Annotated in this window: 51 protein-coding genes and 3 pseudogenes; 30 read left to right on the plus strand and 24 right to left on the minus strand. The window is 68.5% G+C overall.

The annotated features are described in order from the left end of the window. Nucleotides 1-465: 465 nt before the first annotated feature. Nucleotides 466-1,284 (minus strand): NAD(P)H-binding protein, encoded by an 819-nt coding sequence (locus AC069H_RS35840; protein ID WP_478235293.1) that lies wholly within the window; start codon nt 1,282-1,284, stop codon nt 466-468. Between the two features lie 148 nt (nt 1,285-1,432). On the opposite strand from AC069H_RS35840, the gene AC069H_RS35845 reads away from it, so the two are divergent. Both AC069H_RS35845 and AC069H_RS35850 read left to right on the plus strand, forming a co-directional pair. Continuing rightward, on the plus strand, nt 1,433-2,578 hold the full coding sequence (locus tag AC069H_RS35845) for a CaiB/BaiF CoA transferase family protein (protein WP_478227428.1): 1,146 nt from the start codon (nt 1,433-1,435) through the stop codon (nt 2,576-2,578). Between the two features lie 58 nt (nt 2,579-2,636). Further along, nucleotides 2,637-3,688: pseudogene (locus AC069H_RS35850) on the plus strand (Rossmann-fold NAD(P)-binding domain-containing protein). A gap of 1 nt (nt 3,689) precedes the next feature. Here AC069H_RS35850 and AC069H_RS35855 read toward each other — a convergent pair. Then, nucleotides 3,690-4,163 (minus strand): MarR family winged helix-turn-helix transcriptional regulator, encoded by a 474-nt coding sequence (locus AC069H_RS35855; RefSeq protein WP_478227429.1) that lies wholly within the window; start codon nt 4,161-4,163, stop codon nt 3,690-3,692. 76 nt (nt 4,164-4,239) lie between these two features. Here AC069H_RS35855 and AC069H_RS35860 point away from each other — a divergent pair, with 76 nt between their 5' ends. From AC069H_RS35860 to AC069H_RS35880, 5 genes are all read left to right on the plus strand, one after another. Beyond that, the gene (locus tag AC069H_RS35860; protein WP_478235294.1) at nt 4,240-5,013 is read left to right on the plus strand and encodes an ABC transporter permease; all 774 of its coding nucleotides are present in this window, start codon (nt 4,240-4,242) and stop codon (nt 5,011-5,013) included. 127 nt (nt 5,014-5,140) lie between these two features. Next, nucleotides 5,141-5,722: an RNA polymerase sigma factor gene (locus tag AC069H_RS35865; protein WP_340684068.1), complete on the plus strand. Its 582-nt coding sequence runs from the start codon at nt 5,141-5,143 to the stop codon at nt 5,720-5,722. Further along, on the plus strand, nt 5,713-6,279 hold the full coding sequence (locus AC069H_RS35870) for an Asp23/Gls24 family envelope stress response protein (RefSeq protein ID WP_478227431.1): 567 nt from the start codon (nt 5,713-5,715) through the stop codon (nt 6,277-6,279). Before AC069H_RS35865 ends, AC069H_RS35870 begins: the two co-directional genes overlap by 10 nt. Then, nucleotides 6,269-6,670, plus strand: coding sequence for an Asp23/Gls24 family envelope stress response protein (locus tag AC069H_RS35875; RefSeq protein ID WP_478227432.1), 402 nt, complete (start codon nt 6,269-6,271; stop codon nt 6,668-6,670). The genes AC069H_RS35870 and AC069H_RS35875 overlap by 11 nt, the downstream gene beginning before the upstream one ends. Beyond that, the gene (locus tag AC069H_RS35880) at nt 6,667-6,972 is read left to right on the plus strand and encodes a hypothetical protein (protein WP_340684071.1); all 306 of its coding nucleotides are present in this window, start codon (nt 6,667-6,669) and stop codon (nt 6,970-6,972) included. The genes AC069H_RS35875 and AC069H_RS35880 overlap by 4 nt, the downstream gene beginning before the upstream one ends. 59 nt (nt 6,973-7,031) lie before the next feature. Here AC069H_RS35880 and AC069H_RS35885 read toward each other — a convergent pair whose 3' ends face one another. Beyond that, nucleotides 7,032-7,709 carry a fasciclin domain-containing protein gene (locus AC069H_RS35885; protein WP_478227433.1) on the minus strand — a complete coding sequence of 226 codons (678 nt, stop codon included), beginning with the start codon at nt 7,707-7,709 and terminating at the stop codon, nt 7,032-7,034. 88 nt (nt 7,710-7,797) lie between these two features. Beyond that, nucleotides 7,798-9,360, minus strand: a complete 1,563-nt coding sequence (locus tag AC069H_RS35890) for a molybdopterin-dependent oxidoreductase (RefSeq protein WP_478235295.1) — start codon at nt 9,358-9,360, stop codon at nt 7,798-7,800. Nucleotides 9,361-9,865: 505 nt separating this feature from the next. Between AC069H_RS35890 and argG the strand changes: the two genes are divergently transcribed. Further along, a complete protein-coding gene (argG, locus tag AC069H_RS35895; protein WP_378436634.1) occupies nt 9,866-11,314 on the plus strand; it encodes an argininosuccinate synthase in 1,449 nt (482 codons plus the stop codon). Nucleotides 11,315-11,388: 74 nt separating this feature from the next. On the opposite strand, the gene AC069H_RS35900 is transcribed toward argG, so the two are convergent. Beyond that, nucleotides 11,389-12,657 carry an SON protein gene (locus AC069H_RS35900; protein WP_478235296.1) on the minus strand — a complete coding sequence of 423 codons (1,269 nt, stop codon included), beginning with the start codon at nt 12,655-12,657 and terminating at the stop codon, nt 11,389-11,391. Nucleotides 12,658-12,775: 118 nt separating this feature from the next. After that, nucleotides 12,776-13,960 (minus strand): PQQ-dependent sugar dehydrogenase, encoded by a 1,185-nt coding sequence (locus AC069H_RS35905; RefSeq protein ID WP_478227436.1) that lies wholly within the window; start codon nt 13,958-13,960, stop codon nt 12,776-12,778. Nucleotides 13,961-14,287: 327 nt separating this feature from the next. Here AC069H_RS35905 and AC069H_RS35910 point away from each other — a divergent pair, with 327 nt between their 5' ends. After that, nucleotides 14,288-15,445 (plus strand): thioester domain-containing protein, encoded by a 1,158-nt coding sequence (locus AC069H_RS35910; protein ID WP_478227437.1) that lies wholly within the window; start codon nt 14,288-14,290, stop codon nt 15,443-15,445. 53 nt (nt 15,446-15,498) lie between these two features. On the opposite strand, the gene AC069H_RS35915 is transcribed toward AC069H_RS35910, so the two are convergent. Further along, nucleotides 15,499-16,242 carry an AraC family transcriptional regulator gene (locus tag AC069H_RS35915; protein WP_478235297.1) on the minus strand — a complete coding sequence of 248 codons (744 nt, stop codon included), beginning with the start codon at nt 16,240-16,242 and terminating at the stop codon, nt 15,499-15,501. 53 nt (nt 16,243-16,295) lie between these two features. Here AC069H_RS35915 and AC069H_RS35920 point away from each other — a divergent pair, with 53 nt between their 5' ends. The 3 genes from AC069H_RS35920 (at nt 16,296) to AC069H_RS35930 (ending at nt 19,598) form a co-directional block, all read left to right on the plus strand. Further along, nucleotides 16,296-17,471, plus strand: a complete 1,176-nt coding sequence (locus AC069H_RS35920) for an MFS transporter (protein ID WP_478235298.1) — start codon at nt 16,296-16,298, stop codon at nt 17,469-17,471. Between the two features lie 87 nt (nt 17,472-17,558). After that, a complete protein-coding gene (locus AC069H_RS35925; RefSeq protein WP_478235299.1) occupies nt 17,559-18,869 on the plus strand; it encodes a lipase family protein in 1,311 nt (436 codons plus the stop codon). 84 nt (nt 18,870-18,953) lie between these two features. Beyond that, nucleotides 18,954-19,598: a TetR/AcrR family transcriptional regulator gene (locus AC069H_RS35930; RefSeq protein ID WP_478235300.1), complete on the plus strand. Its 645-nt coding sequence runs from the start codon at nt 18,954-18,956 to the stop codon at nt 19,596-19,598. Here the strand turns inward: AC069H_RS35930 and AC069H_RS35935 are convergent. Genes AC069H_RS35935 through AC069H_RS35945 form a run of 3 tightly spaced genes read right to left on the minus strand, consistent with a single transcriptional unit; the run spans nt 19,595 to nt 22,829 of the window. Next, entirely contained in the window at nt 19,595-20,443 is an 849-nt protein-coding gene (locus tag AC069H_RS35935; RefSeq protein WP_478235301.1) for an SDR family NAD(P)-dependent oxidoreductase, read from the minus strand. The two genes, AC069H_RS35930 and AC069H_RS35935, sit on opposite strands and share 4 nt — an antisense overlap. Next, a complete protein-coding gene (locus AC069H_RS35940; protein ID WP_478235302.1) occupies nt 20,440-21,339 on the minus strand; it encodes an alpha/beta fold hydrolase in 900 nt (299 codons plus the stop codon). The genes AC069H_RS35935 and AC069H_RS35940 overlap by 4 nt, the downstream gene beginning before the upstream one ends. Next, nucleotides 21,336-22,829 (minus strand): flavin-containing monooxygenase, encoded by a 1,494-nt coding sequence (locus tag AC069H_RS35945; RefSeq protein ID WP_478235303.1) that lies wholly within the window; start codon nt 22,827-22,829, stop codon nt 21,336-21,338. Before AC069H_RS35945 ends, AC069H_RS35940 begins: the two co-directional genes overlap by 4 nt. An 89-nt stretch (nt 22,830-22,918) precedes the next feature. On the opposite strand from AC069H_RS35945, the gene AC069H_RS35950 reads away from it, so the two are divergent. Then, entirely contained in the window at nt 22,919-24,169 is a 1,251-nt protein-coding gene (locus AC069H_RS35950; RefSeq protein WP_478227445.1) for a PucR family transcriptional regulator, read from the plus strand. A gap of 137 nt (nt 24,170-24,306) precedes the next feature. Here AC069H_RS35950 and AC069H_RS35955 read toward each other — a convergent pair whose 3' ends face one another. Beyond that, entirely contained in the window at nt 24,307-24,624 is a 318-nt protein-coding gene (locus AC069H_RS35955) for an effector-associated constant component EACC1 (protein WP_478235304.1), read from the minus strand. Between the two features lie 96 nt (nt 24,625-24,720). On the opposite strand from AC069H_RS35955, the gene AC069H_RS35960 reads away from it, so the two are divergent. From AC069H_RS35960 to AC069H_RS35975, 4 genes and pseudogenes are all read left to right on the plus strand, one after another. Continuing rightward, nucleotides 24,721-25,500, plus strand: coding sequence for an isocitrate lyase/PEP mutase family protein (locus AC069H_RS35960; protein ID WP_478227447.1), 780 nt, complete (start codon nt 24,721-24,723; stop codon nt 25,498-25,500). Between the two features lie 34 nt (nt 25,501-25,534). After that, a pseudogene (locus AC069H_RS35965) lies at nt 25,535-26,148 on the plus strand (DUF2238 domain-containing protein). 97 nt (nt 26,149-26,245) lie between these two features. Next, on the plus strand, nt 26,246-27,667 hold the full coding sequence (locus AC069H_RS35970; protein ID WP_478227449.1) for an amino acid permease: 1,422 nt from the start codon (nt 26,246-26,248) through the stop codon (nt 27,665-27,667). Nucleotides 27,668-27,960: 293 nt separating this feature from the next. After that, nucleotides 27,961-28,695 (plus strand): hypothetical protein, encoded by a 735-nt coding sequence (locus AC069H_RS35975; protein ID WP_478227450.1) that lies wholly within the window; start codon nt 27,961-27,963, stop codon nt 28,693-28,695. Nucleotides 28,696-28,751: 56 nt separating this feature from the next. Here the strand turns inward: AC069H_RS35975 and AC069H_RS35980 are convergent, their stop codons facing one another. After that, the gene (locus AC069H_RS35980) at nt 28,752-29,090 is read right to left on the minus strand and encodes a YybH family protein (RefSeq protein ID WP_478235325.1); all 339 of its coding nucleotides are present in this window, start codon (nt 29,088-29,090) and stop codon (nt 28,752-28,754) included. Between the two features lie 77 nt (nt 29,091-29,167). Between AC069H_RS35980 and AC069H_RS35985 the strand changes: the two genes are divergently transcribed. After that, on the plus strand, nt 29,168-30,154 hold the full coding sequence (locus AC069H_RS35985; RefSeq protein WP_478235305.1) for a helix-turn-helix transcriptional regulator: 987 nt from the start codon (nt 29,168-29,170) through the stop codon (nt 30,152-30,154). Between the two features lie 89 nt (nt 30,155-30,243). Next, on the plus strand, nt 30,244-32,634 hold the full coding sequence (locus AC069H_RS35990; RefSeq protein ID WP_478235306.1) for a helix-turn-helix domain-containing protein: 2,391 nt from the start codon (nt 30,244-30,246) through the stop codon (nt 32,632-32,634). Between the two features lie 545 nt (nt 32,635-33,179). Here AC069H_RS35990 and AC069H_RS35995 read toward each other — a convergent pair. The 4 genes and pseudogenes from AC069H_RS35995 to AC069H_RS36010 form a co-directional block, all read right to left on the minus strand. Further along, a pseudogene (locus tag AC069H_RS35995) lies at nt 33,180-33,399 on the minus strand (HNH endonuclease signature motif containing protein); the annotation flags it as partial. A gap of 186 nt (nt 33,400-33,585) precedes the next feature. Then, nucleotides 33,586-34,035 carry a Dabb family protein gene (locus AC069H_RS36000; RefSeq protein ID WP_478235307.1) on the minus strand — a complete coding sequence of 150 codons (450 nt, stop codon included), beginning with the start codon at nt 34,033-34,035 and terminating at the stop codon, nt 33,586-33,588. Nucleotides 34,036-34,047: 12 nt separating this feature from the next. Beyond that, a complete protein-coding gene (locus AC069H_RS36005) occupies nt 34,048-34,896 on the minus strand; it encodes an SDR family oxidoreductase (RefSeq protein ID WP_478235308.1) in 849 nt (282 codons plus the stop codon). Between the two features lie 26 nt (nt 34,897-34,922). Further along, nucleotides 34,923-36,296, minus strand: coding sequence for an MFS transporter (locus tag AC069H_RS36010; protein WP_478235309.1), 1,374 nt, complete (start codon nt 36,294-36,296; stop codon nt 34,923-34,925). Between the two features lie 76 nt (nt 36,297-36,372). On the opposite strand from AC069H_RS36010, the gene AC069H_RS36015 reads away from it, so the two are divergent. Next, a complete protein-coding gene (locus tag AC069H_RS36015) occupies nt 36,373-39,069 on the plus strand; it encodes an AAA family ATPase (protein ID WP_478235310.1) in 2,697 nt (898 codons plus the stop codon). Between the two features lie 16 nt (nt 39,070-39,085). On the opposite strand, the gene AC069H_RS36020 is transcribed toward AC069H_RS36015, so the two are convergent. Beyond that, nucleotides 39,086-39,961, minus strand: a complete 876-nt coding sequence (locus tag AC069H_RS36020; protein WP_478235311.1) for an FG-GAP repeat domain-containing protein — start codon at nt 39,959-39,961, stop codon at nt 39,086-39,088. Nucleotides 39,962-40,061: 100 nt separating this feature from the next. Here AC069H_RS36020 and AC069H_RS36025 point away from each other — a divergent pair, with 100 nt between their 5' ends. The 4 genes from AC069H_RS36025 to AC069H_RS36040 all read left to right on the plus strand — a co-directional run bounded on the left by AC069H_RS36025 (nt 40,062) and on the right by AC069H_RS36040 (nt 42,004). After that, a complete protein-coding gene (locus AC069H_RS36025; RefSeq protein ID WP_478235326.1) occupies nt 40,062-40,712 on the plus strand; it encodes a helix-turn-helix domain-containing protein in 651 nt (216 codons plus the stop codon). Between the two features lie 174 nt (nt 40,713-40,886). Continuing rightward, nucleotides 40,887-41,153: a hypothetical protein gene (locus AC069H_RS36030; protein ID WP_478227459.1), complete on the plus strand. Its 267-nt coding sequence runs from the start codon at nt 40,887-40,889 to the stop codon at nt 41,151-41,153. An 11-nt stretch (nt 41,154-41,164) separates the two neighbouring features. Further along, the gene (locus tag AC069H_RS36035) at nt 41,165-41,788 is read left to right on the plus strand and encodes a phosphotransferase (protein ID WP_478227460.1); all 624 of its coding nucleotides are present in this window, start codon (nt 41,165-41,167) and stop codon (nt 41,786-41,788) included. A gap of 30 nt (nt 41,789-41,818) precedes the next feature. Further along, nucleotides 41,819-42,004, plus strand: coding sequence for a hypothetical protein (locus tag AC069H_RS36040; RefSeq protein WP_478235312.1), 186 nt, complete (start codon nt 41,819-41,821; stop codon nt 42,002-42,004). Between the two features lie 7 nt (nt 42,005-42,011). Here the strand turns inward: AC069H_RS36040 and AC069H_RS36045 are convergent, their stop codons facing one another. From AC069H_RS36045 to AC069H_RS36065, 5 genes are all read right to left on the minus strand, one after another. Next, a complete protein-coding gene (locus AC069H_RS36045; protein WP_478235313.1) occupies nt 42,012-42,323 on the minus strand; it encodes a hypothetical protein in 312 nt (103 codons plus the stop codon). A gap of 53 nt (nt 42,324-42,376) precedes the next feature. Continuing rightward, on the minus strand, nt 42,377-43,063 hold the full coding sequence (locus tag AC069H_RS36050; protein WP_478235314.1) for a hypothetical protein: 687 nt from the start codon (nt 43,061-43,063) through the stop codon (nt 42,377-42,379). 131 nt (nt 43,064-43,194) lie between these two features. Beyond that, complete coding sequence (locus tag AC069H_RS36055; RefSeq protein ID WP_340684095.1) at nt 43,195-43,869, minus strand: response regulator transcription factor; 675 nt, start codon at nt 43,867-43,869, stop codon at nt 43,195-43,197. Continuing rightward, nucleotides 43,848-44,954, minus strand: a complete 1,107-nt coding sequence (locus AC069H_RS36060) for a hypothetical protein (protein ID WP_478235315.1) — start codon at nt 44,952-44,954, stop codon at nt 43,848-43,850. The genes AC069H_RS36055 and AC069H_RS36060 overlap by 22 nt, the downstream gene beginning before the upstream one ends. Continuing rightward, entirely contained in the window at nt 44,951-46,057 is a 1,107-nt protein-coding gene (locus AC069H_RS36065; RefSeq protein WP_478235316.1) for a sensor histidine kinase, read from the minus strand. Before AC069H_RS36065 ends, AC069H_RS36060 begins: the two co-directional genes overlap by 4 nt. 376 nt (nt 46,058-46,433) lie before the next feature. Here AC069H_RS36065 and AC069H_RS36070 point away from each other — a divergent pair, with 376 nt between their 5' ends. Then, nucleotides 46,434-47,144, plus strand: coding sequence for a TetR/AcrR family transcriptional regulator (locus tag AC069H_RS36070; RefSeq protein WP_478235317.1), 711 nt, complete (start codon nt 46,434-46,436; stop codon nt 47,142-47,144). Here AC069H_RS36070 and AC069H_RS36075 read toward each other — a convergent pair. Beyond that, the gene (locus tag AC069H_RS36075) at nt 47,083-47,826 is read right to left on the minus strand and encodes an ANTAR domain-containing protein (RefSeq protein ID WP_478227468.1); all 744 of its coding nucleotides are present in this window, start codon (nt 47,824-47,826) and stop codon (nt 47,083-47,085) included. The two genes, AC069H_RS36070 and AC069H_RS36075, sit on opposite strands and share 62 nt — an antisense overlap. A gap of 661 nt (nt 47,827-48,487) precedes the next feature. Then, a complete protein-coding gene (locus tag AC069H_RS36080; protein ID WP_478227469.1) occupies nt 48,488-49,222 on the minus strand; it encodes an ANTAR domain-containing protein in 735 nt (244 codons plus the stop codon). A gap of 1,393 nt (nt 49,223-50,615) precedes the next feature. Between AC069H_RS36080 and AC069H_RS36085 the strand changes: the two genes are divergently transcribed. The 5 genes from AC069H_RS36085 to AC069H_RS36105 all read left to right on the plus strand — a co-directional run bounded on the left by AC069H_RS36085 (nt 50,616) and on the right by AC069H_RS36105 (nt 55,579). Then, nucleotides 50,616-51,368 (plus strand): ANTAR domain-containing response regulator, encoded by a 753-nt coding sequence (locus tag AC069H_RS36085; protein WP_478235318.1) that lies wholly within the window; start codon nt 50,616-50,618, stop codon nt 51,366-51,368. Between the two features lie 562 nt (nt 51,369-51,930). Further along, entirely contained in the window at nt 51,931-52,440 is a 510-nt protein-coding gene (locus AC069H_RS36090; RefSeq protein WP_478235319.1) for an STAS domain-containing protein, read from the plus strand. A gap of 655 nt (nt 52,441-53,095) precedes the next feature. Then, on the plus strand, nt 53,096-53,557 hold the full coding sequence (locus AC069H_RS36095) for a DUF6292 family protein (protein WP_478227472.1): 462 nt from the start codon (nt 53,096-53,098) through the stop codon (nt 53,555-53,557). A gap of 173 nt (nt 53,558-53,730) precedes the next feature. Next, the gene (locus tag AC069H_RS36100) at nt 53,731-54,603 is read left to right on the plus strand and encodes an MEDS domain-containing protein (protein WP_478235320.1); all 873 of its coding nucleotides are present in this window, start codon (nt 53,731-53,733) and stop codon (nt 54,601-54,603) included. Between the two features lies 1 nt (nt 54,604). Beyond that, nucleotides 54,605-55,579, plus strand: coding sequence for an anti-sigma factor RsbA family regulatory protein (locus AC069H_RS36105; protein WP_478235321.1), 975 nt, complete (start codon nt 54,605-54,607; stop codon nt 55,577-55,579). Nucleotides 55,580-55,851 lie beyond the last annotated feature (272 nt).

The following is a 55,851-nucleotide window of genomic DNA, read 5'->3' on the forward strand; positions in this document are numbered from 1 at the left end:
TTTTCTTTTTTTGGTGGGGTGAAAGGACTTCTCGGTTCCGGTAGAGAGGGGGGTCGTGAGTGGCGTTTCGGGTTCTAACCCGAAACGCCACTCACGACCGCCAAACGGGTCATATGGCCTCAAAGTAGACATTTCGTCGCCGGAAAGCGTCCCTTGTGGACACTCAGAGCGCAGCTGACTCCTGCCGGCCAGTCCGGAACCATGCCGCGAAGGCCGCCTCTCTGCTGTTGCCCCAGCGAAGGGGTGCTCCACCGCAGAGGCCCGATCACGCCACATTTGACTTACCCCTCAATAGAACGCTCATTGCCACTCACGACCCCGCGCAAAGTCACTCAAAGTATCCAAAATGGATACCGGCGCCTGGTTTGGTGTACCTTATGGACGGTCAGGAGCGCCCCGGGCCTCTTGGCGAGCCTACTCTCGCCGCTGACTAGATCATGTCGCTTTTGCCTTACCCCTCAGTAGTCACTTGAACGCCGCCGCGTTCCGCGCCGCCCAGTCGGCGAAGGTGCGCCCCGGTCGTCCGAGCACCTTCTCGACGTCGGGGCTGACCCGCTGCTCCTCCTCCGTCGGCCTGCCGAGGATCGAAAGCGTGGCCTCCACGACCACCGGCGGCATGAACTCCGACATCGCGGTGCGGGCCTCGTCTTCGCCCAGTTCGGCGAATCGCAGCGGTTCGCCGAGCGCGTCGCCGAGATCCGCCGCCTGCCGCCGGGGCGAGATCGGTTCGGGTCCGGTGAGCACGTAGGTCCGGCCGTGGTGTCCGGGTTCCCGCAGCACGGCCGCCGCGACGTCGGCGATGTCCGCCGGGTCGATGACGGGCAGCGCGACGTCGCCGAACGGCGCGGCGACGACGCGATCGGCCCGGATCGCCGGCGCCCACTGGAAGGCGTTCGACGCGAAGCCTCCCGGCTGCAGCACCGTCCACTTCGGACTCGCCGTCTTGACCGCCTCCTCGAACGCGGGCGCGTGCCGCCCGGTCGCGACCCCTTGGGAAGACAGGAGCACGATCTCGGCTTCACCGGCGGCAGCGACGACCTCGGCGACGTCACCGCCCGCCGCCAGGAATTCTCCCGACGTCAGAAGGAAAACCCGGTCCGCTCCGGCGAATATCTCCTTCAGTCCTTCGGTACGGGCGAGATCGGCCCGCACGGTCCGCACGCCCTCCGGCACGTCCGACGGCGAGATCCGGCGCGACACCGCCGTCACTTCTTCTCCTGCGGCGACAAGGTTTTCCACCAGCAGCCGTCCTACGTTCCCGGTCGCTCCGGTCACCACGATCATGGTCACTCCTCGGTTCGCGTTTCGTTGACGCGACCGAAGCTACCTTCCCGGTGATAGTAGGTACCTAGAGGAAAGTAATGGGAGAACCGCCCTTTCGTGAGCGCGATCACAACTTCGAAGACGCGAACGGCCGCTTAGGGTCGGGCACATGCCCGAAACCGCTCTCGGCCCGCTGCTCGTCCTCGACTTCTCGCGGGTGCTCGCCGGCCCGTTCGCCACCATGCTGCTGGCCGACCTCGGCGCGACGGTGATCAAGGTCGAGCGGCCGGGCACCGGCGACGACACCCGCAGCTGGGGACCGCCCTACGACGCCGCCGGTCAGGCGACGTACTTCCAGTCGGTGAACCGGAACAAGACGAGCGTGGCGCTGGACCTCGGCGACCCCGGCGATCTCGCCCAGGCCCGCGCGCTCGCGCTGGATGCCGACGTCGTGGTCGAGAACTTCCGGCCCGGCGTGATGGATCGGCTCGGGCTCGGCCCGGAGGTCCTGCTGGCGGCGAATCCCGGCCTCGTCCTTTGCTCCATCACGGGTTTCGGCTCCGGCGGCGGCGCCGCGCTGCCCGGTTACGATCTGCTCATCCAGGCCGTCGGCGGGCTGATGAGCATCACCGGCGACCCGGCGGGCGAGCCGCAGAAGGTCGGCGTCGCACTCGTCGACGTCCTGGCCGGGCTGTTCGCGAGTGTCGGCATCCTCGCCGCCCTGCGCCATCGCGACCGGACCGGGCAGGGGCAGCGGGTCGAGATCAACCTGCTGTCCAGCCTGCTCGCGGCGCTGGTCAACCAGGGCAGCGCCTACACCTCCGGCGGGACGGTCCCGGCGCGGATGGGCAACCGGCATCCCAGCATCGCGCCCTACGAACTCGTCCCCTGCGCCGATCACGAACTCGCGCTCGCCGTCGGCAACGACCGGCAGTTCGCGGCGTTGTGCGAGGTCATCGGCCTGCCGGAGCTCGCGGGCGACACCCGGTTCGCGACCAATCCGGCGCGGGTCGAGCACCGGGCCGAACTCCGCGCGCTGCTCGAAACGCATCTCGGCAAGCGTCCGGCGGCCGAGTGGGCGGCGGAGTTGAGCGCGGCCGGGGTGCCCGCCGGGGAGGTCAACGACATCGCGGGCGCGTTCGCGCTGGCCGAACGGCTCGGCCTGAGCCCGACGGTCGATCTCCCCCGGCCCGACGGCACGTCGGTGCGGCTGACCCGCAACCCGATCGGGTTGTCGGCGACGCCGCCGCGCTACGAGACCGCACCGCCGGACGACCCCGGGCAACTCACCCTTCCGTTGCCCGGCTGGATCTGACGGCGAGCCGTCAGCGGACTGTCAGAACTTCGTCAACACCGCCCGCGAAGCTCCGGCCATGACGAACAGGACAGTTCTCATCTCCGGCGCCAGCATCGCCGGTCCAGCCCTCGCCTTCTGGCTCTCCCGCCAGGGTTACGCGGTCACCGTCGTCGAGCGGTCGCCGGAACTCCGCGGCGGCGGCCAGGCGGTCGACTTCAAGGGCGCCACCCACCGCTTCGTGCTGGAGCGGATGGGCATCCTCGACGAGATCCGCGAGCACCAGACCGGTGGGCTCGACCAGACCATCGTCGACGCCGAGGGACGGCCGCTCGCCGTCCTGCCCGGCGAGTTCACCGGCGGCGACGTCGAGATCGGCCGCGGCGACCTGGCCCGGATCCTCCGCGCACGGTCCGAGCGGGACTGCGAGTACGTCTTCGGCGCCGACGGCATCCACTCCACCGTGCGGCGGCTGGCGTTCGGCCCGGAAGCCGACTACGTGGAACACCTCGGCCACTACTACGCCCTGGTCGAGACCGGCGAGACCGACGGCGGCCCGGCGGTGATGTACAACGAGCCCGGCCGCATGGCGGCCACCGGCGGGCCCAAGGCCAGCGCGTTCTCCGCTACGACCGGTACGACATCGGACAGCAGAAGGAGATCCTGGCCACCGCATTCGCCGGCGGCGGCTGGCGGCTGCCCGAACTGCTGGAGGTGGTGAAGCGCTCGGACGACGTCTACCTGGACTCGATCGCCCGGGTCGCGATGGACGGCTACTCCACCGGACGCGTCGCACTCCTCGGTGACGCGGCCTACGGCAACACCCTGGGCGGCTTCGGCACCGGGCTCGCGATCGTGGCCGCGTACGTCATCGCCGGCGAACTCGCCGCGGCGGACGGCGACCACGAGCTCGCCTTCCGCCGCTACGACGAGAAGTTCCGCGGCTACGCCAAGGTGGCCCGCACCGCGAACGCCGGCCCGTTCCTCGCGCCGCCGACGAACCTGCGGATCAAGCTCCGCGACCAGATGTTCCGGAGGCGGCTTCTGCTGCGCTCGATGCTGTGGGTGACCGACAAGCCGGCCACCGACATCACCCTCGACGAGTACCCCGCGCTCGCCCGTCAGAGCTGATTCAGAGCGGCGGCGCGGCACCATGGCCGCGCTCGTCCCCGGCTCCGTGCTCGGCGACCTGGAGCAGCAGTCCCGCCGCCACCCGCACGATCTCCCGTTCGGCTGGGGTCAGCGCTTCGCCGAGCGCCTGGGCCAGCCAGCGGTTGCCGTCCCGCACATGCTCTCGCAGGGCCTCTCGGCCGGCCTCGGTGATCACGATCCGCTGAGCCCGCCGGTCGCGCTCGTCGGGGCGCCGGGCCACGCGGCCTTCAGCCTCGAGCGCGTTCAGCACCCTGGTCAGCGACTGCGGCTGCAATCCCTCGATCGCGGCGAGCGCGCTGACGGTCAGCGGCCCGCTGTGCCGCAGGTTCGCCAGCACCGACGCGGCCAGCCTGCTCAGGCTCCGGTCTTCGCCGGGTTGCTCGGCCCGGAGACGGGACGACAACCGCGAAACGGCCCAGCGCACCGATTCGGCGGTCTGCGTGGCTGCACTCACGATACAACGCTAGCACTTGCCTTTTTTGCAGGAAACCCAGGTCCGATACGGGGATAAGCAAGCGTACGCTTTCTATATGCGTCCGAGTCCGTGGCGAGTGTTCTGGGGACTGCTGGAACACGATCTGCTCATCACCCGGAAGCAGCTCGGCGGGGTGCTGGCGCAGGTGCTCATGCAACCCCTGCTGATGCTGCTGGTGTTCGGGAAGGTCCTCGGCGCGCTCGGCTACACCCCGCCCGGCTACGCGCGGTTGCTCCTGCCCGGCCTCGTCGCGCTGAACGCCTTCTTCGCCGCCGCCCAGAACGCGTCCTTCCCGCTCGCCATGGAATTCGCCACCCGCACCATCGAGAACAGGCTGCGGGCGCCCGTGTCGCTCGCCTGGATCGTCGTCGAGCGGATCTTCGCGGCGGCGTCGCGAGGACTGGTCACGGCCGTTCTCATGGTCCCGGTCGGCGCGCTTGTGCTCGGTGAGCTGCCCTGGCGGGCGGCCGGGCTCCCGGCTGCGCTGGGGTACACCGTGCTCGGCGCGCTGGCGGGCGGCGCGGCCGGGGTGACGATCGGCTCACTCGTCTCCCCCGCCCGGATCGGGATCACCTTCTCGCTCGTGATGCCGCCGCTGCTGTTCACCGGTTCCGCCCAGTTCCCCTTCCCCGAACTCGCCGCGGTCCCCTGGTTCCGGGCGTTGTGCGCGCTGAACCCGATGACCTACGTCAGCGAAGGCCTGCGTGGCGCGCTGACGCCGCAGATCGCTCACCTGCCCGCGTGGCTGTGCGCGCTCGCGCTGGCCTTGGCGCTGATCGTGCTCACCCCCGCGGGTCTCTGGGCGTTCCGCCGCCGGGCGATCACCTGACTTCGGCGTGCGCCATCCGCGGCGCCGTGGTCGGCTGGGTTTCCCGCGTGACGTTTCCGGGGAAGCCGTGTCTTACATGGTGATGTGAAGGGAGCTTCGGCATGACGGCGCTGCACAGGTGCGCTCGATGACGACTTCGGAGAGAACCGAACCGCTCGCGGCCGGCGAAACCGTGCTGGACGACGCGACGCTGGTGGCGCGCGCCCGCGACGGCGAGATCCGCGCGTACGAGCAGCTCGTCCTGCGGTTCCAGGGGCCGATGTACCGGCTGGCGCTGCGGATGCTGGGGAACAAAGGCGACGCCGAGGACGTCGTCCAGGAGGTGTTCCTCGTCGCCTGGCGGCGGCTCGATCAGCTGCAGGAGGACGCGGCGTTCGTCGGCTGGCTCTACCGGATGACGACCAACCGGTGCCTGAACGTGATCCGCGCCAGGAAGCCGGTGGCCGACGTCGAACTGGACCAGCAGGAGTCCGCCGGTTCGGCGGGGCGGCCGGATCGCGCGGCCGAGACGAGCGCGCAGATGACGGCGCTGACCGGGGCGTTGGATCAGCTGACCGCCGAGCAACGGGCCTGCTGGCTGTTGCGCGAGGTCCACGGGCGCTCCTACGAGGAGATCGCGAAGGCGATCGGGGCGACCACCACCGCGGTGCGCGGACGCATCGCGCGAGCACGAGCACAGTTGGCGGAGGTGATGGCGCCATGGCGATGAACCACGCGACCCGGGACTACCTGCTGCCGTGCGGCCGTGATGTGGAACAGATCTGGGACCGGCTCGACGAGGTCGACGCCGGCCGGGCGGACACGCACGAACTCGACTGCCCGCACTGCCGGGCGACCCGCGAGAGCCTCCGGGTGCTGCGCGGGCTGACCAGGGAACTGGCCGAAGACGACGCCGAGCCCTCGCCGGATCTCACCAGCCGGATCATGTCCGCGATCCGCACCGAGGTGCGGCGCCGGGACCTGGTGCCGCTGGCCAGCCCGGAACCGGGCGACGTGCAGGTGAGCGATCAGGCGGTCGCGGCGGTGCTGCGGTTCGCCGCGGACTCCGTGGACGGTGTCCGCGCGCGGCGTTGCCGGGTCCACCGGTCGGGCGAAGACACCGACGCGCTGGCCGTGGACGTGGAGCTGAGCCTGGCGATCGCGCATGATTTCGACGGTGACTCGCTGGACCTCGTCCGCGAGCGGGTCACGGCGGCGGCCGGCGCCAGGGTGGGTCTCCGGCTGGCCCGGCTCGATCTGGTGGTGGAGGACATCTATGACGCGTGAGCAGGCCCCGGCCAGACCATCGGTCGAGACGGTGATCTCCCCTCCGGTGATCGCGGCCGTCGCCGCGCACGCCGCGGCCCGGGTCCCCGGCGTGGTCCGCCTGGAACCCGGATTGCGCGGGCTGGCCGGCTCGCTGACCCGGATCGCGCGGCAGCGGATCAAGGGCCTCGAACCGGCGCCGACGGAAGGCGTCCGCGCGTTCGTCGAGCACGATCCGCCGGACGTCCGGGTGGAGATCGACCTCTCCCTCTCCGGGCTGGACCAGGCCGCGGCGACAGCGCAGGCGGTACAGCGTGCCGTCGGCAAGGCGGTCACCGAGGCGACCGGGCTCACCCCGTCGGCCGTCTCGGTGTCCATTTTGGACATCGAAATCCGTGGAGGACTGTTGTGACCGCACGTTCCGAATTGACCGCGTCGCTGCTGAGCACGCTCCGCGAGGTGCCGGGGCTCCGCGCGGCGACACCGTCCACCACGGCCGCCGCCTCGGCGGTGCCGTGGGACCTCGACGTGATGGCCGTCGACATCTCCGAGAACGTCGTCGAGATCCGCGTGGTCGCGCTGGAGGTGCCGATCCCGCCGCTCACGGAGGTCGCCGGGGCCGCCCTGCGCACGGTGCTCACCGGAACCCCGTGGGAGAACGCGAGCCTGCGGATCGTCGTGACCGACGTGGACGCCGCCGCACTCGTTCCCTGACACGCAGATCGCGGTGGCCACGCCCGAGAGCGTGGCCACCGCGATCAGGGTGTGGGGACCTAGTTCTTGTTGGTGCCCGGGGTCAGCACCTTGTCGATGACGAAGACGGTGGCGTTCTTGGTGGGGATGTTGCCGCACAGCACCTTCGCGCCGTTGACGGTCATGTTCTCGCCGGAGCCCTCGATCTTGACCGGGCCGCCCGCGGTGTTCAGGCTCTCCACGGACTTGGCGGACTCCAGGCCCTTGGCGTCGTAACGCTTGCCGACGACGTGGTACTGCAGGATCGGGGCCAGCTCGTCCGGCTTGCCGGCCAGCTCGTTGAACTTGGCGTCGCCCAGTGCCTGGAAGGCGGGGTCCGCCGGGGCGAACACGGTGATGGCCTGCTGGCTGTTGAGCGTGTCGACCAGGTTGGTGGCCTTCACCGCGGCGACCAGCTTGGTCAGCAGCGGGTTGGTCGAGGCGGCGCTGGCGACCGGCTGCGGGCCCATCGAGTCCAGCGAACCGGGCGCACTGCCCTGCGGCAGCTGCGAACAGGCCGGGCCGAACACGTCGGCGTTGGTGGTGACGCCGTCACCGGAAGCGGCGCTGGACATCGGGGCCGACATCGACGAGGACGGGGCGGGCGCGGGGGCGCTGCTGGAGCTGCCGGACGAAGCGCTGTCGTTGCTGCTGCAGGCGGACAGTGCCAGCGCGGCGACCGCGGTGAAACCGATTCCTGCGACGCGAAGCTTGCTCACGGAAAATCACTCCATTTGTTTTTCGGACTCTTGCCGGGTATTCGGACCTACCGCGAAATCGGATTGCCACCCTTTCGAGTGACGCCGATCACCGTGCGGTGAAACTGATGACATGCCAGCCCGTCGCGCCGTCCGGAACGGTTCCCGCACGGGCGTCGGTCTGGGTGTAGCCGGATTTGTCGACGGCCCGGACGGTGACCTGATGACTCCCCGCCGGGACCTCGAATTCACTCCACCACATCCGCCAGGTGTCGATGTTCACCTCGCGGGAAAGCGTTGCGGGCTGCCAGTTTCCACTCGCGCCGAGCCGGACTTCGACCCGCTCGACACCGGTGTGCTGCGCCCACGCCACGCCCGAGATCCGGACCTTGCCCGCGGGTACCGTTTCGAATCCTTTCGGGCTGTCGATCCTGGACTGCGTTTTGATCGGGGCCTGTTCACCCCAGCCACGGTCGAGCCAGTACGCGCGGCGCGCTTTCCAGGTGGTGATCTCCAGGTCTTGGACCCATTTCGTCGCCGAAACATAGCCGTAGAGACCGGGGATCACCATTCGCGCGGGAAAACCATGTTCGACCGGGAGCGGTTCGCCGTTCATCCCGATCGCCAGCATCGCGCCCCGCTCCGGGTCGAGCGCGGCCACGACCGGGCTGCCCGCCGTCCAGCCGTCGACACTGGTGGAGAAGATCTGCTCGGCACCGGGCAGGACTTCGGCCTCCCGCAGCAGATCCCCGAGGTCGACGCCGATGAAGTTCGCCGTGGACACGTAGGTCCCGCCGACCTCGTTGGACACGCAGGTCATGGTGATGGTGCGCTCGATCAGCGGCCGGTTGCGGATGTCGTCGTAGCCGAACCGTTTTTCGTTGCGCACCATGCCGTGCAGCCGGAGGCTCCAGTCCTCGGCGCGGACCTGCGGCACCGACAGCGCGGTGTCGACGCGGTAGAAGTCACGGTTCGAGGTGAGGAACGTCGGCGTGCCCAGTTTGGCGAAATCCGCGTCGGCCGGGATCGGCGGTGCCGGCTTCGCGGGAACGAGCCGTCCGATAGCCGTCCGGGAAGACTCCGCGTCTCGAGTGCCGGCGAGGAGCTGCCCTCCGGCGCCCGCCGCACCCGCGGCGACGACGGCACCGGCTCCGGCCAGCAGCACCGACCTGCGGGACGGGGCGGCGCCGGAAGGCTCCTCCTCGGCCCGCGACCTGGCCGAGGCCAGGCGATGCAACCAGAGGAAGACGCCGACCCCTGCGATCAGGCTGGCCAGCGGCGCGAGCAGAGCGACCAGGGAGAGGTCGGGACGCTGCGACACGGCGAGTCCGCCCAGCAGACCGAAGGCGGCGATCAGCACGACCCCCGGAACGGGCGACCGGCGCGAGACGATTCCCGCCACGGCGGCGGCGAGCACCATCACGACGGCCATCCCGCCGAGCAGGACGAGCTTGTCGTAGACGCCGAACGTCCGGACCGCGAAGTCCTTCAGCTCCACCGGCGTCAGATCGATCGCCCCGTTGCCGACCGCGAGGTACGGCGAGGCGTTGACGCTGATGAACCCGGCCACCAGATGACCGGCCGCCAGTGCCGCGGCGAGGGCCACGACACCGATCAGCGCCGCCCCGAAGAGAGGGAGGCGTGGTTCCCGGGCGGCCCGCGAAGTCTTCATGCCAGGTATTCGGCACGGACGGGTCCGCGGACAGGTCGTGAGTGGCGATTCGGGTTAGGGCCAAGAGCGCTTGGGTACACCATTGACCACAACAGGCACACCGGCCGCGCGTGAAGGCCCCCTTCCCTCGGCTCAGCCGAGGAAACTCGACCTTCACACCTTGCCAAGTGCAGGAAGGCACGGGGCTCCGGCACCGAGCCCACCGAACGCCTCGTGAGTGGCGATTCGGGTTAGAGCCAACGGTGTCTTGAGTACCTACCGGAGGTGGCTGCCGGTCGATCGCGGGTCCGTGAAGGCCTCCTTCCCTACGCTCAAGGTAGGGAAGGAGGCCTTCACGGACACCAGAACGCCGGCAACGGCACGTTAAGGCTGGTCCAGGTCCCTCGTGAGTGGTAACGACGGTTAGAACCCGAATCGCCACTCACGACCCACGCGGCCACCCACCCGAGTTGCCCTGCCCACCCCGGCTTGCATGGTCATACACTCCTATGCATATACTTCCATCATGTCCAAGGTACTCACCTCTCTGCCTGTCGGCGAACGCGTCGGGATCGCCTTCTCCGGCGGCCTCGACACCTCGGTAGCGGTCGCGTGGATGCGCGAGAAGGGTGCAGTGCCGTGCACCTACACCGCTGACATCGGCCAGTACGACGAACCCGACATCGCGTCGGTCCCGGGCCGGGCGAAGGCCTACGGCGCCGAGATCGCGCGCGCCGTCGACTGCAAGGCCGCGCTGGTCGAGGAAGGGCTCGCGGCGCTGGCCTGCGGCGCCTTCCACATCCGCAACGGCGGCCGCACCTACTTCAACACGACACCGCTCGGCCGCGCGGTCACCGGCACGCTGCTGGTTCGCGCGATGCTCGAGGACGACGTCCAGATCTGGGGCGACGGGTCCACCTTCAAGGGCAACGACATCGAGCGGTTCTACCGCTACGGGCTGCTCGCGAACCCGTCCCTGCGGATCTACAAGCCGTGGCTGGACGCCGCGTTCGTCAGCGAGCTCGGCGGCCGCAAGGAGATGTCCGAGTGGCTGCAGGCCCACGGCCTGCCGTACCGGGACAGCACCGAGAAGGCCTACTCCACCGACGCGAACATCTGGGGCGCGACGCACGAGGCCAAGTCGCTGGAACACCTCGACACCGGCATCGAGATCGTGAACCCGATCATGGGCGTCCGGTTCTGGGACCCCGAGGTCGAGATCGCGCCGGAGGACGTCACGATCGGCTTCGAACAGGGCCGCCCGGTGACGATCAACGGCAAGGAGTTCGCCACCGCGGTCGACCTGGTCCTGGAGGCCAACGCCATCGGCGGGCGGCACGGGCTCGGCATGTCCGACCAGATCGAGAACCGGATCATCGAGGCCAAGAGCCGCGGTATCTACGAGGCGCCGGGCATGGCGCTGCTGCACGCGGCGTACGAGCGGCTCGTCAACGCGATCCACAACGAGGACACCCTCGCCAGCTACCACAACGAAGGCCGTCGTCTCGGCAGGCTCATGTACGAAGGCCGCTGGCTGGACCCGCAGGCGATGATGCTGCGCGAATCGCTGCAGCGGTGGGTCGGCGCGGCCGTCACCGGCGAGGTCACCCTCCGGCTGCGGCGCGGTGAGGACTACTCGATCCTCGACACCACCGGCCCGTTCTTCAGCTACCACCCGGACAAGCTGTCCATGGAGCGCACCGAGGACTCGGCGTTCGGCCCGGTGGACCGGATCGGCCAGCTCACCATGCGGAACCTCGACATCGCGGACTCACGCGCCAAGCTCGAGCAGTACGCCGGGCTCGGCATGGTCGGCGGCGGGCACCCGACGCTGATCGGCGCCGCGCAGGCCGCGTCGACCGGCCTGATCGGGGCCATGGACGCGGGCGGCGCGCAGGCGATCGCCTCGCGCGGCAAGGCTTCGGCCGAGGACGAACTGCTGGACCACGCCGCGATCGAATCCGGCACGGACTGACCCGGACGAACGGGACGCGAAAGCGCCGGGCGCGCGGCATCGAAGCCGTTCGCCCGGCGCTGTTCTCTATCCGGTCAGCCGCCGAACTTCGACCGCCGTTCGGCCAGCTCGCCGACCAGACGGCTGACCTCGACCTCCCCGACCGCCTGGGCCAGCACGGCGACCGACGCGATGCTCTCGATCCGGTACTGGACCGGCACCCCGCCGGAGGCACGTGACCGCGCCTCGGCATCCGCCTTCTTCTCCGCTTCGACGGACGAGAAGACGCTCCCGGCCCCGCCATTGACACAGCTGATCGAGGCCGAGCCGTTCAACGGCAGGCTGGCGGTTTCCCGGCAACTGCCCGCCGAGCGGCCACCGATGGTCACGTTCGCGGTCATCGTGGCGTTGACCTGGCCGCTGACCTTCCCACCGTTGTTCGCCGAGGCGGAGTTGGACACGTTCGCCGTCACCGTGCAGCCCGCCGAACTGCACGCGACGGTGGCCGCGCCGTCCATGTCGAACCGCACGCTGGTGTCGACGGCGCCGGACAGCTTCTGGGCGTTCACCATCAGGGTCTCGTAAACGGCGCTGGTCTCTTGAGGCGACAGAGCGTCCACATCGGACTCGCCGAGGCCGGCGCCGGACGGCATCGACGGCCGTGACTCCGCGCCGGGCATGGACGGTATCCCGCCGGGCATCTTCACGGAGTAGCGGAGAAGACGGTGCGGTGCCTCCTTCGAGACGTACAGGTCACCCGCGGGCGTGCTCGCCTTGAGCGCCGGAACGTCCCGGACGGTCTCGTTCTGGTCCCCGGGGATCTCGTCCGCCTGGTCCAGCGCCGCGCGCAACCGGGCGGCGAGCTTCTCCGGGGATTCGAACTGCTGCAGAGCCGGGCCGAACAGCGCGTCCTCGCCGGTCATCCACCGGTCCTTGAGCTCGTCGGTCCCGCCGGCGTCCGCCATCGCCCCGGGCAGCATGCCGTCCGGCGCCTTGAAGTAGACCTTGCCGCCGACGACCAGGATGTCGATCTTCTTGCCCTGGAAGGACAACGTGCCGGACGTCTCGCCGTACGCGGTGGTCTTGACGTCCGTCTTGATCATCCCACCGACGGTGGACGTGCTGTTCCGGACGGCGGGCGCCGAGGAAAGGCCGGCGAGTGCCTGCTCGAAGGGTTCACGGCCCGCCTTCGACGGCCACAGCAGCCAGGTCGTCAGACCCGCGAGGAGCACCAGCACCAGTCCGGCGATCCCGCCGAACAGCAGCCACCGGGGTTTCCGGGCGGGCGGCGCCGGTACCGGTTGCGGGACCCAGCCCTGCGGCGGCGGCCACTGCGCGCCTCCGGGTGGGAATGATTGCTCCACGTCGCCCTCCATCACTGTTTTCACCGGACGACCTCACGCTATGGAGGGATGATGAAAACTTGATGAAACGCGACCGGGTGCCCCGGCCGCGCCGGGCGGACGCGGCCGGGGAGTCTCGTCAGCCCTTGCGCGCGAACGAGATCCGGTGCAGTCCGCCGGGCTGTTCGTCGGCCAGGTACAGCTCGCCGTTCTGGTCGGTGCCGAACGTCGTGGCGTCGAGCGGGAATTCGCCGATCCGGGCGCTTTCGTAGGTGCCGTCGGTCTTCTTGCGGACGGCCCAGGCCGTCCCCTGGCAGAAGTCGGTGGCGAGATAGGTCCCGCCCGCCAGTGCCGCGTACTTCTTGCCGCGGTAGACGTGCCCGCCGATCACCGCGCAGCCTTCCGCGCCGGAGATGTAGTGGAAGACCGGCTCGGTGTAGGTCACGCCGTCCTCGCAGCGCGTCTCGTCGAACACGACCGGCCCCTCTTTGCAGGACCAGCCGAAGTTCGCGCCGCCCTTGCCCTTGGCGAGGTGGTCGACCTCCTCGAACCGGCCCTGGCCGACGTCGCCGATCCACAGCGAACCGTCGGCGGGGTCGAAGGAGAACCGCCACGGATTGCGGAGCCCGTACGACCAGATCTCCGGACGCGCGCCCGCGACGCCGACGAACGGATTACCTGCCGGGACGCAGTACTTCAGCGGACGGCACGCGCGGTTCACGTCGATACGCAGGATCTTGCCCAGCAACGTGTCCAGGCGCTGCCCACTGGCCAGCGGATCGCCGCCTCCGCCGCCGTCACCGATCCCCCAGTACAGATACCCGTCCGGACCGAACGCCAGCTGGCCGCCGTTGTGGTTGGGGAACTCGGAATGCGGCTGGGTGATCAGCTCGGTGAGCTCGCCGGTGTCCAGCCGGACGCGGGACAGCGTCACCGCGCTGTCGGACTTGCGGGTGTACGCGACGTAAGCCCGCCTGTCCTTGGCGATCGCCAGGCCGAGCAGCCCGCGCTCGACGTCCGCGCCGTTCACCTTGTCGCTGATGTCCAGAACCGGCTTGGCGGCGAGCCCGGTCCGGGGATGGTAGGCCCGGACGACGCCTCTCTTCTCCACGATGAGGATCCGGCCGCTCCCGTCGTTCAGTGCCGTGATCGCGGTCGGATTGACCAGCCCGGACGCGACCTTGGTCGCCGTGGCGGTCAGCTCGCCGAGCGGAACACCCCGCGTTTCCCGGGGTTCCGCACTACTCGCGGTCGGGAGCAGCGCGCCCGCCAAGGCGAGTCCGGCCACCAGGGACAACCCCCGGCGGAGGTGCCGTCGCGTCATGAGGGACTCCAATCGCCAGTGAATGGTCTGGTCCAATTCAACAGCGACCGGAGGAGCGCCGGTACCTCCATTCGCGAGCTTTCCGTCGGTTTCTTTCCCCCGGAGAATCGTTCTCTACCCGCCCAAGATCGTTTTCCTGACGTTCACCCTTCGTTCGGGGCAATTCGGACATCAGCCATACCCCTGAGTAGCGGCTTGTGAGACCTCTGTATGCTCCGCTCTCGCTCGATGGGATTAGTTATCCCCCGATCGGGCGAGCCGTTGCGGTCGGGGCCTGTGGTCGCATGCGGCGCTGGCATTCGTGGTCCGTATCCGGATGGGAGACACATGCACGGCAGGTCAGTTCTGGTTCGCGGCGGGATCGCGGTGGCCACCGCGGCCGTCGCGTTGACGATGGCCGCTCCGGCCGCCCTCGCCGATGACGGCGCGGCGCGGGGCCGGGTCGTCCAAAAAGAGGGCAATGGCGGGTTCGGCGTCAACTTCGAGAACGGCAAGCCCGCCGACACGGTGCTGTTCACGCTGAAGCTGTCGGACGGCAGCAAGCTCAAGATGTACTGCGTGCAGGTCGAGGTCGGCATGCGCACCGATCAGGACATGATCGAACGTCCGTGGAACAAGTACCCGGACACCAACTCGCCGTTCAACAAGAACAGCGCGAAGCTCAACTGGGTGCTGCACCACGGCTACCCGGCGGCGTCGGTCAAGGCGCTCGAGGGCACGCTCGGCAAGAGCGACGTCAAGCTCAACGGCGGCCTCTCCGTCAAGGAGGCCATCACCGCGACGCAGGCCGCGGTCTGGCACTTCAGTGACGGCAAGGACCTGAAGCGCGCCAACCCGATTTCGGGCGGCGCCGCGGAAGACTCCGCCGATGTGCTGGCCCTCTACGACTACCTCGTCGGCAAGGACAACGCCGGCATCGGCCAGCAGCCGAAGCCGACCCTGAACATCGGCCCGGCCAAGGCCGACGGCGCCACCGGTACCCGGATCGGCCCGTTCAGCATCGCCACGAGCGGTGACATCACCGAGCTGACGAGCAAGCTGCCCGAGGGTGTCAAGGTCACCGACGCCGACGGCAAGGAGATCAAGGCCGCCGACGTCAAGGACGGCACCAAGGTCTACGTCGACGTCCCCAAGGACGCCAAGGACGGCTCCGGCTCGTTCTCGCTGAAGGTCAGCGGCCACCTCGACACCGGCCGCCTGTTCGTGGGCGAGAACTACGACAAGGTGCCCGCCCAGTCCCTGATCGTCGCGGAGTCCGAGAAGACCTCGGTCGTCGCGAACGCGACCGCGAGCTGGAAGCAGGGCGGCGCGCCCGTCACCGAAACCCCGGCCCCCACCACCCCCGGTGGCGCCGAATCGGGTGGCGGCGACGAGCTGGCCAACACCGGTGCTTCCGCGACCATGCCGCTGATCATCGGCGGCGCGCTCCTCGGCGCGGGTGTGCTGATGGTGCTGCTGGTGCGCCGTCGCCGTAGCGAGGCGTAAGAAGCGAACGACGAGCGGGGCCGGTCCTTTGTGGACCGGCCCCGCTTTCGCGTTCACCGCTCGTAGTGCGTGCCCGGCGTATGCCCGAAGGCGCGGCGGAAGACGTCGATGAACGCGCTGGTGGACGACCAGCCGCAAGCATGCGCCACCGCGGTCACCGGGGTGTCCTCGGCCAGAAGGACCAAAGCGCGGCAGAGCCGCAGCTGCGTGCGCCATTGCGGAAAGGTCATGCCGAGGTCGGCTTTGAAGAGCCGTGCCAGGGTGCGATCACTCGCCCCCACCCGCGCGCCGAGAGCGGCCAGCGTCCGGTTGTCGGCCGGATCGGCGCTGAGGATCTCGCACAGTGCGCGCAGCCGCGGGTCGGCGGGCGTCGGCAGGTGCAGAGGTTGCTGCGGCGAGACGCGAAGCCGATCGAGCAGTACCGCGCGCAGCCGCCGTCGTTCCGGGGTGTCGTCGTGCGGCGGATCGGTGTAGGCGCGGATGAGTTCGCGCAGGAGCGGTCCGACGGCCAGCACGCTCGGTTCGGTCAGCCGCAACGGGTTCACGGTGGCGGGCAGGCCGACGAGGCGGAGTTCGAGGTCGCCGTGCGCCTGATGGGCGTGCACGGTCCCGGCGGGCACCCAGATGGCCCTCGTGGCGGGCGCGACCCAGGAGCCCCTGTCGGTGGTGATGGCCAGTACGCCGCGAGCGGCGTAGGCGACCTGGTGATCGTCGTGGCGGTGCGCGTCGATCGTCGTGCCGGAGGCCAGGGACCGGACCTGGGTCGGCGCCGCGGACATGTGGCGGATTTCCGTCATTGGTTGTCATTTTATCGGAAGTGCGACACCGGGGCCGCGACGAGCATGGCGAGGTGTCGAAGAACAAAATGATCGTCCTGCTGTCGGCCGGACACGCGTGCGTGGACGTGTACCAGGGTTCGGTCGCCGCACTGGTGCCGTTCTTCGCCGCTGAGCGCGCCTACGGCTACGCGGCGGTGTCCGGCATCGTGCTCGCCGCTTCGTTGCTGTCGTCGGTGGCGCAGCCGTTGTTCGGCGCGCTGACCGATCGGTGGGCGATGCCGTGGTTGCTGCCGGCCGCCACGCTCCTCGGCGGGCTCGGCATCACTCTCGGCGGGCTGGTCGACTCCTACGCGTTGACGCTGACTTTTGTAGCCGTATCGGGAATCGGGGTGGCCGCCTATCACCCCGAGGCCGCGCGGGTCGCGAGGATCGCCGGCGGTGGCGGGCATACGGCCATGGGCTGGTTCTCCCTCGGCGGGAACATCGGCTTCGCCGCCGCCCCCGTACTCGTCGCCGCGGTCATGACACTCGGCGGCCTGCGGATGTCACCACTGCTCGTCGTACCGGCGCTGGCCGGTTCCGTGCTGTGCCTGCCCGTGCTGCTCGCCCTCGCCAGGACTGCCCGCACCGGCGGCTCGTCGACGGAGGTGACAGGGGTCGACGACTGGAGGTCGTTCACGAAGCTGTCGGTGGCCGTCGTCTTCCGCTCGATCGTGTTCGTCGGACTGAGCACGTTCGTCTCGCTCTACGCGCAGCAACGAGCCGGAGGCGGCACGGGGACGGGCAGCGCCGCCCTGTTCCTGCTCTACCTCGGCGGCGCCGCGGGCACGGTGCTCGGCAGCAGGCTGGCCGGGCGCCGGGACCGCGTCACCGTGGTGAGCCGGTCGTATCCGGCCACCGTCGGCGCGGTCGCGGGTGTCGTGTTCGTACCGGGCCCGGCGTTCTTCCCCTTCGTCCTGCTGGCCGCGGTAGGCCTGTACATCCCGTTCTCCCTGCAGATCACGCTCGCCCAGGACTACCTCCCCACGCGCGTCGGCACCGCCAGTGGCGTCACCCTCGGCCTGACGGTCAGCATCGGCGGTCTGGCGAGCCCCGTCATCGGGACGGTCGCCGACCACACCTCCTTGCGAACGGCCTCGGTCCCGTTGATCGCACTGCCGCTTTTGTGCTGGATCACAACCCGGACCCTGCCCGAGCCGTGCTCCGTCCGAACGGGAGCGGAAGAAAGGTCAACGTCGCGCAATTAATCATGTACGAGCCTGTACATCATCAGTTACCGGCTGGTAGGTTCCGGGCATCCGAACGTGATCCACTTCATGATTCAAAGGGGAGTCATGACCCGAAAGCCCGCTCGTCTGCTGGCCGTCGCGATCGCCGTCATCGTCGGTTTCGCCGCCGCGCCCGCCGCCTCCGCCGTCCCCGCCACCGATCCGTTCTACAGCTACGACGGCAGCGATCCGCTGTCGTCGTACAGCCCCGGGACCGTGTTGAAGACCCGGACGCTGAATTACCACGTCGTCGGTATTTCCACGCCGCTCAAGGTGACCCAGTTGCTCTACCGGAGCACCGACGCGCAGGGGAAGCCGTCCGCCAACGTCACTTCGGTGGTGCGCAGCCTCACCGGCGACACCACCAAAGCCGTTTCGTACCAATCGTTCTACGACTCGCTCAACCCCGAACACGGCCCGTCGAGGGCGATCGCCGGCGACGTCTCGCTCGGCGGCCTGATCGCCAACGCGGAGGCACTGTTCATCGCGCCCGCGTTGCTGCTGGGCTACAACGTCGTCATTCCCGACACCGAAGGCCAGAAGGCGAACTTCGCGGCCGGGCCGGAATACGGCACGAACACCCTGGATTCCATCCGTGCCGCGACGAAGGCACCGGAAACGGGAATGAACGACAAGACCCGGTTCGGTCTCATCGGGTATTCGGGCGGCGCCATCGCGACCGGCTGGGCCGCCGCGCTCGCGCCGGATTACGCGCCCGAGGTCAACAAGAACCTCGTCGGTTTCACCGAAGGCGGAGTGCTCGTCAAACCGTCGCACAATCTCAAGTACGTCAACGGCAGCGTCGCGTGGACCGGGGTCATTCCGATGGCGCTGATCGGCGTCTCGCGTTCCTTCGGCATCGATCTCAAACCGTACGCGAATTCTTACGGCCTTCAGGTGCTCAAGGAGATGGAAAAGGCGTCGATCGTCGACGCGCTCGGCCGGTATCCCGGGCTGACGTGGGAGAAATTCGTCAAGCCCGAGTACGTCAACCCGAACAAGGTGCTGCCGTACGTCGAGGCCGTGAACAAGATCAACCTCGGTTCCGCGCCGACGCCCACCGTGCCCGGCTACATCGCGCAGGGCAACAACGGTGTCGTGGAAGGCACTTTCGGCAACCCGCCGGGGATCGGGACCGGCGACGGGGTGATGGTCGCCGGTGACGTGCGCTCGCTCGCGCGGCAGTACTGCGACACCGGCAACAAGTCGATCAAGTACGACCAGTACAACACGCTGAGCCACGTCGGGGCGGCCGTCGCCTGGGCGCCGCAGGCCATCGGCTGGCTCAACGACCGATTCGCGGGCAAGACCGCGCCGTCCAGCTGCGGGAAGATCGCGCCCGGCAACTCCCTTGCCCCGGAGGTGCCGGTCAGCTGACCGCGGTCCGTGAAGGCCTCCTTCCCTACCCTGAGAGTAGGGAAGGAGGCCTTCACGGACTTCCGAGCCGGTACGGTGCCGCACGTGACCGAGCACCGCAAGCTGCCGAAGGGGCCCCACAACCTCAGCCGTGACGAGGTCGCCGAGACCCAGCGCGCTCGCCTGATCGACGCGGTACTGGAGAACACCGGCAAGCGCGGCTACGTCGCCACCACCGTCGGCCACATCACCGCCACGGCGGGCGTGTCCCGGACCTCGTTCTACGAACAGTTCACCGGCAAGCAGGACGCGTTCCTCGCCGCCTATCGCGAGATCACCACCGAGTTCATCACCCAGGGCGTCGCCGCGGGCGCCGAGGCCGCGACCCCGCTGGACGCCGTCTCCGCCTGCTGCGACTTCCTCGTCGACTACGTGCACCGGCGTCCCATCGCCGTCCGCGCCGTCCTGCTGGAGATCTACGCGCTCGGCGACGCGGGGCTCGAAGTACGGGAGAACACCTTGCGCGCTGGGGAAGCCGTCTTCGACCGGACGGCGAGATGGCTGCGCGCCACCGATCCCGCGGTGCCGTCACCGCCGCCGTTCACCGCGCGCACGGTCGTCGCCGCCACCATCGAACTGATCACGCAGGCCATCTGGATCGGCACCGAAGACGCCTACGGCCAGGCGCGCGAAGCCGTCCGCTACACCTGGTTGCTCGGCTTGTTCGGGCACCGGAGCGTCGACGCCTAGCGAGCGAGACGCCGCCGCTCGAAGTCGACGATCAGTTTCGGGTACCGGCGCGGGAGCAGCCGGACGAGCCGGTCGACCAGTTTCGCGTCGTTCCCGACGAGCACCCGAGGCTTTCCTGCCTCGACCCCGTCGACGATGATGCGGGCGGCTTGGCCGGCCGGCATCTTCAGCAGCTTTTCGTTGTACACCCGGACGCGTTCCCGCTGTTCGGCGGTGGGCTCGATGCCGTGGGCCTCGGCTTCCTTCAACGCCGCCGAGGCGATGCCGGTCTTGACCCCGCCCGGGTGGACGACGGTCACCCGCACCGGATGCCCGGCCGCGATCATCTCGGTGCGCAGCGCTTCGGTGAAGCCGCGAACGCCGAACTTGCTGGCGCAGTAGGCACTGAGCGTCGGCTGGGCCATGAACCCGTTGAGGCTGGAGACGTTGACGACCTGGCCGTCGCCGGAGTCGATCAGATGCGGCAGGAAAGCCTTGGTGCCGTTGATGACGCCGAAGAGGTTGACCGCGAGCGTGCGGTCGTACAGCTCCCAGTCGGCGTCGAGCACGGTCTGCCCGCCGCCGGCGATCCCCGCGTTGTTGTAGATCTGATGCACCACACCGAACTGCCCTGCGACGGCGGTCGCGTACTCCAGCACGGCCGTCCGGTCGCTGACGTCCAGCGTGGCGCCCCGCACTTCCGCGCCCAAGGCCTTGACCTCGGCGACGGTGTCGGCCAGCCCGGCTTCGTCCACATCGGACACCGCGAGCCGGGCACCGCGCCGCGCGAGTTCGAGGGCCAGCTGACGGCCGATGCCGGAACCGGCACCGGTGACGACGGCGACCTTGCCGCGAACACTGCTCATCGGGTTTCTCCCGCCGGGTCGAGGGCCACTTCGGCGGTCAGTTCGACGAGCCGCTCGACCAGGTCCGGGGCGATGTGGTGCCCCATTCCGGGGATTTCGACGTAGCGGGCACCCCTGATGGCCTTGGCCGTCGCCCGCCCCCCGCTGTGGTGGACCATGCGATCGGTGTCGCCGTGGACCACGACCGTCGGACAGGTGATGCGGGCGAGTTCGGCGGTGCGGTCGCCGCTGGCCTGGATCGCGCCGATCTGCCGGGCGATACCGCTGCGGGCGCGCCGTCCCCCTGCCCGTTCCCACAGGCCCTCGGCCCAGGCCGTTTCGACGTCCTTGTCCAGCGGGAACGTGGCCGAGCCGAGGTGACCCATCAACGACAGGTGCCCGACCACGGATTCCTCGACCGTCTGGGCGGGCCGCCCCGCCATGCGCAGCAACGTCGACTTCGCAGGCTGCCCGACGCGGCGATGTCCAGTGGTGGAGAAGATCGACGTCAGCGACAGGACGCGGCCGGGGTTCCGGGCAGCGACCGTCTGGGCGATCATGCCGCCCATCGACATACCGACCAGATGCGCCTTCTCGACGTCCAGGTGGTCCAGCAGGCCGACGGTGTCCGCCGCCATGTAGCCCAGGTCGTAGGCATCAGGGAGCGGCCGAGCCAGCAGTTGCCGGAGCTTGCCCGGATTCGGCGCCTTGATGCGATCCGAGCAGCCCGCGTCGCGGTTGTCGAACCGGATGACGCGGAAACCACGACCGATGAGCCCCTCGATCATCGGCCGCGGCCACGACGTGAGGTCGAGACCGAGACCGGCGATCAGCATCAGCGGTACACCGTCGGCCGGGCCGTCCTCGCGGTAGCAGATCCGCGGGCCGCCGGGCAGGTCGGCGAAGCTGTCGCTCACGAACTCACCGCTTCCCGGACGTCGGCGTGCGAGAAGTGCAACTCCGGGTCGGTGATGTCGTCCGCGCGCAGCAGCTTGATGTCGGAGTGGTAGCTCATCGACGTCAGCCACGGCATGCGGTCACCCTGACGCGGAAGCTGGTCGAGAGCGCGCTGGACGTATCCGGCGGCGAAGTCCAGGAACGGCTTCGTCGGCATGTCCGGGTCGGCGACGACGGGACGGCAGACGTCATGGCCGTGGGCGTCCATATGCGCCAGCAGACGGCAGAAATGCTCGCACAGCAGGCCGATCTTGAGCGTCCACGACGAGTTCGTGTAGCCGATCGCGAACGCGGCGTTCGGCACGTCCGAAAGCATCATTCCCTTGTACGCGACGGTTTCCGGCAGAATCACCGGTTTGCCGTCGACGCTGAGCGTGGCCCCGCCGAACACCTGGAGGTTCAGGCCGGTGGCGGTGACGATGATGTCCGCCTCCAGCTCGCGCCCGGATTCGAGCAGAATCCCCTTTTCGGTGAAGGTCGCGATCTTGTCGGTGACGACGTCGGCCTGCCCCTTGCGGATGGCGGCGAACAGGTCACCGCCGGGCACGGCGCACAGCCGCTGATCCCACGGGTCGTACGGCGGGTTGAAGTGCTCGTCGACCGGATAGCCCTTGGGAAGCTGCTTCTTGTTGACGTAACGGATGAGCCCGCGGGCGGTCTTCGGGAACTTCTGGCAGAACTGCCAGACCGCCAGTCCCTTGCGGATGTTCTTGCGGCGAGTGAGCGCGTAGGCCCGCTCCTCGCCGAGGATCTTGCGCAGGCCGTTGGCGATCTTGTCCTCGCGCGGCACCGGCATGACGTAGGTCGGGGTGCGCTGCAGCATCGTCACGTGCGCCGCGGTGCCCGCCATCGCCGGGATCAGGGTGACCGCGGTGGCGCCGCTGCCGATCACGACGACGCGCTTGCCCGCGTAGTCGAGATCCTCGGGCCAGTGCTGCGGGTGCACGATCGTGCCGGCGAACCGGTCCCGGCCCTCGAAACGCGGGGTGAAGCCCTCGTCATAGCGGTAGTAACCGCCCGCGTTGAACAGCCAGCCCGCGCTGAGGCTGGTGCGCTCGCCGGTGTCGGTCCGCTCGATCTCGAGCAGCCAGCGGGCCTCGTCGCTCGACCAGGCGGCCGAGAGCAGCTTGTGGTGGTAGCGGATGGCGGGTTCGAGGCCGTTCTCGGCGACCGTCTCGCGCAGGTACGACAGGATCCGGGGCGCGTCGGCGATGGACTGCTTGTCCCGCCACGGCTTGAACTCGTAGCCGAAGGTGTGGAGATCGGAGTCCGACCGGATGCCCGGGTAGCGGAACAGATCCCAGGTACCGCCGGACGCGCCGCGCGCCTCCAGGATGGCGAACGTCTTGCCAGGGTTCTCGGTCTTCAGGTAGCGCGCGGCCCCGATCCCGGAAATCCCGGCACCGATGATGACCACGTCGAGGTGCTCGACGGGTGTGCTCGTCGTCATGCGGTACTCCAGCCTCGTCTCGGTTGCCTCCACGATGCGGGGCAGGTGGGGAATTGCGCTAGCACTATCTGCACCATCATGATGGACCTATGGTGCAAAGTGCCGCATCGCCGTGGCCGACCCTGTCGCCCGAGGCGCGTGACCTCTTCCGGCGGGGCGCGGAGATCGTGCTGCATCCGCGTGCCGAATGGATCGAGGAGCTGCACGAGGCCTCGCTCGGCGGGGGCAGTATGCGCGCGGTCGCCGAGGACCCCGTGCTCACCGAGGGGACCAAACGCGCCAATCTGGCGAATCTGCTGCACTGGGCGGCCGCCAACGTGCAGCGCCCCGGTGAACGCGTCGCCGCCAACCTGAACCGGGAAGTGCTCGACGGCGCTCGCGACATGGTGCGGCGCGGCTTCGACTCCGGCGGCCTCGACGCCTACCGGCGGGCGCAGGGGGTGGCCTGGCGCCGGTGGATCGAGATCTGTTTCGACCTCACGTCGGACCCGGTCCTGCTCCGCGAGCTGCTGGACGTCTCGTCGTTGTCGATCACCACGTTCATCGAGGACACCGTCGCCGCCGTGTCCGAACGGATGGCCGCCGAACGCTCGGAACTGACCCGCGGCGCCCACGCCGAGCGGCGGGCCACGGTCACCCTGCTGCTGGAAGGCGCGCCCATCAGCCGCTCGCGGGCCGAGGCCCAGCTCGGCTACCCGCTCGCCGGACCGCATACGGCCGCGATCGTCTGGAGCGGCTCGGCGACACCGTCGTCCCAGCAGCTCGAAACCGCCGCGGAAACGCTCATGCGGGCGAGCGGCGCTTCACACCGGCTGACCGTCGTCGCCAGCGCCGCCGCCCTGTGGGTCTGGCTGCCCGGCCGGACCCCGCCGCGCGCGGACCGGCTCGCCGAAGACCTCGCGCCGCACCCCGACGTCCGGGTCGCGCTGGGACGGCCCGGCAGCGGGATCGACGGATTCCGCCGCAGCCATCTGGACGCCGCCGCCACCCAGCGGATGCTCGCCCGGCTCACCTCGCCACAGCAGATCGCGCGGTACCAGGACATCCAGCTGCTCGCCCTGCTCACCGGCGATCCGGCGCAGGCGGGCGAATTCATCGCCGACACCCTCGGCGAACTCCGGCACGCCGACGCCGAGACCCGGGAGACGGTGCGGGCCTACGTGCACGAACTGGGCAACACGACACGGACCGCGGAACGGCTCTACACCCACCGGAACACCGTCGTCCGGCGGCTGGCACGGGCCGACGAACTGCTCCCCCGGCCGCTGGCGGAGAACGCGGTTGACGTGGCCGTCGCACTGGAAACGTTGCGGTGGCTGGGAAGCGGCGCGGGGTCGTAAGGCGAAGGTGCGGCCGTCGGTGGCCGTTCGGTCCAGGTGGTCGTGAGTGGCGTTTCGGGTTAGAACCCGAAACGCCACTCACGACCACCTGCGGGCGCACTCACCGGAGCCCTTGGTGTCGCGCGGTCCGACTCCCCTCACCACGAAAGCGGCAGGTCCAGGTTCCGGAGCATGGCGCGCTGTTCGGCGGTCAGCTCCCCCTCGACCGTGATGGTGAACGGGGGCGTTTCCTTGCGGGAGCGGAGGAATTCGCTCCAGGCGATGCCCAGATTCGCCAGCCCGGTCAGCGAGCCGATGGACAGGCAGATGACCTCGAAGACCCCCATCTCCTCCGTGCTCCGCGAGCCCGCGAGGCTGATCGTCGCGGACCGCGTCACGCCGGCGTCGTCGCGGAGCCAGCTGTAGAACTCGGTCAGCGCTTGTTCGTCGCCGGCGGCGTTGATCGTCAGCTCCACGGGACCTCCCTCGAAGTGCTATCCCTACCAGTCGCCGCTCCGGCCCGGCGTGTAACAGGAATCGGCGCTGCCGGGCGAAACCTCTACATTGAAGGCATGGTTTCCATCGCCGAGAAGGCCACCCGGCTGCAGGAATTGCACGCCGCCCCCGAACTGCTGCTCGTCGTCAACGTGTGGGACGCGATCACCGCGAAGGTCGTCGCCGAAACCCCTGGTACACAAGCTCTCGCCACCCCGAGCCACGGTATCGCCGCCGCCCGCGGCTACCCCGACGGCGAGGTGATCCCCCGCGACGAGATGATCGCCGAGGTCGCCCTGATCGTCCGGGTGGCGGGCGACCTGCCGGTCACAGCGGACCTGGAAGCGGGTTACGGCGACCCGGGCGGCACGGTCGCCCGCGCGATCGAGGCGGGCGCGGCCGGCTGCAACCTCGAAGACCAGATGAAACCGCTGGACGAGTCGGTCAAGGCCGTCGAGGCCGCGGTCGCCGCCGCCCAGTCCGCCGGGATCGACTTCGTGCTCAACGCCCGCACCGACGCCTTCCTCCGGGCGGGCGACCGTGACCCCGAGGAGGTGCTGGCCGACGCGATCACCCGGGGCCGCGCGTACCTGGACGCCGGCGCGTCGAACGTCTTCGTGCCCGGCAAGCTCGACGAGACCCAGGTCGGCAGGCTGGTCGAGGCGCTGGGCGAGCGCAAGGTGAACCTGATCGGCGTCCCGGGCTCGATCCCGCTGGCCACCGCGCAGAAGCTCGGCGTCTCCCGGGTGTCCTACGGGCCGTTCAGCCAGAACGTCGCGCTCACCGCGCTGGCGAAGCTCGCCGAGGACGTCTATGCCGGCGGCGGCCTGCCCGCCGACATGCGCAAGCTGAACTGAGCGAGCCGGGACCCGTCACAGTAGGGTCCCACGCATGGTGCGCGGAGTCGGCCGGACGGAAGGCATCCTGCTGGCCGGCTCCGTGGTCGTCGTGCTCGTGGTGACCGGTGTCCTGGCCAGGTCCCCCGGCACCTGGCTGCTGGAAGTCGTCTGGGTGCTGATCGGGCTGCCGCTGGTGGTGGCCCTGCGCAAGCGCTTTCCTTGACCCGCTTGCTGTGCTGGCTACTGGTGCTGCACGCGATCGTGCTGTGTTACGGCGGGCAGTACACCTACGCGGAGACCCCGGCCGGGGAATGGGTGCAGGGGCTGATGGGCACTCAGCGGAACAACTACGACCGGTTCGCCCACGTCGTCCAGGGTTTCGTCCCGGCGATCGCCGTGCGCGAGGTGCTGCTGCGCCGGACCCCGCTGCGGCCCGGCGCCTGGGTCGCGTTCCTGACCGTCAGCGTCTGCGTGACGATCGCCGCCGGTTTCGAGTTCGTGGAATGGTTCAGCGCGATGGTCGCCGGTGCGGGCGCGGACGATTTCCTCGGCACCCAGGGAGATGTCTGGGACACGCAGTGGGACATGTTCCTCTGCCTGTGCGGCGCGGTGCTCTCCCTGCTGATCTGGCGCAGGGTGCACGATCGGCAACTTTCGGGTGCTTGAGCGTCGCCGGTAACATTCAACGAATCGCCTGTAATCCAGGTAACCCGGCAACGATCTCCTGTTCTGCGTGTCCGGCACGGCAGATACGGTCCTCGGCATGACTCTGCGAGCCGCGGCGGTGCGGCGGAAACCGGTCGCCGATCTGATCGCCGACAGTGATCACGGCACGCTGAAGCGATCCCTCGGCCTTGGGCAGCTGACCATGCTCAGCATCGGCGCGACGCTGGGCAGCGGGATCTTCGTCGTGCTCGGCGAAGCGGTCCCCGTGGCGGGCCCCGCGGTCGTGCTGTCGTTCGTGCTCGCCGGCATCACCGCGCTGTTCTCGGCGCTTTCCTACGCCGAGCTCGCCGGAATGATCCCGGTGTCCGGTTCGTCCTACTCCTACGCGTACGCCACGCTCGGCGAGCTGGTCGCCTGGGTCTGCGGCTGGTGCCTGGTGCTCGAGTACGGCGTCTCGGTGGCGTCGGTGGCCGTCGGCTGGGGGCAGTACCTCAACGAACTGCTGCGGCTGACGTTCGGTTTCGCCATCCCCGACGCGTTCAGCCAGCCGCCGGGCTCGGGCGGGATCGTCAACGTCCCGGCCATCCTCGTCGTGCTGCTCGCCATGTTCCTGTTGCTGTCCGGCGCGAAGGAGAGCGCGCGGGCCAACGCGATCATGGTCGTGATCAAGGTCGGCACGCTGGTGCTGTTCTGTGCGATCGCGTTCTCGGCGGTGCGGGCGGCGAACTTCACCCCGTTCCTGCCGCTCGGCCTGGCCGGACTGAGCGCCGGTGCCGCGAAGCTCTTCTTCTCCTACATCGGCTTCGACGCGGCGTCGACCGCGGGCGAGGAGGCGAAGAACCCGCAGCGGGACCTGCCGAGGGCGATCCTGCTCTCGCTCGCCATCGTCACCGTGCTGTACTGCCTTGTCGCCGTGGCCGCGGTCGGCGCGTTGCCGTGGCAGGACTTCGACGGCCAGGAGGCCGCACTCTCGCACGTGCTCGGCGCCGTGTCCGACAATCCGCTGTGGGCCGGGCTGCTCGCCGTCGGCGCGATCGTGGCGATCTCCAGTGTCGTGCTGACCGTCCTCTACGGACAGACGCGCATCCTCTTCTCGATGTCCCGCGACGGACTGGTGCCCGCTTCCCTGTCCAAAGTGGATCCCAAGACCGGCACGCCCCGGATCAACACCCTGGTGGTCTCCGGCTTCGTCGCGGCGCTGGCCGCGTTCATCCCACTCGGGAAACTGGCCGACGCCACCAGTATCGGCACGCTGTTCGCCTTCGGGCTGGTGAACGTCGCCGTCCTGCTGCTGCGAAAGCGGCAACCGGAGGCCCCGCGTTCGTTCCGCGTGCCGTTCTCCCCCGTGACGCCGGTCCTCGGGGTGCTGTGCTGCGGCTACATGATGCTCAGCCTCGACGGCGAGACCTGGATCGTCTTCGCCGGCTGGATGGCGCTCGGCCTGCTCATCTACTTCGGTTACAGCATGCGCCGATCCCGGCTGGCCGCGGATTCGCCCGTTCGCCGCCATAATTCCTAGCCTGTACAGCCGCAGTCCGGGCCTGATCATTGAATGACGGTGATCGGTGGGGGACACTTCCGTCCGACCCACGGAAAACCCTACCGTGAACCGAGGTCCTTATGCGCCGATATGGCATTACCGTGCTGACCGCGTGCCTCGCCCTGTCCCTCACCTCATTCCCCGTCTCCGCTCAAGAGACGGCGACCGCCCGAGCCTCCTTCTGTTATGAAGAACCCGTACAACCGAAAGCCGATGTAAGTGACATAAAGGCCGGTTTCCAGTCCACGAAGTGGCTGCAGACGATCCAAGCCGTGTACAAGCGGCGCTGGCCGAGCGGCGAAGGCCTCGCGATCGCCCAGGCCAAGGACAAGTACTTCAGCCAGTTCGTCAACAAGACCAGCTTCAACGCGCTCGCGGAGTCCCTGATGGTGGCGATCCACGAAGAGACCCACATGTGGGACCTGGATCCTTCGAGAACATCGTGGGACGTGTACGTCTCGGCGTGGATCGACGCTTCCCGCAAGGCGATGAAGGTCCCGATCCACGGCGGATTCCCCCGTCGCGAAATCCTGCCGCTGATCACGGATGATCTCACGCGTTCGATGGACGACATCTACCTGCGGGATCAGCAGCAGGGCTCGTATCGGATCCAAGGAGTCATCGCGGAACTCAACGCCGGGCTCATGGGATTGCCCGCGGCGACGGTCGTCGCGGAGTACATCCAGGGCGTGGGCGCGAGCAATTCGCGGGACATCGCGGCGACGAACCTGCGCTACCTTCAGCTCTACCTTCGCGTCGCCAAGACCGAACATCCCGATTACTGGGCCAAGATCAAGGCCCAGCCCGAATTGCGCGAATTGGTACTCATCGAATTCCTCCGTACCGCCTACTGGCTGGATCAATCCGCGCCCCACGCCGCCAAACTCGGCAGCGCGGACGTGGCCAAGATCGTCGCCAAGAACTATGCCCCGGAGAACATCGCGATCATCGAGGAGTTCACCGGAGCCAAGGTGAACACGGGTTCGGCCAGGAACTGCACACTCTGACGCCGCGCACGGCTCGCCGGTGACGGACCCGGGTCCGTCACCGGCGAGCCGTCCCGTCACGGCACGAACACCGGCTGGTCCAGCACCCAGAGCCAGGACCCGTCCGGCTGACGGCGGGCGACCTCGATGGTCGCCTCACCGGTGGTCAGCGTGGACGCCGTGAGCGCCAGGTCGCCGCCCACCAGCGCCGGATGCTGCCTGCCCGGCAGGAGTTCCGGCGCGGCCGCGACGAACTCCTCGTACACCTTGCGGATCTCCGCGTGCCCCGTCGCGGTGTTGCCCGGCGGGAACGCCAGTACGGCGCCCGGTTCGTACAACGCCACCAGTCCGTCGACATCGCCCGCGTTGCCTCGCTCGATGAACAACTTGCCCAGATCGTTCGGCTCGGTGGCCACAGTCCTGCTTGTCATGAGGGTGAGCCTCGCAGCCAATCACGACATCCTGTGTCGTGTATTCCGCTAGAGTTCCGGCCATGCGCGCCGACCGGCTGGTTTCACTGGTGTTGCTGTTGCGACACCGCGGCCGCCTGTCCGCGACCACGCTCGCGCGCGAACTGGAGGTCTCCACCCGCACCGTGCTCCGTGACATCGAGGCGCTGTCGGCGGCAGGTGTCCCGGTGTACGCCGAACGCGGCAGGCACGGCGGTTTCGGATTGCTGCCCGGTTTCCGGACCGAACTCACCGGGCTGAACCACGACGAGGCGCTCGCGCTGCTGATCGCCGGATCACGGCGCGGCGCTCAGGCGTTCGGCCTCGGCTCGGCACTCGCGTCGGCCATGCTCAAGGTGGTCGACGCGCTGCCGGAAGGCCAGCGGGACACCGCGGCGGGCGCGGCCCGGCGCCTGCTCATCGACCCGGAGACCGATCTGCTCTCGCGCCGGGTGCCCGCCGAGGAGGTGCCGGACGCCGTCGTCTCCGAGGTCCGGCGCGCGGTGTTCGCGGGACACAAACTGCGTATCCACTACGCGGCCGAGGGCCGGGCACCGCGGTGGCGCACGGTGGATCCGATCGGTCTGGTCACCGTCCGGGATCGGGGATATCTGCTGGCCACGAGGTCCGGTGAGGACCGCACCTACCGGCTGTCCCGGGTGCGGGCCGCCGAGGAGCTCCCCGAACCCGCGCAACGCCCGGACCGGGTGGACCTGGACCGGACCTGGCAGGAACGCGGCACACGGTTCCGGAGCGGCGGGGACCAGGTCGCCGTGTCGGTGCTGGTGGATCCGGTGCGGCGGGACGAACTGGTGGGCACCGCGCTGGCCGTACTCGCGGAAGAAGCCGCCGAGGACAGCCGTCTGCTCATGGAGGTGACCTTCCAGGACGCGCGTCACGCCGAATGGGCGTTGTGGCAACTCGCCACGGACGCGGAGGCCCTTGAGCCGCCTTGGTTACGCGCCTCCTTGCGGGACCGGGCCGAGGCGATCACCAGCCGTTATGGCGGCGGTCGAGGCCGGCCTGACTGACCACAGTGGACAGTCGAGGACGGGATCCGCGCGTGCTTTTGAGACCAACGTCAAGTTGAGCCCGCCGGCCGGGACGGGATAATCCGGCCATGACGAACGCCGCCCTGGGAAAGGCAGCCACGACGTTCAAGGTGCTGCTGAAGGGTTATCGCGTCCGAGCCGGCCTCACGCAGGAGGAACTCGCCGAGGGGTCCGGGGTGAGTGTCCGCGCCATCAGCGACATGGAGCGCGGGATCGCCAAAAGCCCGCAACGCCGGACGATCGAAGCGCTCGCCGCGCCACTGTCCTTGACCGACGAAGAGCTGACGGGCCTGCAGAAGGTCGCGCGGCAGGGCCGCGCCCCCGCGCCCGCACCCGCCGGGATCACCGGCGCGCACCTGATCGGCATCCTGCCGGCGGACGTCGACGACCTCACCGGCCGCGAAGGCGATCTCGACGCGTTGTGCGCCCTTTCCGCGGATCTGGGCGGCGGTCGCCGCAGGTCCGGGCGGGTCGCGATCCTGAGCGGACCTCCCGGGACCGGCAAGACCACCCTCGCGGTCCGCGTGGCGCACAACCTCGCCACGGAGTTCCCCGACGGCAGGCTTTTCCTGAAGCTGCGCGGGATGTCCGCCGAGCAGGCGAACCCGGCGGACGTGCTGCATCTGATCCTGCGCTCGCTGGGCGTCGACGCCGTCCGCATCCCGGCCGATCAGGAGGACCGGATGAGCCTGTGCCGCTCCCTCCTGCACGACCGGGCCACCCTGATCGTCCTCGACGACGCGGCCGACGAGGCTCAGGTCCGGCCGCTGCTGGTCGGCGGGCCGCGGTGTCTCACCCTGGTCACCAGCCGTCAGATGCTGGTGGGGCTGGAAGGCGCGAACAGGCTCGCCCTCGACGTGTTCGGCGAGGACGACGCGGTCGCCCTGCTGTCGACCATCATCGGGGCGGACAGGGTCGCGAGGGAGCCACGGGAGGCACTCGAACTGGTCGATCTGTGCGGGCGGCTGCCGCTGGCGCTGCGGATCGCGGGCAACCGGCTGGCGAGCCGCCCGACCTGGCCGCTGTCGCGTCTGGTGGATCAGCTCCGGGACCGCGGCAGACGGCTGACCACGCTGACCGCCGGCGATCTCGACGTGCGCAGCGTCTTCGAACTGTCGTACCGCCAGCTCAGCCCGAACGCCGCCGCGGTGTTCCGGCGGCTGTCTCTCGTCCCGGCCGCGGACTTTTCGGTGGGGGCCGCGATGACGCTCATCGAAGCGGCCGACGAGGACGACGCCGCAGTGTTCCTGGAGGAACTGACCGACGCGAGCCTGCTGCAGACGTCGCAGGAGAACGGCCGGTACCAGTTCCACGACCTCCTGCGGGTCTTCGCGACCGAACGGCTGTCCCGCGAGGAGGCCCCCGAGGTCGTCGAAGCGGCGGAAACCCGGCTGGCCGATTGGCTGGTGCGCACCGCGACGGCGGCGGGCCGCTACTTCCACCCGACCGACGGAGTCAGCCCCCTCCCGGTCGCGACGCCGTCGTTCGGCGACCATTCCGGAGCGGGCAGGTGGCTCGAGGTCGAACTGAAGAACTGGCACGCCGCGGTCAAAAGCGTCGCCGCGCGCGGTGACCACCGGCCGGTGCTCGACCTGGCCGAGTCCATGCACTGGTACTCGGAGATCGGCGGGACCGCGAGTACCTGGTACGACGTGTTCGAACTCGCCGTGAACGCGGCCATCGCGCTCGGCAGCGACCGGGAGGAAGCGGTCCACCGGAACTATCTGTCCTGGGTGCAGTCCTCGCTGTGCGATCAGGCGGAAGAAGCCGTCCGGACGGCCCGGCTGGCCTGGGACGCCGCGGTCAAGGCGGGCGACCGGCGCGAACAGGGCTGGGCACGGGTGTACCTGACGAGCGCGCATGCCCGCGAGACGTCGTCCGAACTCTTCGACGAGGCGGTGCGCCTGTTCGAGGAGGCGGGCTATCCGCTCGGGGTCCATGTGGCACGGACGATGCGGGCCTCGTACCGGTACCGGGAGGGCCGGTTCGGCGAGGCCGCCGAAGAGTTCGACGCCTGCGTCCGCTACTTCGCGCCGGAACACGGTGGCTCGCGTACTCCGGTGGACGACACCAACTACGCGTACGTGCTGTTGCGTTCGGCCCAGAACCTGGCCGCGCTCGACGCTGCCGATCGGGCACTCACCCAGTGCGAGACGGCACTCGGCCTGTTCCGTCGTCACGGCGCGGCCATGGGCCAGGCCCGCGCGCTGCAGGAGACCGGACGCTTCATGCGACGCCAGGGCGACCACGCGAACGCGCGCCGCCGGTTGTCCGAGGCCGAGGAACTCTACGAACGCATCGGACTGACACAGGCTCAGATCGACACGCTCAACGAAAGGGCGGCGTTGTCCGAGGAGATGGACGACCCGGCATCGGCCCGCGCGGACCGGGAACGCGCGATGGGTCTCCGTGACCGGCTCGGTCGTTCCGAAGCGGTCAAACCGAACTACGGTTCCTAGCTGACGTTGGTCCGCCGGCACGCCGAGGCCGGCTCGGGATGGGGCGCACCGGCCGATCGCCGGTATCCCGTCGACCTCGGCGTGCGCGGGGACGTCGCGGACGACCTGGTCCAGGCGCGGGGTCCGGCGGCCGACGCCCCAGCCTGGGTTTCGTTGTCCAGGACCGGTTCGCCGGAGGGTTCCGGTTCGAAGCCCGGTGGCTGTGTCCGAGTGGCCATCGGCTTCGTGTCGCCGCTGAACAACTGGCACAAACCCAGGCCGGTAGGACATCCGGGTCCATGCAGCCTTACCGGCAGAACGGGGCGTCGATCTCTGCCGGTTGCCTCGTCTTGCTCTCGCCGGTTCCGGAGTTGGCGCGGCCGCTCGGCCCTGGGCCTGTGGGCACCTGATGGTGAGCCGGGAGTCCTTTATGGACTTCAGGATCGAGCGTGGCAGGTAGTGAAGGCCTCCTTCCCTACCCTGAGGGTAGGGAAGGAGGCCTTCACGGAGCGTCGGGACGTGGACATGCCGAGGGGCCCGTCGCCGGTGGGCGGGCTCCTCGGGGTTCAGCGGTGGTGCAGGGTGTTGTGTCGGGGGTTGTCGGAGCGGATCTCGGTATTGGGGTGGGATGAATTCCGGTAGCCCGTCGGCTGTCATGCGGGCTTGCCAGTCGCCGTGGTGGATCAGCCGGTGATGGAAACCGCACAGCAGCACCAGATTCCGAAGATCCGTCGGGCCACCATCTTCCCAATGGTGAATGTGATGAGCGTGGCAGCGCTTCGGCTTCCACAGTTCCTGCGGCAACTCGGGAAGAAAGGTCTCGGACACCCCTCAACAATACCGCAAAACAATCGAACAAGCGTTCGCAATTTTAAGCAACAAGCGAAACGCGCGAACAACACTGAAGGGTGAACCGGCCACCGAGCTGCATCACCTAGAGCAAGGCGGCCGAAAACACTCGCACTTAGTCGACTAATTGCGAAGAGAACCACCGGAAGGGGTAGTCGGTGGCCCATGCGTGCCAGGCGCGGCACTGCCGCTGTACTCCTTGAGACCGGCGACCAGTCCCGCCACATCGGGCACGTTCTCGAACCGGCGCCGGTGCACGTCGGCGATCTTCGCGCCGATCTCCGAATCCGGGTCGTCGGTGATGTCGTGGGACACGAACGTGTCGATCAGCGGAAGTCCGGACCGGTCCATTTCGAGATGCGCCGGATGATTCACGTATTCCTCGTAAGCCTCGATGTCTTCGAGCACCGTGACGGCGCCGTAATCGAATTCACCGCCGAAGTCAGGGCTGACGGCACGTGCTTTGATAGCGGGAATGGTGTGGATGTGCTCGCCCATCCGCGCGAGCCCCGCGGCCTTTTCCTCCTCGGAGACGCCTGCCTTGAGCGTGAACCGGACGCAGTGGTAGATCATCGGGGTTCCCTTTCACACAGACAGGAAATCGGCGGCGTGGTCGCGGGCGAAGTCGGCGACGTCGCGCGCGCGTTTTCCGGTCAGGTCGGTGACGGCCGTGTGCACTTCGGCGGCTTCGCCCCTGGCGTAGTGCGCGTAGTCCTCGATGAGACCGTCGATCTGCCACGGCGGGAGCAACCCGGTCAGCGCCGCGGCGAACTGGTCGGCGGAGGTGTCGTGGAAGGTGACGTTCCGCCCCATGGCGGCCGAGAGCGCCTGGGCGATCTCGCCGTGGGTCACCGCACGCGGTCCGGTCAGCGTGTAGGTCCGGCCGGCGTGCCCCGTACCGGTCAGCACGGCCGCGGCGGCGTCCGCGATGTCCCTGGTGTCCACGGCGCTGACGGCGGCGTCGCCGATGGGTGCGGCGAAGAATCCCTGCGCGATGGTGCCGGCGAAGGCGAGCAACGCCTGCAAATAGAGATTGGGACGCAGCACGGTGTGCTCGATCCCGAGTGATCGGACGTGCGCCTCGACTTCGGCGTGCCAGCGCAGGAACCGCACCGGTGAGTCGGCGCGCGCCGCGTACTGCGAGAGCAGCACGAGCCGGTTCACACCCGCCTCCCGGACGAGGTCGGCGAACCGGATCTGGAGCGAGGCGGCGTCGGGAGCGGAAGGGCTGTTGAGGAACGCCGCGTCGACGCCTTTCAGTGCCGCGGCGACCGCTTCCGGGTCACGCAGGTCGGCGACGACGGTTTCGGCGCCGGGAACGGAACGACCGGGGTCCCGGGTCATCGCGCGGACGGCGACGCCGCGGGCTCGCAGGGCGGGGATCAGGGCGGTTCCGATGGTTCCGGTCGCGCCGGTCACCACTACAGTGTCCATTGTGGAATGTCCTTTCTCGACAAAGTTCAGTTACGGGTTTTGACTGCGGAGAAGAGTGCTACCGCGAGGGCGATTACCACGAGCGCGGCTTCGCCGAGGAACGCGGTCGTGAACGAGATGTCCCCGTGCGTCCCCGCGGCGCCGATGGCGATTCCGGCGAGCGCGGCCAGCCCGACCGCGCCGCCCAGTTGCTGCGCGGCGTTCACCAGGCCGCTGAGCAGACCCGACTCGCCGTCCGCGCTGTCGCGGACCGCCATCGCGGTGGCGTTGACGGCACCAAGGCCGAGCCCGGTGCCGATCAGCAGGAACGCGCCCAGCAGGCTGACGGAGAAGCCGCTGGTCGTCGGATCCCCTGCCAGCCAAAGGAATCCCGCGAGCAGGACGGCGAGGGCGGACGGCAGCGCGCGGGCGAGCCCGATCCGTTTCGCCAGTATCGGCGCGAGCACACTGCCCACGATGATCATGACGGCGAGCGGGAGCTGGGCCATGCCGGTCGCCAGCGGGCTCATCCCGAGTACGTCCTGCTGGTACTGGGGCAGGAAGAAGAACAGGCTGGTCAGGGTTCCGCCGATCAGCACCATCACCAGGTTCGCGGTGACCACCGGCTTCCGGCGGAACACGCCCAGCGGGACCAGTGGGCGCGAGGAACGCCGCTCGACGAACACGAACGCCGTCAGGGAAACGAGTCCCGCCACGAGACCGGCGACCGTGCCGGGCGCGGTCCAGCCGGCGTCGGAAGCCGAGACCATGCCCAGCGCGACCCCGGAGATCCCGAGGGTGATCGTGACGGCGCCCAGGGCGTCGAACCGGCCCGGCCTGCCGGGCACCGGCGGCACGGCGCGCCACACGACGATCGCCCCGACGGCGCCGAACGGCACCGGGGTCACGAACACCGCCTGCCAGCCGAGCAGTTCGGTCAGCGTTCCGCCGAGGAAGACGCCGACGAGACTGCCCGCCCCCGCGACCGCGCCCCAGATCCCCATCGCGCGCGTGCGTTCCGCGGGCGACGAGTAGAGGCCGAGGACGAGTGAGAGCGCGGCGGGCATCAGGACCGCCGCCCCGATTCCCTGCCCGATCCGCCCGGCGATCAGCAGCCCGCCGCTGGTGGCGAGCGCGCAGAAGGCCGACGCCGCGAGATAGACGGCCATTCCGGCCAGGAACACCCTCCTGGCCCCGAGCACGTCGGCGAGACGGCCACCGAGCAGCAGCAGGCCCGCGAACGTCACCAGGTAGCTGTCCACGACCACCGTGAGTTCGGCGGCGCTGAGCGCCAGGCCCTGCCGGATCGTGGACCCGGCGAGGTTCACCATGGCGGCGTCGAGGATGACCAGGAACATGGCGCTCGCCAGGCCGAGCATCGCCACCCCGCGCGAAATCCGTTTCGTCGCTCGTACTGTCATGCCGCCACGATCGCGCGGGAACCCGTCCGTTCGCGTCGGCGACAATCACCTACTTCGCCTCGCTAGGGTTCAGACCATGCCCACGACGTCCCCCCGTTCGCTCGTCGGCAGACGAGCCGAGATCGATCGCCTCCTCGCCCTCCTCCACGCGGCGGGCCGGGGCGAGGGCGGGGTGCTCGTCCTCCGTGGTGAGCCGGGGATCGGCAAGAGCGCGCTGCTGGACCACGTCGCACGAGCGACGGCGGAGGAGTTCCGGCTCATCCGCGCGTCCGGGTCGGAATTCGAGGGTGAACTGCCGTTCGCGGCACTGCATCAGCTGTGTGTTCCGGTGCTGGCGCATCTCGACACGCTGTCGGCTCCCTACCGCGAATCCCTCCTCGTCGCTTTCGGCCTTGCCGACGGGGCGCCGGATCCGTTCCGGGTCGGTCTCGCCGCGCTCGAACTGCTGGCGACCGCCGCGGGGACGCGTCCGGTGCTGTGCGTGGTCGACGACGCGCACTGGCTGGACACGGCGTCGGCGAGGGCGTTGACGTTCCTGGCGAGGCGGATCGCGGCCGAACCGATCGCGATGGTGTTCGCCGCCCGTGACCAGGATCCGGTTCGCGGGCTGGACGAATTGCCGGGGCTGACGGTCGGCGGTTTGAGCGATACGCAGGCGCGTGCCTTGCTGGCCGGGGAAAAGACCGTGACGCTGGACGAACGCGTGCGCGATCGCCTGCTCGCCGAGGCACGCGGCAACCCGCTCGCGCTCATCGAACTGCCGAAGGCGGGTGGTTTCGCGCCACCGGCTCCGTCGCCGATCGCGAGCCGGATCGAGCGGAGTTTCCGGGCGAGAATGGCGGAACTGCCCGCGGACGCGCGGCGGCTACTGACCCTCGCGAGCGCCGATCCCACCGGCGATCCCGGCCTGCTGTGGGCGGCCGCGCGGCGGCTGGACATCGACGTTCCCGCCGCGAGCGCCGAGGCCGAGGCGTCCGGGCTGATCCGGTTCGACACGCGGGCGCGCTTCTGCCATCCGCTGGCGCGTTCCGCCGCGTACCGCGCGGCCGAACCGGGGCAACGCCACACGGCCCATCGGGCGCTGGCCGAAGTCACCGACCCAGAAACCGCCGGAGACCGGCGGGCCTGGCACCGGGCCCAGGCCACCACCGGGCCGGACGAACAGGTCGCGGCGGAGCTGGAATTGTCGGCGTCGCGTGCGCAGGCGCGCGGAGGTGTGGCGGCCGCGGCCGCGTTCCTCGAACGTGCGGCGGCGCTTTCACTCGACCTCGTCAAAAAGACGGAGCGGACACTCGCGGCCGCGCGGACCACGCTGGAGGCGGGCGCGACGGACGCGGCGGCGGATCTGCTGGCCAGCGTCGACACCGAGACCTTGGATGTTCCCCAGCACGCCTCGGTCGACCTGCTTCGCGGGCAGATCGCTTTCGTCCAAGGCGCGGAGGGGGCCGTCCGGGGGCCGGAACTCATCCTGCGGGCAGCGGAGCGCCTCGCCGCCGTCGATCCGGAGCGGTCACGCGAGTTCTTCGTCGCGGCACTGGAAATGGGGCTCGTGGTCGGACGGGCCGCGGGAGTCCTGGACCGGGTTCTCGACGCGGCCCGCACGGCGCCTCCCGCCTCAGGACCGCCGGATCTCCTCGACGCGCTGGTGCGGTTGACCACCGAAGGACACCATTCCGGTGTGCCGGCGCTTCGCCGGGTTCTCACCGGCGACGATGCCGGCTGGACCAGGACACCGGCCCTGGCCACCGTGCTCGCGGGCGAACTGTGGGACATCGGCCTGCACGCGACGATCGTCGGCTGGCTGGTGCGCACCGGCCGGGACACCGGATCGCCGATGACCATCCGGCTCGGCCTGTCCCAGGTCGCGTCGCACGCGGTGCTCACCGGGAACTTCGGGCGGGCGATGGCCGCGATCGCCGAAGAGGAGGCGATCGCGGACGCCGTCGGCGATCCGCCGCAGCTGTACCCACGCGTGCACTTGGCGGCGATGCGCGGCCGCCGCCGGGAAGTGCTCGACCTGTTCGCCGAAGCGACGACCCGCGGCAACGGGCAGCTGACCGCGAACGCCCACTGGGCGACGGCCGTGCTGTACAACGGGCTCGCCGACTACCCGGCCGCGCTGGACGCGGCGACCCGGGCCGTGGCGAGCGGCGACCTTTTCCTCACCGGCATCGCGCTGCCCGAACTCGTGGAAGCCGCGGTGCGGTGCGGGAAGGACTCCGTCGCCCGATCGGCGCTGGACTCCTTGACCGCCCGCACCGAGCCCGCGGGAACCGCCTTCGCCCTCGGAATCGCGGCGGGCGCGCGGGCCATGGTCAGCGACGAGGAACCCGACCACCTGGAGGCACTCCGGTACCTGGCGGACGACCCGCTCGCGGTGCATCTCGCGCGGGCGCGGCTGCGGTACGGCGAGTGGCTGCGCCGCGCGGGCCGCCGCCGCGAGGCGCGCGAAAACCTTCGCGCCGCGCACGAACAGCTGTCGCGGATCGGACTGGAGGCGTTCACCCGGCGGGCGGCCGACGAGCTGCGCGCGACCGGGGAGGTCGCGCGCAGCCGATCCGGGCGTTCCTACGACCACCTGACCATGCAGGAGACGCATATCGCGCGCCAGGTCGCGGCAGGCGCGACCTCGAAGGAAGTGGCCACCCGGCTGTTCCTCAGTCCCCGCACGGTGGACGCCCACCTCCGCAACATCTTCCGCAAGCTCGGCATCACGTCGCGCAGGCAATTGAGGGACATGCCCGATCTCCGCGACGCGGAACCCGGTTCTTGACCATCCCGTTCACGGCTCAGACCGGGATGTCACCCGCTGTCCCCCACTGGGTGGTGAACAGGCCATGGCCGTACCAGGTCCCGTTCGACGGCCGCCACACCACGAAGTCCGCCCGCGGGTCGCCGCCGAAATTGCCCGCCATGGGCACGTCGCCCGCCACACCCCATTGCTGGGTCGCGATACCGAGCACGTACCAGACGCCGTTACCCGGCCGCCAAACGGCGAAATCGGCGCGCCCGTCCGCATTGAAATCGCCGGCCACCGGAATATCGCCCGCGACACCCCATTGCTGGGTCGCGATTCCCCGCACGTACCAGACGCCGTCGCTCGGGCGCCAAACCGTGAAGTCCGCGCGCCCGTCGGCGTTGAAATCGCCGGCGACCGGAACATCACCGGCGACACCCCATTGCACCGTGGCGATACCGAGCACGTACCAGGTGCCATTACTCGGCCGCCACACCGCGAAATCGGAGCGGCCGTCACCATTGAAATCGCCGGTCAGCGGAACGTCGCCGGACACGCCCCACTGCTGGGTCACCACCGCGCCGGTGCTGCTCTGGATGATGTACCAAATACCGTTGCTCGGCCGCCACACGGCGAAGTCGGCCCGATGGTCACCGTCGTAGTCCGCGGCCACCGGCACGTCGCCCGAGACACCCCACTGCTGGGTCACGACACTGCCGTTGCTGCTGCGGATCACGTACCAGACACCGTTACCCGGCCGCCAAACCGCCTTGTCGGCGAACCCGTCGCCATCGAAATCCGCGGCGGGCTTCTGAGACGCCGGCGAGGCGGCGATACCGATATCGTCCGCGCCCGCGGCCGGTGGCATTACGAGCAGGCCCGCGAGCAGACCCGCCAATGCCGTACCCAGCCGAATGGATCTTCGCATTTTGCCGGTACCTCTTTCCGTTCGGTTGACGTGCTCTTCCCAGCCCGCGCTTTTTGACCGAAGATACGGACCGGGGCAGTTCCAGCCTGACACCGGCGGCATGGCCTTGTCAGCAAGGATTCCGTCCAGCGGACCGCGCGAGGGGATTTCAGTGGAGACCAAGAGAAGAGCCAGAAGCGTCCTCGAAGGCGCCTTCACCCTATTGGATGCCTTGGTACGACATCAAGGTGAAGCAGGATTGACCCAGCTGGCCAATTCCTGTTCGATGCCGAAATCGACGGCATACCGATTACTCGAGCAATTGACCGCACTGGAGGTTGTCCAGCGCAACGAAAACCGCTATCGCGTCGGCGCGCAGGCATTCCGGCTCGGCCAATCGTGGCAGCCCTATCCGCGGCTGCTGGAACTCGCGCGCGGCGAGCTCCGGCGCCTGGCCGCGGCCACCCGAGCCAGTTCGGTACTCGCCGTACCCTGTGACGGCCGCATCCTGATCGCCGCCGCCAGCCTCACCCGGCCGGAAGACGGCGTCCTTCTCCGGCCCGGATCGACCGTGCCCCAGCGCACCGGCCGCTTCTGCCCCACCTGGCAAGCGGAACACGAACTCGTCGCCGTCGAAGCGTCCGTCAGGCTGCCGACCGGCCGGACGGTCGGCTCGATCGCGACCGTGCTCACCCTGCCGCAGTCACCAGTCACGATGTCCGACACCGTCGCCCGCGCCGCCCGCACCCTCGGCTCGGCGCTGGCGGACTGAGCGACGTGTGCGGTCTCGCGCTACGGTCCCCTCGTGAGCCCTGCCGATGCCCGCGAAGCCCTCCTGTTCCACTCCGGCGCGCACCCGGATGTGGACGATCCGCGGTGGCGGACAGGGTTTCTCGGTTCTTTGCGACCCTTCAGTGGGTTGCGCGAGGAGAATTATCATGAGGTGATGGCCGCGTTGCGCGCTCTCACCGAACAGCTGCAGGCCGACTCGGTGCCGCGTGAAGTCGTTTCCGCCGTGGTCGGGATCTGCCACTTCGCGCGGGCCTGGGGCGTCGCGCCCGACGGCATGCTCCGCGGGAACGGCCTGATCGACGACGAGGACGCGGCTCGCCTCGATGAGTGGATCTGGACCATCTCCTACGCGCTGTCGATGATCTTGGACGGCGACGCGGCGGAGGCCTTCGCCGAGTACGACCATGAACGTCTCCGGTAGGTGACGGATACGTGACAGGGGGCGATCTGCCGGACTGGCTGCCCGGGTGGTGTGTGGATCACCTGGGCGACAAGCCGGTCGCCGTGCTGTTCGAGGCACGGTCGATCTCGGCGGTGTTCGGGCTGCGGTTGGCCGACCGGGGATTTCCGTGCGCCCGGCCGATCACGCCCGCGACGGGCGTCGGGACGCTGGCCGTGCACGCCGAGGAATCCAGGCCCGGCGGTGAACTGCTGCGCGGCGACTCACCGGACGTCGCCGCGCGCTACGCGGCGGTGTTCGCCCGGCTGATGACCGGACTGGCCGACGTGACCGTCCCGCCGCCACTGCCGAATCCCCGCTGGATACGGTGGGACCACACGGATCCCGGGTTGTGGCCGTCCATCGGGGACCTCGATCGGCGGGACCAGGACGCCGTGCCCGCGTACGTCGTCGAAGCGGCCGAACGGATCCGCGAACGGCTGCTCTCCGCCGACCTGCCCCGCGTACTCGGCCACGCCGACTTCGAAGCGCAGAACCTCCGCTGGCGCGACGGCCGCATCTGGGCCGTGCACGACTGGGACAGCCTGGCGTGGCAGCCGGAGGCCGCACTGGCGGGAGCGGCGAGCGCGGTCTTTCCCAAGACCGGGCCCGCCTGACTGCCGCCGATCGAAAGCTCCGAGGCGTTCTTGTCGGCCTATCAGGACATCCGGGGCCGCCGGTTCACCACCGAGGAGCAGGAGGTCGCGTGGGCGGCGAGCCTGTGGCCGGCGGCCCACGACGTCCGCTGGGAAGTGCTGCACGGCGCTCCCCCGGGTTCGCATGACGTCGTCCGCGCGCAGGTGGCCGAACGTCTGCGCCGGGCGAACACCTGATGGAAGGTCAGCAGGCCCTGACGATGACCGAGTGCGCCTTGCCGCCGAGGTCGAGGATCGTCACGTCCCGGTTCCCGGCGGGCACGCGGACCTGGTAGGTGCCGGTGTCGACCGGGTAGCCGAAGTAGCTGCCCGAGGGCGCTGACGAGGTGTCCGCGACCATCGAGCCGTTGGTGCGGTGGATCGTGGTGGAGACCACTTTGCCGCAGATGTCGGAAACGTAGATCTTGCCCTTGGTCGCGGCGGAGGCGGAGCCCGCGCCGAGGACCGAAATGACCAGGCCGGCGGTGGCCAGAACGGCGAAAACGCGCCGGCGCACTGTCGGTCGAACGAACCACACCAGCCGTGAAACAGCCCCGGAGGTGACCGCGCTCAGCGCTTCGGCGCCACCTTGCCGATGGCGGCGGTGGCCAGTGCGGTCACCCCGTCCTTGACCGGCGCGCCGTCGGTCTGGTTGGTGTAGTCGACGTGGTACACGATGTTGCGATACCGAGCGGTGACCGCCACCGAGTGGCCGCGTTTCCCTTGCTCGACGAGCAAAGCCTCGTCAGCGTCCTGCACGTTCACCGCGACCCCGTTCCGGACCCGGCGTTTCAGGTGTTCCGTCGCGGCGTCCACCCCGGACTTCGTGCGGGTGGCGTGGTAGACGTAGCTGGTGACGATCACGTGCGCCGCCCGGACCTTGTCCTTGATGAAGGTGTCGGTGTTGTTCCAGGCGCACTGCCCCTGTTCCAGGGAGTCCGAGGTCGAGTTGGCCGATCCCGCCTCGAAATCCGTCCGGCCGGGAATGTAGCGGGCCACCTCGCTCTTGTCGAAGACGGCACAACCGATCGGCGCCTTCGCCACGTCCTGCGAGGCGTCCACGGGCGGTGGCGCGTCGGAGCCGCCTTCCCTGACGAAGATCCAGTACCCGCCGAAAGCCAGCCCGAGCACCATGACGGTGCCCAGCGCCAGCAGCACGATCAGCAGCCCGGTCTTCTTCTTGCGAGGTGGCTGCTGGTGGTACTGCCACCCCGCTTGCGGCACGGGATACGACCCTGGCGGACCGGGCTGGCTCATCGAACTCCCTCGGACGTCTTCCTCGAAGCGGTGCCGCGGGCATCCGGTCCCCTCGACACCGAATGCCCGCGGCGCCCCCTGCTCCGGTGACGCTAGACCGATCGCGGCTCCCGGGATGTCCGGTGAACGCCTTACATCGAAGCCTCGTTGAGCTCGGCTAGCGTGATGACACCGTCGTCGAGTGCCCTGGTGACGAGCTGGCTCTTGGTGCGGGCCTCACGTCCGACGTTCGAGTACTTCACGCGCACCCGGGCGATATGCGTGTCGACGGTCTTGACCGTGATGTGGAGTTTCGCGGCGACGAGTTCCTTTGAGGAGGCGGCGAACCATGCCCGCAGTACCTCGATTTCCCGTGGGGACAGGCGTGGCCTGCCCGGGGAGTCGTCCGCGGCGAGCGCGCCGGACAGCGACGGCGCCGTGTACGTCTGCCCGCCTGCGACGGCCCTGATCGCGGGCACGAGATGCTCGGGCCCCTCCCGTTTGGTCAGATACGCGAGCGCGCCGAGATCGATGCATTTGATCGCGGTGGCGTTGTCCGCGTGCTGGGAGTACACGACCACGCGGCGGCCGCTCTCGACCAGACGGCGGAGTTCGCCGAAATCCGGTTTGCGGGGCACCAGCTCGAGATCGAAGATCACCACGTCGGCGGCGGCACCGGGGCCGGTCCACACGTCGGAGAGGCGGGCTCCGGCGTCGACGAGACCGATCGGCGGGTCCGCCTGCTCACACCAGTACCGCACACCCGCCGCGATCGCCGCGTGGTCGTCCACGATCACCGCGGTGATCAGCTCTCCGCCGGCTGCCATTGTGCCTCCATCCAGACTGTTCCGTCACCGTCGAAGATCTCGATCCGCACGTCCGGTGTCCTCGGCGTGGACGCGATCGGCTCCGCGCAGTCCGCGACCACGTTGACCGACACCGATCCGGGGCTTCCGACCACGGTGACCCGCGCCCAGGATCCGGCCGTCGCCAGCGCGGTGAGCGCGGCATCGGTGAGGTCCCGCCGAACGGCCACGGGTGGCACGGGCCAGTGGCCACGCACGTCCAGATCGACCTCGACGCCTTTGCGGTCGGCGATGTCCGCGCACTGTCTCAGCTCGTGCAGCAGCGGGTTCTCCACCTCGTCGGTTTCGGCGAACAGCCGGCGCATCCGGGCCGCTTCGATCGCGCATCCGCGCTGCACCAGGGGATCCGAGGGCGCGAGCGAACCGTCCGCCAGACCTGTCAGCAACGGTACGGTCGTGTCGGTCAGCTCGGCGAGCCGCTGCTCGCGACGGCTGTGCGCGCCCGCCGCTACGGCCTCCGCGGTGCGCAACCGTTCCAGTTCCCGCGTGGCCTCGGCCGCCCGCGCGCCGATCCGGCCCAGCACGGCCGCGACCACGGCGACGCACAGCGGAAGGCCGATCACCGTCACCGAACCGGTGACGAACCGGGCCAGCACGCTCCGGCTCACGTCCTGGAAAAGCAGCAGGTTCGCCAAGGCGAGCGACTCGTGTGCCACCAGGAAGGCCAGCATCGTCCTCAAGGGACGGTCGAGCAGGACGACGATGCCGACCCAGTTGGCCGCGCCGAACATCCAGTCCACCGTGGTCGCCGTCTTGCCGTCCGGCAAGGTCAGGTACGCAAGCGCGGACGCGGCCAGCACGAGGGCGACGGCGGGCCACCGCGCCACGCCCCACGGCCGCCGCAGTACGACCAGCACCACTTCGACGGCCAGTACCGCGGTCAGCGCGGCCAGTGCGGCGAACTGGACGGCGGGCAGTTCGTGGGATTTCAGGCCCCGCACGAGATTACTCGACCCGAGCACGTCAACAGTCAGTATCGCGACGAGCAGCACGGCGATCCGCAGCCCGCGCCTCAGCTGGTCCTGGGTCGCTTCGCCGCCGCTCATGCCGACCACTTCAGCCGGACCACCGTGCCGGCCCCTTCGGCGGAGGTGATCGTCGCCGTGCCACCGACCCGGTTCATCCTGCCGTGCACGGATTCCCGCAACCCGCGTCGCGCCGTCACCCGGTCGCCGGCGAACCCCTTTCCCTCGTCGGAAATCTCGACCGAGAGCGCCTGCGCGTCGCCGCGCAGCCGGACCCGTCCCCGGTCCGTCCCGGCATGGCGGCGCACGTTGTTGAGCGCCTCCCGGACGGCTCCGGCGATCGCACCCGCCACCTCGGACGGCAGCGACAGCCGCGGCGGTACGTCGAGCGCGACGGTCAGGTGGCCGGTGCCGAGGTCCGCGCGGAGCAACTCGACGAGGTCGGCCTCCGGCGATGTCCGCCCGTCGTCGAGGAAACGCAACCGGGCCAGATCGCGGCGTGCCTGCGGGGCCAGCCAATCCGCGTCCGGGGGCACCTGCCCGAGGCCGACCATCAGCAGGGTGGTGGCCGCGGTGTCGTGCAGCGAGTTCGCCAGCTCACGTTCCTCGGCGCGGACCGCTGCCGCCACGGCGGCCTCTCGGCGCACCTGTTCGGCCTCGGCCGCCGTCCGATCGGCGCGTTCGGCCGCGCGGGTGACGAGCACCCAGGCCACCCTGGACATCGCGGCCATCGCCGGCACCCACACCTGCGACGCGCTCAGGGTGAGCCCCGCTGCGGCGAAGACGACGAGCATCCCGCCACCGGCGATCAGCGCCGCGAGGGCACCGGCCGGCAGCGGGGTGTGCCATTGCCAGGTCACGCACGCGAAGACGACCAGGAGCCGGAGCCAGCCCGTGTTGCCGTCCGCCTCGGCGTCGGTCCAGAAGACGGTGAGGCACAAGCCCAGCAGCACCGCCACGTCCACGGCGATCGGGGCCCGCCGCAGCCACCATCCCCGCGCGCAGGTCCAGACCACGGCGACGGCGACCACCACGGCCGTGGCCGCGAATGCGGCGGGTGAGCTCCTGAGCAGGCCGATCGCCGCTATGGGCGGCAAGGTCGCGACCCGCACGACGACGGCATACCGGTGTCCGAAACTGGTCAGCAGCCGCCCGGCCTCCCCCGCCACCCGTTCCCTCGCCAACCGTCGAACCCGGCAAACCTCGCGCGGGTGACCATACCGGCCGACGATGTCGGGTGGTGCCGATTCCGGATGACCGGTACGAAGGTCAGCGGCTCACTGACCGTCCGGGGCGGAGAACCCTCCGGTGATTGGTTCGAGCCGTTTCGAGTCGGTCTCGGTCGATCCTGGTTCCCGCCGAAGCAGCTAGTGTTCATGGTCGGCGGTCGGGATGCGGCAAGGCTGAGGCGGCTGGCAGATCCAGTCCGGGTTTGCGGGCCGACCGATCATGAGGAGCAGCGGCCGCACGTCGAAGGGCGACCTTGCCAGGGTGTCCGGTGCGGCCGTGCCGGGTCGAGATCGCCTGTGGCGCTGTGTCCCTTTACAGTGGGGTTCCAGCGTGACCGATCTGGCCAGGTGGGGGAGGCCGCGTAACCGACGCCCGCAGGACCGGGAAGAGAAGCGTGGTGAAATCGTCGCCGCGGCCACGCGGTTGTTCGTGGAAGAAGGCTACGACCCCACGACGGTGGCGCGGATCGGGCGTGAGGCGGGGGTGACCTCCAACACCGTCTACTGGTACTTCAAGGACGAGGTACTGGTCGCTGTGCTGGACGCGCTGTTCGCGCAGTTCCTGGCCGGCGTGGCGGAACGCTCGGCCGAACCGCCGGTCGAGCAGTTGTTGTGGGCAGTCAGCGAGTTGCGGCGGGTCGATCGGCTGATCACGACGGTGCACGCCAGGGTCGCGGCATCGGAGTCACTGCGGGTATGGCACGACGGCTTCCACGCACAGGTGGAGACGATCCTGAGGTGGCATCTGGCCGCGTTGGGCGTGCCGGAGACCGAGCAGGACGCGATGACCCGGATCGGGGTGTTCGTCGTCGAAGGGTTTCCGCCGTCGAATTCGGGAAGGCAGCGACAAGATATGCGCACCTTCACACTATCGCCGACTCGGTTTCGCGTAATGCCAAGTCGAGTTGGCATTACGCACCATTTCGCCGCGGTGCTCGATCGAGAGTGCCCCGCGATCCTCGGTTCCGAGCAGCTACCGGTCAACGACCTTTGGCATGTACGTAATTCTCCGACGAAGGAGTGGGCAGCGTCCCATGGCTGACGACGTGACGGGCGACCTCGTGGATCTGTGACCGGTGACGACGGGCATGCCCGCGAATGAGCTCGAACGCGTCATGCACGTTTGTATCGCAGCGCGCGGCGAGAAAACCCTTCGCCTGTTCGATCAAGGCACGGCTGTGCGGCGCAGCCTGCAGTTGCGAGGCGGCGGCGATCTGACGGCGGATCTCCCGCTCGTGCACGTGCCCGATGGCGGCCGCGTCGGCCAGCGCCTGCACCAACCGGACCTCGGCCATCGACAACCCATCGGTTTCCGAGTGCAGCAACAGCACCGATCCGAATTCCTCTTCGCGCAGCCGTATCGGCACCGAACACACTTGCCGGTACCCGATCTTGTCGACGGCCGCAGCGAAGTCGGGCCACCGACGGCCCACACCGGCCAGATCCATCGGACCGACCAACTCCCCTGCACGAGAACTTCCCAGGACCGGCCCATCCAGACGCGCCAGGTTGAGCACATCGAGCAAGTCGGCGGACTCGCCGGCCGTCGCCGACCTCCACCGTCCGTCATCCCGTGAAGCCAGCATCACGGCGGCAGCGGAAATATCGAACAGCTCGATGCATCGTGCGGCCAACCGAGCGAGCCGCTCCGGGAGGCCGAAGTCCTTTACCACGGTGTCGGTGAGCTCGACCAGGGCGTCAGCCAAGCGCTGTTCTCGTCTCATGTGTGCCTTCCTCTCCACTAAGATCAAGGAACGTGCGACCGCACAGACTCATCAGCGGCGGGAAACATCTTGAGAGACTCTCGGCGACACCCGAGCGTCTGCCTGTCAGTTACCGGGGAAATCGCCAAGCGACGTGATTCCAATTCAATTTCGGCGACCGGGCCAGATTTGTCGAATAAGCGCACCACACCGCCTCTGAGTCTGAGATAAATGCGGCAGCGGCTTCTGCTCAACCGGGCCACAGAACGTAAAATCATAAGGATTGCCACAGCGGAGGGCAAGTGCAATCAAGCGCGTCACCGCCCAGGGACCACGTCAGAACCTGCCCGGCTTGCCGGCCCAGTTCGAGAAGACTCGAATATGCCGTGTGCCCTCTGGCTCGCGCCTGACCAACCGGCGACGCCAGTGCCGAACCGATGTCTTCGCGAACCGCCACACGCTGACCTGCTGGATCACGACATCAGGGTCGCCGGGAGGGCTCGACAGGCACAACGCCTGTGGACAGCCAGCCGTCAACGCATACGCGTCCGCAAACCCTACGCGCCGGGCCGCCGTCGAACTCGCGTTGACGATTGTCGAAGACACTGCCCGTTCACTCTGACGCGGTTCTCGAAGCGTGCAGCAGACCGCAATCCGGCGGTTGGGTCCGCGCGACGACCGGTCAGCGCGCGTCGAAAGGCCCATTGGGCCTGGGCGGACTGACAGGAAAAACCCCGAACTCGATGATGTGGCGGGCAACGTCGCTGATCGGGCAGCGATGTTGGCGGGCGTAGACGGAGATCAGTTCGAACGCGTCAATCACACTCATACTCTGTCGCGCGGCGAGGAACCCCTTCGCCTGTTCGATCAGGACACGGCTGTCCAACGCGCTCTGCAGCTGCGACGCGATGTCGGTCCGCTGACGGATCTCTCGTTCGTGCACAAGCCCGATCGTGGCCGCGTCGGCGAGCGCTCGCGCCAGCCGGATGTCGGATGCCTGTAACCCTTCAGCCTCCGCATGCAGCAGCAGCACTGACCCGAGAACCTCCTCACCCAGCCGCATCGGCACGGACGACACATGGCGGTAGCCGGCCTTGCTGGCGGCGACGGCGAAACCTGGCCATCGGCGGCGCGCGGCGGCTACGCCCACCGGGCCGACGGGTGCGCCGGTACGGCAACTCTCCAGTACCGGCCCCTCCCGCGTGAGCAGTTCGAACAAGTCGGTGGCCGAACCGGACGTGGCAGAGGTCCACCGGCCCGCATCCGCCGATACCCGCACCACGGCCGCCGCGGTGATGTCGAGAAGCTCGGTACATCGCGTAGCCAGGCGATCGAGCTGCCCAGGAACGTCGAAGTCGTTCACCAGGGAGTCTGAGAGCTCGACCAGAGCCTCGACCATGCGCTGTTCTCGATTCATGGAATCCTTCCGCGCCAAGATCAAGCTTCAGACGCCCACGAGGTCACCAGCGAAGAGTCAGAGCCTTGATCACTCGACGGAGGCTTGGCGCGCGTCGCGGAACCGCACCAGATCTCAGATCGTTGGCGATCCCGATATCGCGCCGTCCAGTCCATACGCCCCCTATCCCGTGCGATCCGGGTACCCCGCGGTTGCCACCCACCAGCCCAGGCACGTGATTCCAGTTCAACGATCACTCGCGGACTGGACGGCACCCGACGACCACGGTCAGCAGTACCTCCGACCTCAGTCGCTTGCAGCAACGCGTCAGCTCAACCCCACCACAAACGCAATCAGCCTAAGGACAGTAGTCCAGTGAGAGCAACCCCGGTCACACGATCGGCACCGCGAGAATCGCGGTGTGGCCCTGCTCAGGTCATGGCAGGTCGGAAATTGAAGCTGAGCAGCCTCAGGGAAAGTGCACCTCGTCGCCGGTGTCGGCTGAGCTGACACCGGTTTGCAGCGTCACAACAGCGTTGTCCGCCTGGCGGTCAAAGGCCGACCGACAGCGAGGGTACGCACGATGTGACGCAGGGACGGCGTTGAGATTTTCGAGGACGCGGAGATGACCGTGAGCGCTAGGCGCCGCGATCGGCTATCGCAGCTCATTGCTGAGCGAGCCCGAGATGTGCGACAGGGCTCGGGCTGGATCCCGGTCGTCTGTATCGCCGCCATCTCCTTACGGACGGCCGAGCAGGCGCACGAGCTGGTCGCCTCGAGCGATGCCTGGCCGGGACTCTCGAGGAAACGCAATACACTGCAGGCGATGGTCCAGGCGTCGAGGCCTTCGCTACCGGAAGCCCGGTGCTGGTGAGCGACCTGACCTTCGACGAGCAGCGCCGGCCTGGGTTCGCGGACGGAGCCGCGGCTCGCCCTGACCGACCTCCCCGTCGCCGCGCTGCTCGCCGACTGCGTCGGCGAGGGCGACCAGGTCGCAGCGTGGGCGCGCGAGGACACCACCGGACACTACGGCGACGTGCATGTGGCGACCGGCATGATCGCCGCCCAGCTCGACATCAGCGCTCGTGCTTGACCGGCAGTGACGGTTCGCCCCTCCAAAGGGTGATGTATCGCCAGCACAACCATGATCAGCAATGCCGGTCTCGGTTCCGAGGTCCGGCCGTCGCCGTTTATGGCGACGAAATGATCGTGCCGCGTACATGCTCCCATGATCTTGACTAAGCGCTTGAATCAATACATTCTTCCGACACGGCGCACCTCCATCAATTCGAGCACCGCTGATGATCGCTTGACCAGGCCACGGAGTGGGTACCCGAATTATTCAGCTGCAGCACGCCACCGACAAGATCCGGAAGCATCCAGCGGACGAACAACGATCAGAGGAGAAGCAATTATGTCATCCGACGAAGCGCCGTGCGCGCACGTGCCGATGATTCTCGACGACGTCAAAGGTGCGCTCGACGGGTTGGCTGAGGTGCTCGCCGATGAAACCGACATCAACTCGCTGCTGAACCATGTATGCCACCAGGTCATCCGCGCGGTACCTGGCGTGGACCATGCGACGATCACCATGGTCAGCGAGCACCGGCCAGAAACGGTGGCCTTCACGAGCGAGGACGGTATCGAGCTCGACGCGACTCAGTATGCGACGCGCCGGGGACCGTGCCTGGAGGCGGCGAAGGGCGCCCAGACCAGGCGGGGGAACATTTCCGAGGCGTCGAAACACTGGCCGGAGTTCGCTCCGGCTTCGCGCGCCGCGGACCTCAGTGGTTTCCTGACCGTGCCCCTGATCGTGAACGGCGACTACTCCGGTGCAGTGAACTGTTACAGCCGGCAGGCACAGGGCTTCGCTGAACTGGATGTGCACCTGCTCCAGGTTTACACAAGTGCTGTCGAAGCGATTCTGCGCACCTACCGGCGTTACGAGAAGGCCGCCCAACTGGCCGAGCACCTTTCTATCGCGCTGAGCACTCGGGCGGTCATCGACCAAGCCAAGGGTGTCCTCATCGCAGTCCACGGGTTCACCGACAAGGAGGCCTTCGACCTGCTGGTCGAACAGTCACAACGAGAGAATGTCAAGCTGCGCGACCTCGCGTACCGTTTCCTGGAGACCGTCCGCTTACAGGCGCGAACCGGCCAGTCCTGACGCTCAGACCTGATCCACCCTGCGGCGATCGCAATGGCCCTTTCCATGGCCACTTTTCGTCATTGTCCAGTTGCGGACACGATCACATTGAGACAGGCCTTCCAGAAAGAAACTCGTGTTCGCCGTGGTCACACTACGCCACTATGCAGTTTTCACCCGGCCGCGGTAACGCCAGGGCAGCGGTCCGGATCCAGCGATCAGATCGCACGCCGTCATCTGATTCCCCGTGCCGAGACGGTTCCGCCATGGTCGACCAGTTTAATGGCGAAGATCTGACAATGTCGTATTTCGGCCAAATCGGCGAAGCGTTGTCGAGTCACCTGCGCGCGTTCCCCCTTTCCCGTTCACCATGCCTGCCTGATGCCATAGATACCTCTCCAGGGGTATCCTGAACGACGACCGGGCTCAGGCCCAGGCACGTACGTCAACTTTCAGAGACCGTCTCGCCGGTTCAGCAACGCAGCCGCTGACGGTGATCCCACGGTTACCTACTCGGAGCGCATCGATGACTGGTTTGCCTGATAGCCGCCATTTCGCTCGGATACGTTCACTGGGAACGCCAATGCCTGCTGGGCACGCGATACCGGCCGCGGGTGGGAAGCTGCTGGAGGCCGGACGCTTCCGGCACGGCGACCAGCTGGTGATCGCCGTCGCCGGCGAGGTCGACGTATCCTCCGTGGGGGTGCTCCACCGCGCTTTGTGGCAGGAGATGCCGTCGGTGACGGTTCTCGACCTATCAGAGGTCACCTTCCTCGGCGCCGCCGGGCTCGGCGCCATCGCCGGTGCTGCCGAGCGGGCGAAGAGCGAACGGAAACGGCTCGGATTGGTCGTCAAAAGCCACGTCGTCTCAAGAGCACTGCGAATCGTCGGCATGGATACCTTCATCCCCATTTTCTCGTCCCGCTCAAACGCCGTTCACGAACTCTCCCGCGCACAACGACCGCCGGGGACCCACGCCCAGAACCGGCAAGACAGCGTCGACAGACAGTCCTCATCAATCATCGACGCCGCGATGACGAGATTTCTGGCCGCTTACGCCATGGAAGACCCCCGGCAGAGCAAAGGACGGTGAGGGTGAAAGCCTCGAGCGGGTTTGACCGAGCGCGCTTACCGCACATGGCCAACCAGCGCACGGATATGTCCGATCTCGCTCACGTGGGAACAGGCCGAAACCGACCACGCCCCGGCCGGTGCGCACGGTGAACCGTCGGGCGCCCAGCGACGACGTGTGACTCACGACGGAGATCTGTTGCCGCTTGGCAAGTCCTGCCGGACATTCCGGCTAGTTCCCTCGATCTCCCGAAGTGCGCGGCGCTCGTGCTCGTCGAGCTTCTCTCCGGCCGGCCACAGACCCGTGCGCCAGATGGCACATCGGCTGCCACGTACTTTCCCTCTTTCTCACGTCGGCCGGTGAAACCTGGCTGCTGACATGAAAAACTCTGCGGCCGGGGCGATCTGCCGCATTGGCGCGGATGGCGTGGAAGGGGGGTGCGGCTCCGGGTCGGGCGGCATTCGCTCTGGGTGGCCCGGGGTGTGGTGGCTCAGGAGGTGGGATGACCGGTTTCCGGCGCCGATGGTGCCGTTCGCTCGTACTCGGAAATGGTTCGCTGGCCGCGCATGGGCACCGACCATCTTGCGATCACACTCCAGAACGGGTGAGATGCGAACGTGCGTCAAGCAGTCGGCGCTGATCTTTCCGACGGAGGCGGCAAAGGCGGCGACGAAGGATGATTTTGGAAGACCATGGAGCACCGGCGCGCGGCTTACGCCGCTATGTTGGCGCCGTTGCCCAGGCTTTGGATCTGGACTGGACGGGCTGGTGGGTGCGGCTGGACCCACCGGTGAACGCCTACGTGGCCATCGAGAGCCGGCTACCGAGGTTCCCGACCCGTGACGTCGCATTGCTCTGGGACGAGGAACACGGGTGGTCCGTGGCCGTCGAATCCCTGTGCGGAGAAGAGCTGATTGTTCTGTCCTACGCGGGCAAGGACGTTCTGCCTCCATCACGCGCGGTCGCGCGATTCCTCACCTGCATGTTCCGAGGTCAGTACCCCGGCCAGTTCACCCCGCCCGCTTTCCGCAGAGCCGGCGCGATCGACGATATGCCGGAACGTCTGGCCCGCTACGCCCAGCCATCCGGTACCCCACCCATCACCGGACAGTCCGCCGCGGGCGGATGTGGACCGTGATTCACCGTGGCGAACATTCGCCATTGTCAGAATCGCACGGGGCTCGCCATACCGAGCGGACCACCACCGAGGAGTATTGGCGCGTATCCGCCAATACTCCTGCACGGACAACGCGAACCGTCGGTCTCGGCCTAAAATGAGGCCTTCTCTTATCTCGCGTGCGGAGGAGGACCATGGTCAGGTCGTGGGTGGCGGGAGAGCACGTATGCATCTGGTACGACACCGACCACCAATACCGGCGGCTCGCACAACTGCATTTCCGGGCGGCGGTGGAACAAGGCCATAAGATCACCTACCTCACCAACCGCGTTCCTCCCGGCACCCTGCTCACCTGGCTGTCCTTGACCGGGCCGGAGCTGGACGCATTGACCAGGAGGGAACAACTCGTCATCTCGTCCACCGACGAGTTCTACCGAGCGAGAACAGGGTTTGAGGCGGATCGTGTGATCGGCCGGCTCCAGGCCGAGACCACCGCGGCGACGCGTGCCGGTTACTTGGGTCTTCATATCTGCGCGGACATGACCTGGTCCTCACATGTGCTACCGGACAGCGAGTTGTTTTGGGACTACGAGAGGCAGGTCACGGAACTTGTCGCCACGGACGCGCTGCCGACCTTGACGGGATTCTGTCACTACGATCGGCGGCAGTTCACGAGTGAGCAACTGGACGTCGTGCGCGAGGCCCACTCGACGGCGCTGACCGCCCAACAGGCCGAACAACAAGAACCCCTGTTGCGGATGGCGGCGCTGGACGGGCGACGCGGGCTGCGACTGTCCGGCGAGATCGATCGGTCGAACCTCGCCGAGTTCGCCGCGACGCTGGAAGCGGCCTACCGCGACGATGACGATTTTCACTTGGATGTCAGAGAACTACGTTACGCCGATGTAGCGACCGTCCGGCTTCTCGCCCATGCCGCGGCCAACCTCCGCAACGGGCACCGGCTGGTTCTGAGATCACCAGTTCCCCTGATCCGCACGATCCTGCGGAACTACGGCTGGGACCGGTTGCCGTCCCTGACGTTGGTCACCACGGAGGAGGGGGTGTGAGATGAGCAAGCAGGAAGCCCAGACCGGCGGCGTGTCGTTCTCGCATCAGGCCTGTGTTTACGGCTCTGACGCGGAATTCCTCGAGATGACAACGCCTTTCATCGAAGACGGCCTGACCCGCGGGGAAGCCACACTGGCCGTGACCACACCGGACAACATCGACTTGCTCGTCGACACGCTAGGGGCGAACGCCGACCGGGTCGAATTCGTCGACGCCTACGATTGGTACCGTCACCCCGCCGCGACACTGCTCAAGTACCGCGACTACTACACGGCCCGTCATGCCGAGCGCCCAGGACACGTACGCATCATCGGTGAACCGATCTGGACAAGACGATCAGACCTAGAGACCGCCGAGTTGAGGCGATACGAGTCGATACTGAACGTGGCCTTCGCGGAGTCGTCGGCATGGATCATTTGCCCGTACGACACCCGTGTGCTGGCTCCGCCCGTCGTCGCTGACGCGCATCGCATTCACCCCGCTCGGTGGACAGGGCGCGAGGCGAGGCCATGTCCTGACTATCTCGACCCCGCGATCTTCGTCGATGCCGGCGGCACCCACCCGCTGCCGGCTCCCCCACCGGATGCCGCAGTGCTTCCCTTCATAGGCGACCTGTCCAGCGTGCGGCGGTTCGTCACCGCGCACGCCGCGCTCCAAGGGCTGGCCCGGCAGCAAGCCGCCATGCTCTCGGCGGCCGTCGGCGAAGTCGCCGACCACGTCGCGCGGCACGGTAGCGGTCGCGCGACCATCCGGCTGTGGGCCGAATCCGGGCGTATCGTGTGCGACGTTCACGAGCCTGTCGGGCGCATCACCGACCCCTTCCTCGGTTACCTGCCACCCACGCTCGACGAGGCACCCGGCGACGGTCTCTGGCTCACCCGCCAACTCTGCCGGCATGTCGAGACCTGCTCCGGATACTGCGGTGCCACGGTCCGCCTGCACGTGTCCGGCCCCCATGCCGCGATAGTCCCCTGATGCGGGCGTATCTCGGGGCGGCTCCACGTCGGGGGAGGGGGAACGTGGAGCCGCCAGGGGAATCGTGGCACGATCGCCGGACAACCGTTCTTGACCCAAGTGGTGGTTCAGTTTCCAGGCTGTGTAGGGCAATACCCGATCACCGCGGCAAAATCCCGAGTCGGAGCGGATCGCCGTCTGGATCGGGCAGTTTGTTCCTGGTTGAGTCACATCAGGATCGGGTCGATGTCGCAGTTGGCGCGGGCGCCTCGGCCTGCTGCTTGTGTTCCGGG

The organism is Amycolatopsis sp. NPDC043887, from assembly GCF_056435665.1.

Excerpts from the sequence above, each read along its gene's own strand:
- AC069H_RS36025 (WP_478235326.1), top strand. The coding sequence starts at position 40,062 with ATGGCCTTGTCAGCAAGGATTCCGTCCAGCGGACCGCGCGAGGGGATT.
- AC069H_RS35910 (WP_478227437.1), top strand. The coding sequence starts at position 14,288 with ATGCACGGCAGGTCAGTTCTGGTTCGCGGCGGGATCGCGGTGGCCACC.
- AC069H_RS35875 (WP_478227432.1), top strand. The coding sequence starts at position 6,269 with ATGACGCGTGAGCAGGCCCCGGCCAGACCATCGGTCGAGACGGTGATC.
- AC069H_RS36095 (WP_478227472.1), top strand. The coding sequence starts at position 53,096 with ATGATTTTGGAAGACCATGGAGCACCGGCGCGCGGCTTACGCCGCTAT.
- AC069H_RS36080 (WP_478227469.1), bottom strand. The coding sequence starts at position 49,222 with ATGAATCGAGAACAGCGCATGGTCGAGGCTCTGGTCGAGCTCTCAGAC.
- AC069H_RS35990 (WP_478235306.1), top strand. The coding sequence starts at position 30,244 with ATGACGAACGCCGCCCTGGGAAAGGCAGCCACGACGTTCAAGGTGCTG.
- AC069H_RS35865 (WP_340684068.1), top strand. The coding sequence starts at position 5,141 with ATGACGACTTCGGAGAGAACCGAACCGCTCGCGGCCGGCGAAACCGTG.
- AC069H_RS36005 (WP_478235308.1), bottom strand. The coding sequence starts at position 34,896 with ATGGACACTGTAGTGGTGACCGGCGCGACCGGAACCATCGGAACCGCC.
- AC069H_RS36085 (WP_478235318.1), top strand. The coding sequence starts at position 50,616 with ATGTCATCCGACGAAGCGCCGTGCGCGCACGTGCCGATGATTCTCGAC.
- AC069H_RS36090 (WP_478235319.1), top strand. The coding sequence starts at position 51,931 with ATGCCTGCTGGGCACGCGATACCGGCCGCGGGTGGGAAGCTGCTGGAG.
- AC069H_RS36100 (WP_478235320.1), top strand. The coding sequence starts at position 53,731 with ATGGTCAGGTCGTGGGTGGCGGGAGAGCACGTATGCATCTGGTACGAC.
- AC069H_RS35870 (WP_478227431.1), top strand. The coding sequence starts at position 5,713 with ATGGCGATGAACCACGCGACCCGGGACTACCTGCTGCCGTGCGGCCGT.
- AC069H_RS36030 (WP_478227459.1), top strand. The coding sequence starts at position 40,887 with ATGGCCGCGTTGCGCGCTCTCACCGAACAGCTGCAGGCCGACTCGGTG.
- AC069H_RS36000 (WP_478235307.1), bottom strand. The coding sequence starts at position 34,035 with ATGATCTACCACTGCGTCCGGTTCACGCTCAAGGCAGGCGTCTCCGAG.
- argG (WP_378436634.1), top strand. The coding sequence starts at position 9,866 with ATGTCCAAGGTACTCACCTCTCTGCCTGTCGGCGAACGCGTCGGGATC.
- AC069H_RS36055 (WP_340684095.1), bottom strand. The coding sequence starts at position 43,869 with ATGGCAGCCGGCGGAGAGCTGATCACCGCGGTGATCGTGGACGACCAC.
- AC069H_RS35960 (WP_478227447.1), top strand. The coding sequence starts at position 24,721 with ATGGTTTCCATCGCCGAGAAGGCCACCCGGCTGCAGGAATTGCACGCC.
- AC069H_RS36060 (WP_478235315.1), bottom strand. The coding sequence starts at position 44,954 with ATGAGCGGCGGCGAAGCGACCCAGGACCAGCTGAGGCGCGGGCTGCGG.
- AC069H_RS36020 (WP_478235311.1), bottom strand. The coding sequence starts at position 39,961 with ATGCGAAGATCCATTCGGCTGGGTACGGCATTGGCGGGTCTGCTCGCG.
- AC069H_RS35950 (WP_478227445.1), top strand. The coding sequence starts at position 22,919 with ATGGTGCAAAGTGCCGCATCGCCGTGGCCGACCCTGTCGCCCGAGGCG.
- AC069H_RS35840 (WP_478235293.1), bottom strand. The coding sequence starts at position 1,284 with ATGATCGTGGTGACCGGAGCGACCGGGAACGTAGGACGGCTGCTGGTG.
- AC069H_RS35890 (WP_478235295.1), bottom strand. The coding sequence starts at position 9,360 with ATGAAGACTTCGCGGGCCGCCCGGGAACCACGCCTCCCTCTCTTCGGG.
- AC069H_RS36075 (WP_478227468.1), bottom strand. The coding sequence starts at position 47,826 with ATGAGACGAGAACAGCGCTTGGCTGACGCCCTGGTCGAGCTCACCGAC.
- AC069H_RS36105 (WP_478235321.1), top strand. The coding sequence starts at position 54,605 with ATGAGCAAGCAGGAAGCCCAGACCGGCGGCGTGTCGTTCTCGCATCAG.
- AC069H_RS35935 (WP_478235301.1), bottom strand. The coding sequence starts at position 20,443 with ATGAGCAGTGTTCGCGGCAAGGTCGCCGTCGTCACCGGTGCCGGTTCC.
- AC069H_RS36050 (WP_478235314.1), bottom strand. The coding sequence starts at position 43,063 with ATGAGCCAGCCCGGTCCGCCAGGGTCGTATCCCGTGCCGCAAGCGGGG.
- AC069H_RS35945 (WP_478235303.1), bottom strand. The coding sequence starts at position 22,829 with ATGACGACGAGCACACCCGTCGAGCACCTCGACGTGGTCATCATCGGT.
- AC069H_RS35985 (WP_478235305.1), top strand. The coding sequence starts at position 29,168 with ATGCGCGCCGACCGGCTGGTTTCACTGGTGTTGCTGTTGCGACACCGC.
- AC069H_RS36015 (WP_478235310.1), top strand. The coding sequence starts at position 36,373 with ATGCCCACGACGTCCCCCCGTTCGCTCGTCGGCAGACGAGCCGAGATC.
- AC069H_RS35925 (WP_478235299.1), top strand. The coding sequence starts at position 17,559 with ATGACCCGAAAGCCCGCTCGTCTGCTGGCCGTCGCGATCGCCGTCATC.
- AC069H_RS35905 (WP_478227436.1), bottom strand. The coding sequence starts at position 13,960 with ATGACGCGACGGCACCTCCGCCGGGGGTTGTCCCTGGTGGCCGGACTC.
- AC069H_RS35915 (WP_478235297.1), bottom strand. The coding sequence starts at position 16,242 with ATGACGGAAATCCGCCACATGTCCGCGGCGCCGACCCAGGTCCGGTCC.
- AC069H_RS35970 (WP_478227449.1), top strand. The coding sequence starts at position 26,246 with ATGACTCTGCGAGCCGCGGCGGTGCGGCGGAAACCGGTCGCCGATCTG.
- AC069H_RS35845 (WP_478227428.1), top strand. The coding sequence starts at position 1,433 with ATGCCCGAAACCGCTCTCGGCCCGCTGCTCGTCCTCGACTTCTCGCGG.
- AC069H_RS36010 (WP_478235309.1), bottom strand. The coding sequence starts at position 36,296 with ATGACAGTACGAGCGACGAAACGGATTTCGCGCGGGGTGGCGATGCTC.
- AC069H_RS35860 (WP_478235294.1), top strand. The coding sequence starts at position 4,240 with ATGCGTCCGAGTCCGTGGCGAGTGTTCTGGGGACTGCTGGAACACGAT.